The sequence below is a fragment of the Paenibacillus sp. FSL R7-0210 genome (assembly GCF_038009085.1).
Classification (GTDB): domain Bacteria; phylum Bacillota; class Bacilli; order Paenibacillales; family Paenibacillaceae; genus Paenibacillus_AQ; species Paenibacillus_AQ silagei.
In genome coordinates, this window is the sequence record NZ_JBBPAR010000001.1 from 6,687,190 (window position 1) to 6,744,860 (window position 57,671).

General features: G+C 53.9%; 52 protein-coding genes and 1 riboswitch (2 of these 53 only partly in view). Of the genes, 27 read left to right on the forward strand and 25 right to left on the reverse strand.

What is annotated here, in order from left to right:
* Nucleotides 1-3,030 carry the 5' portion of a DUF3289 family protein gene (locus MKY64_RS28435; protein WP_340957162.1) on the reverse strand. It extends 522 nt beyond the left edge of the window, so only the first 3,030 of its 3,552 coding nucleotides appear in the window; the start codon lies at nt 3,028-3,030; its stop codon lies off the left edge, out of view.
* 374 nt (nt 3,031-3,404) lie between these two features.
* On the opposite strand from MKY64_RS28435, the gene pnuC reads away from it, so the two are divergent.
* The 3 genes from pnuC to MKY64_RS28450 are packed head-to-tail and all read left to right on the forward strand — an operon-like array spanning nt 3,405 to nt 6,015.
* A complete protein-coding gene (gene pnuC, locus MKY64_RS28440) occupies nt 3,405-4,088 on the forward strand; it encodes a nicotinamide riboside transporter PnuC (protein WP_340957165.1) in 684 nt (227 codons plus the stop codon).
* Nucleotides 4,085-5,095, forward strand: coding sequence for an AAA family ATPase (locus MKY64_RS28445; RefSeq protein ID WP_340957167.1), 1,011 nt, complete (start codon nt 4,085-4,087; stop codon nt 5,093-5,095). The genes pnuC and MKY64_RS28445 overlap by 4 nt, the downstream gene beginning before the upstream one ends.
* A 26-nt stretch (nt 5,096-5,121) precedes the next feature.
* Nucleotides 5,122-6,015, forward strand: a complete 894-nt coding sequence (locus MKY64_RS28450; RefSeq protein ID WP_340957169.1) for an NUDIX domain-containing protein — start codon at nt 5,122-5,124, stop codon at nt 6,013-6,015.
* Between the two features lie 122 nt (nt 6,016-6,137).
* On the opposite strand, the gene MKY64_RS28455 is transcribed toward MKY64_RS28450, so the two are convergent.
* The 10 genes from MKY64_RS28455 to MKY64_RS28500 form a co-directional block, all read right to left on the reverse strand.
* Nucleotides 6,138-7,769 (reverse strand): S-layer homology domain-containing protein, encoded by a 1,632-nt coding sequence (locus tag MKY64_RS28455; RefSeq protein WP_340957170.1) that lies wholly within the window; start codon nt 7,767-7,769, stop codon nt 6,138-6,140.
* Between the two features lie 33 nt (nt 7,770-7,802).
* Nucleotides 7,803-8,753 carry a hypothetical protein gene (locus MKY64_RS28460; protein ID WP_209868865.1) on the reverse strand — a complete coding sequence of 317 codons (951 nt, stop codon included), beginning with the start codon at nt 8,751-8,753 and terminating at the stop codon, nt 7,803-7,805.
* A 163-nt stretch (nt 8,754-8,916) separates the two neighbouring features.
* Nucleotides 8,917-10,266 (reverse strand): sensor histidine kinase, encoded by a 1,350-nt coding sequence (locus tag MKY64_RS28465; RefSeq protein ID WP_339312123.1) that lies wholly within the window; start codon nt 10,264-10,266, stop codon nt 8,917-8,919.
* Entirely contained in the window at nt 10,263-10,901 is a 639-nt protein-coding gene (locus MKY64_RS28470; protein ID WP_340957174.1) for a response regulator transcription factor, read from the reverse strand. The genes MKY64_RS28465 and MKY64_RS28470 overlap by 4 nt, the downstream gene beginning before the upstream one ends.
* A 129-nt stretch (nt 10,902-11,030) precedes the next feature.
* A complete protein-coding gene (locus tag MKY64_RS28475) occupies nt 11,031-12,422 on the reverse strand; it encodes a sensor histidine kinase (protein ID WP_340957176.1) in 1,392 nt (463 codons plus the stop codon).
* Nucleotides 12,419-13,081 (reverse strand): response regulator transcription factor, encoded by a 663-nt coding sequence (locus MKY64_RS28480; RefSeq protein ID WP_340957178.1) that lies wholly within the window; start codon nt 13,079-13,081, stop codon nt 12,419-12,421. Before MKY64_RS28480 ends, MKY64_RS28475 begins: the two co-directional genes overlap by 4 nt.
* Before the next feature lie 33 nt (nt 13,082-13,114).
* Nucleotides 13,115-13,873: a lantibiotic immunity ABC transporter MutG family permease subunit gene (locus MKY64_RS28485; protein ID WP_340957181.1), complete on the reverse strand. Its 759-nt coding sequence runs from the start codon at nt 13,871-13,873 to the stop codon at nt 13,115-13,117.
* Between the two features lies 1 nt (nt 13,874).
* On the reverse strand, nt 13,875-14,603 hold the full coding sequence (locus MKY64_RS28490) for a lantibiotic immunity ABC transporter MutE/EpiE family permease subunit (protein ID WP_340957184.1): 729 nt from the start codon (nt 14,601-14,603) through the stop codon (nt 13,875-13,877).
* Nucleotides 14,596-15,312, reverse strand: coding sequence for a lantibiotic protection ABC transporter ATP-binding protein (locus MKY64_RS28495; protein WP_340957187.1), 717 nt, complete (start codon nt 15,310-15,312; stop codon nt 14,596-14,598). Before MKY64_RS28495 ends, MKY64_RS28490 begins: the two co-directional genes overlap by 8 nt.
* A gap of 132 nt (nt 15,313-15,444) precedes the next feature.
* Nucleotides 15,445-15,702 carry a GlsB/YeaQ/YmgE family stress response membrane protein gene (locus tag MKY64_RS28500; RefSeq protein WP_036722871.1) on the reverse strand — a complete coding sequence of 86 codons (258 nt, stop codon included), beginning with the start codon at nt 15,700-15,702 and terminating at the stop codon, nt 15,445-15,447.
* A gap of 276 nt (nt 15,703-15,978) precedes the next feature.
* Here MKY64_RS28500 and MKY64_RS28505 point away from each other — a divergent pair, with 276 nt between their 5' ends.
* From MKY64_RS28505 to MKY64_RS28515, 3 genes are all read left to right on the forward strand, one after another.
* A complete protein-coding gene (locus tag MKY64_RS28505; protein WP_209868849.1) occupies nt 15,979-16,677 on the forward strand; it encodes a response regulator transcription factor in 699 nt (232 codons plus the stop codon).
* Nucleotides 16,678-16,700: 23 nt separating this feature from the next.
* Complete coding sequence (locus MKY64_RS28510) at nt 16,701-18,074, forward strand: sensor histidine kinase (protein ID WP_340957190.1); 1,374 nt, start codon at nt 16,701-16,703, stop codon at nt 18,072-18,074.
* 116 nt (nt 18,075-18,190) lie between these two features.
* Nucleotides 18,191-18,913, forward strand: a complete 723-nt coding sequence (locus tag MKY64_RS28515; protein ID WP_340957193.1) for a hypothetical protein — start codon at nt 18,191-18,193, stop codon at nt 18,911-18,913.
* A gap of 114 nt (nt 18,914-19,027) precedes the next feature.
* Here the strand turns inward: MKY64_RS28515 and MKY64_RS28520 are convergent, their stop codons facing one another.
* On the reverse strand, nt 19,028-20,128 hold the full coding sequence (locus MKY64_RS28520) for a GntR family transcriptional regulator (RefSeq protein WP_340957195.1): 1,101 nt from the start codon (nt 20,126-20,128) through the stop codon (nt 19,028-19,030).
* Nucleotides 20,129-20,409: 281 nt separating this feature from the next.
* On the opposite strand from MKY64_RS28520, the gene MKY64_RS28525 reads away from it, so the two are divergent.
* Genes MKY64_RS28525 through araA form a run of 3 tightly spaced genes read left to right on the forward strand, consistent with a single transcriptional unit; the run spans nt 20,410 to nt 24,185 of the window.
* Nucleotides 20,410-22,023 (forward strand): xylulokinase, encoded by a 1,614-nt coding sequence (locus tag MKY64_RS28525; RefSeq protein WP_340957196.1) that lies wholly within the window; start codon nt 20,410-20,412, stop codon nt 22,021-22,023.
* 3 nt (nt 22,024-22,026) lie between these two features.
* On the forward strand, nt 22,027-22,722 hold the full coding sequence (locus MKY64_RS28530) for an L-ribulose-5-phosphate 4-epimerase (RefSeq protein ID WP_036722865.1): 696 nt from the start codon (nt 22,027-22,029) through the stop codon (nt 22,720-22,722).
* 38 nt (nt 22,723-22,760) lie between these two features.
* A complete protein-coding gene (gene araA / locus MKY64_RS28535) occupies nt 22,761-24,185 on the forward strand; it encodes an L-arabinose isomerase (protein ID WP_339252314.1) in 1,425 nt (474 codons plus the stop codon).
* 132 nt (nt 24,186-24,317) lie between these two features.
* On the opposite strand, the gene MKY64_RS28540 is transcribed toward araA, so the two are convergent.
* From MKY64_RS28540 to MKY64_RS28560, 5 genes are all read right to left on the reverse strand, one after another.
* Nucleotides 24,318-25,943: a helix-turn-helix domain-containing protein gene (locus tag MKY64_RS28540; protein WP_339252312.1), complete on the reverse strand. Its 1,626-nt coding sequence runs from the start codon at nt 25,941-25,943 to the stop codon at nt 24,318-24,320.
* Nucleotides 25,944-25,949: 6 nt separating this feature from the next.
* Entirely contained in the window at nt 25,950-27,686 is a 1,737-nt protein-coding gene (locus MKY64_RS28545; RefSeq protein WP_339252310.1) for a sensor histidine kinase, read from the reverse strand.
* A 188-nt stretch (nt 27,687-27,874) separates the two neighbouring features.
* A complete protein-coding gene (locus MKY64_RS28550; RefSeq protein ID WP_339252308.1) occupies nt 27,875-29,470 on the reverse strand; it encodes an ABC transporter substrate-binding protein in 1,596 nt (531 codons plus the stop codon).
* Between the two features lie 70 nt (nt 29,471-29,540).
* Nucleotides 29,541-30,455, reverse strand: a complete 915-nt coding sequence (locus tag MKY64_RS28555; RefSeq protein WP_036722857.1) for a carbohydrate ABC transporter permease — start codon at nt 30,453-30,455, stop codon at nt 29,541-29,543.
* A 15-nt stretch (nt 30,456-30,470) separates the two neighbouring features.
* Nucleotides 30,471-31,448, reverse strand: a complete 978-nt coding sequence (locus tag MKY64_RS28560) for an ABC transporter permease (RefSeq protein WP_036722856.1) — start codon at nt 31,446-31,448, stop codon at nt 30,471-30,473.
* Nucleotides 31,449-31,644: 196 nt separating this feature from the next.
* On the opposite strand from MKY64_RS28560, the gene MKY64_RS28565 reads away from it, so the two are divergent.
* The 5 genes from MKY64_RS28565 (at nt 31,645) to MKY64_RS28585 (ending at nt 37,095) form a co-directional block, all read left to right on the forward strand.
* The gene (locus MKY64_RS28565; protein ID WP_339252305.1) at nt 31,645-32,601 is read left to right on the forward strand and encodes a DUF5643 domain-containing protein; all 957 of its coding nucleotides are present in this window, start codon (nt 31,645-31,647) and stop codon (nt 32,599-32,601) included.
* Nucleotides 32,602-32,764: 163 nt separating this feature from the next.
* A riboswitch (glycine riboswitch) is annotated at nt 32,765-32,844 on the forward strand.
* Between the two features lie 143 nt (nt 32,845-32,987).
* Nucleotides 32,988-34,364 carry an amino acid permease gene (locus MKY64_RS28570; RefSeq protein WP_339252304.1) on the forward strand — a complete coding sequence of 459 codons (1,377 nt, stop codon included), beginning with the start codon at nt 32,988-32,990 and terminating at the stop codon, nt 34,362-34,364.
* A 34-nt stretch (nt 34,365-34,398) separates the two neighbouring features.
* Nucleotides 34,399-35,346, forward strand: coding sequence for a helix-turn-helix transcriptional regulator (locus MKY64_RS28575; protein ID WP_340957201.1), 948 nt, complete (start codon nt 34,399-34,401; stop codon nt 35,344-35,346).
* A gap of 93 nt (nt 35,347-35,439) precedes the next feature.
* Entirely contained in the window at nt 35,440-35,982 is a 543-nt protein-coding gene (locus MKY64_RS28580; protein WP_340958191.1) for a DinB family protein, read from the forward strand.
* A 291-nt stretch (nt 35,983-36,273) separates the two neighbouring features.
* On the forward strand, nt 36,274-37,095 hold the full coding sequence (locus tag MKY64_RS28585; protein ID WP_036722852.1) for a methyl-accepting chemotaxis protein: 822 nt from the start codon (nt 36,274-36,276) through the stop codon (nt 37,093-37,095).
* Between the two features lie 42 nt (nt 37,096-37,137).
* Here the strand turns inward: MKY64_RS28585 and MKY64_RS28590 are convergent, their stop codons facing one another.
* Nucleotides 37,138-37,506 (reverse strand): DUF1304 domain-containing protein, encoded by a 369-nt coding sequence (locus tag MKY64_RS28590; RefSeq protein WP_036722850.1) that lies wholly within the window; start codon nt 37,504-37,506, stop codon nt 37,138-37,140.
* 164 nt (nt 37,507-37,670) lie between these two features.
* Here MKY64_RS28590 and MKY64_RS28595 point away from each other — a divergent pair, with 164 nt between their 5' ends.
* Complete coding sequence (locus tag MKY64_RS28595) at nt 37,671-38,177, forward strand: GNAT family N-acetyltransferase (RefSeq protein ID WP_339252298.1); 507 nt, start codon at nt 37,671-37,673, stop codon at nt 38,175-38,177.
* Nucleotides 38,178-38,238: 61 nt separating this feature from the next.
* Here MKY64_RS28595 and MKY64_RS28600 read toward each other — a convergent pair whose 3' ends face one another.
* A complete protein-coding gene (locus MKY64_RS28600; protein WP_339252296.1) occupies nt 38,239-39,642 on the reverse strand; it encodes an S-layer homology domain-containing protein in 1,404 nt (467 codons plus the stop codon).
* Nucleotides 39,643-39,809: 167 nt separating this feature from the next.
* Nucleotides 39,810-41,471, reverse strand: a complete 1,662-nt coding sequence (locus MKY64_RS28605; RefSeq protein ID WP_340957204.1) for a histidine kinase N-terminal 7TM domain-containing diguanylate cyclase — start codon at nt 41,469-41,471, stop codon at nt 39,810-39,812.
* Between the two features lie 148 nt (nt 41,472-41,619).
* Here MKY64_RS28605 and hprK point away from each other — a divergent pair, with 148 nt between their 5' ends.
* Both hprK and MKY64_RS28615 read left to right on the forward strand, forming a co-directional pair.
* Entirely contained in the window at nt 41,620-42,537 is a 918-nt protein-coding gene (gene hprK / locus MKY64_RS28610) for an HPr(Ser) kinase/phosphatase (RefSeq protein WP_076080767.1), read from the forward strand.
* A 72-nt stretch (nt 42,538-42,609) separates the two neighbouring features.
* Nucleotides 42,610-42,894, forward strand: coding sequence for an alpha/beta-type small acid-soluble spore protein (locus MKY64_RS28615; protein ID WP_036722845.1), 285 nt, complete (start codon nt 42,610-42,612; stop codon nt 42,892-42,894).
* A gap of 99 nt (nt 42,895-42,993) precedes the next feature.
* Here MKY64_RS28615 and MKY64_RS28620 read toward each other — a convergent pair whose 3' ends face one another.
* Together MKY64_RS28620 and MKY64_RS28625 are read right to left on the reverse strand one after the other, a co-directional pair.
* Entirely contained in the window at nt 42,994-44,499 is a 1,506-nt protein-coding gene (locus MKY64_RS28620) for a GNAT family N-acetyltransferase (RefSeq protein WP_339252290.1), read from the reverse strand.
* A 57-nt stretch (nt 44,500-44,556) separates the two neighbouring features.
* Nucleotides 44,557-45,354, reverse strand: coding sequence for an AIM24 family protein (locus MKY64_RS28625; protein ID WP_036722844.1), 798 nt, complete (start codon nt 45,352-45,354; stop codon nt 44,557-44,559).
* A 224-nt stretch (nt 45,355-45,578) separates the two neighbouring features.
* Between MKY64_RS28625 and MKY64_RS28630 the strand changes: the two genes are divergently transcribed.
* From MKY64_RS28630 to MKY64_RS28645, 4 genes are all read left to right on the forward strand, one after another.
* Nucleotides 45,579-46,817, forward strand: a complete 1,239-nt coding sequence (locus MKY64_RS28630; RefSeq protein WP_340957206.1) for an ATP-binding protein — start codon at nt 45,579-45,581, stop codon at nt 46,815-46,817.
* 86 nt (nt 46,818-46,903) lie between these two features.
* Complete coding sequence (locus MKY64_RS28635) at nt 46,904-47,359, forward strand: tetratricopeptide repeat protein (RefSeq protein ID WP_340957209.1); 456 nt, start codon at nt 46,904-46,906, stop codon at nt 47,357-47,359.
* A gap of 326 nt (nt 47,360-47,685) precedes the next feature.
* Nucleotides 47,686-49,392, forward strand: a complete 1,707-nt coding sequence (locus tag MKY64_RS28640; protein ID WP_340957212.1) for an ABC transporter ATP-binding protein — start codon at nt 47,686-47,688, stop codon at nt 49,390-49,392.
* 81 nt (nt 49,393-49,473) lie between these two features.
* The gene (locus tag MKY64_RS28645; RefSeq protein WP_340957214.1) at nt 49,474-50,055 is read left to right on the forward strand and encodes a GNAT family N-acetyltransferase; all 582 of its coding nucleotides are present in this window, start codon (nt 49,474-49,476) and stop codon (nt 50,053-50,055) included.
* Between the two features lie 395 nt (nt 50,056-50,450).
* On the opposite strand, the gene infC is transcribed toward MKY64_RS28645, so the two are convergent.
* Entirely contained in the window at nt 50,451-50,966 is a 516-nt protein-coding gene (infC, locus tag MKY64_RS28650) for a translation initiation factor IF-3 (RefSeq protein ID WP_340957217.1), read from the reverse strand.
* Nucleotides 50,967-51,168: 202 nt separating this feature from the next.
* Between infC and MKY64_RS28655 the strand changes: the two genes are divergently transcribed.
* Both MKY64_RS28655 and MKY64_RS28660 read left to right on the forward strand, forming a co-directional pair.
* Nucleotides 51,169-51,750: an RNA polymerase sigma factor gene (locus MKY64_RS28655; protein WP_036691711.1), complete on the forward strand. Its 582-nt coding sequence runs from the start codon at nt 51,169-51,171 to the stop codon at nt 51,748-51,750.
* Nucleotides 51,743-52,588 (forward strand): anti-sigma factor, encoded by an 846-nt coding sequence (locus MKY64_RS28660; RefSeq protein WP_340957220.1) that lies wholly within the window; start codon nt 51,743-51,745, stop codon nt 52,586-52,588. The genes MKY64_RS28655 and MKY64_RS28660 overlap by 8 nt, the downstream gene beginning before the upstream one ends.
* Before the next feature lie 146 nt (nt 52,589-52,734).
* On the opposite strand, the gene MKY64_RS28665 is transcribed toward MKY64_RS28660, so the two are convergent.
* Both MKY64_RS28665 and MKY64_RS28670 read right to left on the reverse strand, forming a co-directional pair.
* On the reverse strand, nt 52,735-53,961 hold the full coding sequence (locus MKY64_RS28665; protein WP_340958193.1) for an MFS transporter: 1,227 nt from the start codon (nt 53,959-53,961) through the stop codon (nt 52,735-52,737).
* A 23-nt stretch (nt 53,962-53,984) separates the two neighbouring features.
* Nucleotides 53,985-55,127 (reverse strand): serine hydrolase domain-containing protein, encoded by a 1,143-nt coding sequence (locus tag MKY64_RS28670; RefSeq protein WP_340957222.1) that lies wholly within the window; start codon nt 55,125-55,127, stop codon nt 53,985-53,987.
* A 176-nt stretch (nt 55,128-55,303) separates the two neighbouring features.
* Here MKY64_RS28670 and MKY64_RS28675 point away from each other — a divergent pair, with 176 nt between their 5' ends.
* The 4 genes from MKY64_RS28675 to MKY64_RS28690 all read left to right on the forward strand — a co-directional run.
* Nucleotides 55,304-55,762, forward strand: a complete 459-nt coding sequence (locus MKY64_RS28675; protein ID WP_173134098.1) for an Lrp/AsnC family transcriptional regulator — start codon at nt 55,304-55,306, stop codon at nt 55,760-55,762.
* Nucleotides 55,763-55,866: 104 nt separating this feature from the next.
* Nucleotides 55,867-56,187, forward strand: a complete 321-nt coding sequence (locus MKY64_RS28680) for an ArsR/SmtB family transcription factor (protein WP_209987492.1) — start codon at nt 55,867-55,869, stop codon at nt 56,185-56,187.
* Nucleotides 56,188-56,210: 23 nt separating this feature from the next.
* Nucleotides 56,211-56,720 (forward strand): SRPBCC domain-containing protein, encoded by a 510-nt coding sequence (locus tag MKY64_RS28685; protein WP_340957226.1) that lies wholly within the window; start codon nt 56,211-56,213, stop codon nt 56,718-56,720.
* 235 nt (nt 56,721-56,955) lie between these two features.
* A protein-coding gene (locus tag MKY64_RS28690; RefSeq protein ID WP_340957229.1) for an Imm51 family immunity protein crosses the window boundary here: on the forward strand, nt 56,956-57,671 show its start. Its footprint extends 1,015 nt past the window's final position; 716 of the gene's 1,731 nt are visible here — the first part of the coding sequence; the start codon lies at nt 56,956-56,958; its stop codon lies beyond the right edge, outside the window.

A 57,671-nucleotide genomic window follows, 5' to 3' on the forward strand; every position in this document is an offset into this window, starting at 1 on the left:
AGATCCCTCATTAATGGTTTTGCTGTATTTGAACGTTGAGATCAGATCGCCAAGAACGAATTTCATATCATCCGTTGCACCTATTGTGCCGACAACGAACAGGAGGGCCATCTCGCCCCAGATCATGGGCTCGGGCGTAATTCTGGCCACCGAGAATACCGGGTCCAGCTTGAGTAACTCAAAATAAGTGTAGTCATTGAACGTCAGGTCATCGGAGACTGGGGAAGTTCCCTGCGGTGCTTTCTTAAGAATTCCTTCTCTGTTATCAGATTGAAGGATCAGGGCCTCCCTTACATCTGGAATCAGTCTTCTGCTGTCCACCGCATCGTTCAAGCCGTCGCCGTCCGTATCGGCCAGGTTGGGATTGGAGTACAAATAGGCGTAGACCTTGTCGCCGGATTTAACAATACGGATCTCTTGCCCGTCCTTAAGCCCGTCGTTATCGCTGTCTGCATCCAGATAATTCAACCTTATTGCCGCACCGCCAGTACCAACACGCAGTCTTCCGGCCTGCATCTCCTTCTCATGATAATCGCTGATGCCATCCTGGTCTGTATCCTTGTACAGATCGGAAGTCTCGGCAATGGTATCGAAGATCCCATACAATTGGCTGGCATTACTTGCATGATAATAGCTGCCGCCGGTGCCCTGGGCCATGCTGGTCAGGACACTCGTCGAAATGCTGCTGCCCAGGCCTACCGTATAAATCACAATACCCTGATCGGCAGCCCGTTTGGTTAGTGCGGTATCATAAGAGCCTTCCCCGTCAGTAAGCATAATAATGTACTTCAGAACATCCGCTCTGCTGGTGGTGGCGAACAGATTAATTGCACTTGAAATCCCGCTGCTCAGAGTCGTTCCGCCGTTCGCATCAATCCGCCCCGCAGCCTGACTCAGCACGGTCTTGTCTGAAGTGAAGCCGGATAATACCGTAGCATAGTCGTCAAAATCAACCACCGCCCCGCGGTCACTGTCCGTCAGCAGATCAACAAACTGTCTGGTTACGCTGATTCTTACATTGCTCCGGTCATTATCTGACATACTGCCCGAGGAATCGATGACGAAGGCGACATCCATCCCCGCATAATGCTCCTGCCCCTCATCATACAGGAACTTATACTGCCAGACCTGGTCGTATACCGTCTTATTCAGCAGAATGTACCTGGAGAAATGAGCCGTCTCGGCCGAGACCACATTCCCGGCGACCCGCTGATCCGGCAGCTCTTCGAATAGCTGCGACTCCTCATTGTAATAGTAGATCCGCGGCACAAAGCCTGCCTGACTCAGTAAGCTTTTATCAAACTCAAAGGAGATTGTCGCCTTCTCAAAGCTTCCATCGATGGAGAAATTATAGCCCTGGTCAATATACCCGGGGATGGTTATATCATTAAGAATGCCATCTTGGACCGGCTGGACAGACAAGCTGTCTACCTGCTCCGCAGTGATCCCTTCCACGGCCACACTTGGCACAGCCTTGCCCCCGGCATCCGCCGCCTTCTCCGTTCTTGCGAACTTCGTCTCAGGCACAAGCGGGTCGCTTCCGATCTGGAGTTCCCACGCGTCAGAGAGTCCGTCTCCATCGGTGTCGGCCTTCAGGGAATCGGTCTTGTGCTTATGGATCTCTTCGCCGTCCGTCAGGCCATCGCCGTCACTGTCCTCACTGATGAGGCTGGTGCCCAGCATCAGCTCCTCCAGGTTGGTTAATCCGTCCTTGTCGTAGTCTTCATCACCGTCAGCAGTCCCGTTCTTATCACTGTCCGGTTCAAGCGGATTCAGCTTCAGCACGAGCAGCTCATCCCGGTCGCTTAACCCGTCGCCGTCGGTATCCTTGCTGGTAGCGGAGAGGCCATAATGCTCCTCATAGTAATCGCTAATTCCGTCATTATCGCTGTCCTTCTCCCGGTCAATCCCGAGGTTATCCAGATTGCTCTCGTCGAAGTTCACGATAATATACGTCTTGGAGACCTCTGAGCCATCGTTTAACTGCGCGCTTAACTTCAGCAGATTATATCCGATGCCAAGTCCGATTCCTTCCACAGACCATGCTGCACTTACAGGGATCGTCCCTTGCTGGAGGACTGCTTTGTTTTTGTCCGTAATCTCATAATTGAAGGCCTTGACCTGTGATACTCCTCCTAGCGTTCCCGTCAGCTTGTCCATCTTGGAGGTCAGGAAGTAATAGTCTCCGTCCGGACTGTTCTGAAGCTGGAGACTGTACGTTTCAAGCTGCACGGAGACCCTGCCCGGCTCAGGCTCCGGGGATTCTTCCCCGGTTGAGATCTGCGTTAGCTGATAGCCCGAAGGCGCACTTACAACATTTCCCGGGTTCCCGGAGAAGCCTAGGATCAGTATCTCGCCCGGCTGAATGTTGGCATTATAGCCCGCATTATGTATGACGTAATGATTGCCGGTATGCCCGGTAATTTCAGCCGTCCAGAACCGGTCCAGGTTCCCGTCATAATCGAACTCCAGCGTCCAATCCTCAATGGCTGACTGCGATGTATTCTTAATGGCAATTTCGCCGTTAAAAGCGCTTCCCCAATCACTTGTCACTGTGAAGCTTGTCTCGTATTGCGCGCCCGGTACGATCTGTTCCGCGCCCGGCATTTCAAATGCTACAGGCAGCTGAAGCTCTCCTTCAAATGAAGCCGTGAAGCCGAAATTCACACTGCCACCCACCGGAATGTCCTGATTGCTGCCTGCATTCTTGATGGTATAAACTCCGTTCTCGTAGGCCTGTACTTGTCCGTTCCAGATATTCGTAATTTCATAAGGGGATGTAAAATCAATACTCCAGTTCTCTAGCGTCTGTTTACCCGTATTCCTGATCGTAACATCTGCGTTAAAGGCGCCTTCCCACTTGGAGGAAATCGTGTAGGTTACCTCATAACCCTCTCCTGTGTAAGTTGTATCCTGCTTCCCGCCCGTGTATTCCTGAGCTAGAGCGGGCCTGAGCTGAAGAGAAGAGAATACCAATACCAGAATGGCAAATAAGATGAAGCTTCGTTTCATGATCCTTGTCTTGAACATTGCTGCCGTTCCTCCTTATATGATCGCTAATGGGGTGGATAATATGTAAGATCTTGGAGTATATGAATCTATCATATTTGCATAAAGAGGTTTAGGCAACAACAAATGGAAGAAAAGTAGAAGGGCGTCAAAAATAGCCAGCTTATAGGCTGACTTGTACGTGTGAAGGAGGTTTTAATAGCTTCCTAATACCGCCGTTATCTAATCCTCCAAATGATTGGTTCTCAACAGGCGGCCGAAGACCGCTAGCTCATAAGTTGTGGAAAATCGGGCTTGCATCCCGCCATAAATTCTGTTATTTTGATATTAACAAAATGTAATTATCAATTAGTTATTAAGTATTCAATTTCTCAGGATACAGAGGAAGCGGAGGGATGAGCATGAAGAAGGCACCCGGCAACTGGAGCGGGTTTGAACTCGCCTGGCTGGTGATATTTACGCTGATCGCGGTTGTTTTTACGGTGATCTCCAAGGATTCGCTCTTCGGGTTCACGGTCTTCATCACCGGGGTACTATGCGTGGTGCTGACGGCGAAGGGGAAGCTGGCGAGCTATGGATTCGGGATGTATAATACGTTCGGATATGCTTATTTGGCCTATATCAACGGATTATTCGGCGAGGTTATGCTGAATCTGCTATTCTTTGTGCCCATGAATATTGTTGGCTTTTATATGTGGAAAAGAAACATGCACGGCGGCAAGCTGTCCATGCGCCAAATGGAAACGAGGGGCATCCTGCTCACCGTTGCAGTCTGTGTGGCGGGAGCGCTGCTGCTGGGCTTCGGCTTATCGTTCATTCCCGCGCAGAACTCACCTTACATCGACGCCCTGACTACCGTGTTATCGGTAGTGGCAACGATTCTGATGGTGCGTCGTTTCAAGGAGCAGTGGCTGGTCTATATTGTGCTGAATATGTTCACCGTGCTGCTCTGGGTGATCCGGACGCTGGAAGGCAGCGGGGAGGGTCTGCTGATGATCGTGATGTGGAGCGCCTATCTGATCAACGCGGTCTACGGCTACTACAACTGGAACAAAGGGGCTAGGGAGGCACTGTCATGAAAACACTTGGATTAACCCTCGGGAAGTTCGCGCCGCTGCATAAAGGGCACCAGTTCATGATCGAGACGGCGCTGCGGGAGGTTGACGAGCTGATTGTGGTGATCTATGAGACCAAGGTCTCTCCGGTACCGCTGCAGATCCGGGCGAACTGGATTCGCAGGCTCTATCCTGCGGTCCGGGTAATCGAGGCCTGGGATGGCCCTGATGGATACTCGGATGACAGGGAGCATGAGATCCGGGAGGAGCAGTATATTCTCGGGCTGCTGAAGGGCGAGCAGGTGACCCATTTTTATTCGAGTGAATTCTATGGAGAGCATATGAGTCTGGCGCTGGGTGCTATTGACCGGCGGGTGGATGAGGCGAGGGTGCAGGTTCCGGTATCGGCCACGATGGTCCGCTCGGACCCTTACCAATACCGGGGTTATGTCAGTGGGCTAGTGTACCGCGATCTAATTACCAAGGTCGTATTTGTAGGGGCGATGTCTACCGGTAAGTCGACGATCACCGAAGCGCTTGCCCGGAAATACGGTACGGCCTTTGCCAGTGAATACGGGCGGGATTACTGGGCAGAGCATCAGGTGGACCGCCGGATTGGGTTGGAGGCTTTTGACGAGATCGGGGTGGGGCATCTGGAGCGGGAAGAGCAGGCATTGCTTGATGCCAACAGGTATTTATTCGTCGATACGAATGCGATTACCACTTATATGTATGCGCTGGATTACCATGGGAAGGCACCCGAGCTGCTAACCCGGCTGGCCTTGGAGAACGCGCAGCGCTACGACCTGTTCTTCCTGTGCGACGATGATATTCCCTATGACGATACGTGGGACCGCAGCGGGGATCAGAAGCGGCATGTGTTCCACCAGCAGATTATCGCAGATCTGAAGGAGAGGCGGATTCCCTATATAACCCTTAGGGGCACGCTTACGGAACGTATAAGCAAGGTGGACAGTGTACTGGCAAAATTCAAGCCGTACGGGAATTATTTCGGAGAGCTGGAGCATTGAACCAGAGACATAAGGAGGCGGAAAATGTGGAATTGAGAGATGGTAACGGACTTACAGAGCAAGAATTCCTGAAGCAGTACCGGCCTGGGGATTATGAGCGGCCCTCCGTGGCGGCGGATATGGTGATTTTCACCGTTGCGGATGCAGCGGCGGATCAGGAACCCGGGGCTGGAGCGAAGGGGCTGCGCCTTCTGCTGATCCGCAGAGGCGGGCATCCCTGCCTCGGGAAGTGGGCACTGCCGGGCGGCTTCGTCCAGCCGGACGAGACCACAGATCAGGCGGCCGCGCGAGAGCTGGAGGAGGAGACCGGCGTGGCCGGTGTCTATCTGGAGCAGCTGCGCACCTTCAGCGACCCCGGGCGCGATCCCCGCACCTGGGTGATCAGCAGCAGTTATATGGCGCTGGTCGACAGCCGCCGTAGCCAATTAGAGGCAGGGGATGATGCCGAGGCTGCGGCCTGGTTCAAGGTAAGCTACCAGCTCCGGCAGGAGCATAAAGAGCTGCTGGAGCAGGGCTGCATCCGCACCCGTACCTATGAGCTGCGGCTGGAAGCGGGCGGGCAGGAGCTGGCAGCAGTGATCGAACAGACGGTGACGGCGACACCGGCTGCAAGATCGGTGCAGTATGCCGTCTTGTCCAATGACGGACTTGCTTTTGATCACGCTAAGATCATTGCCTATGCTATTGAACGGCTGCGTCAGGAGACGGAGAGAACAGGAATCGCGCTGCTCTTAATGCCTGAGCAATTCACCCTGGCCGAGTTGCAGCAGGTCTACGAGGTGATTCTCGGCCAGGAGCTGCCGAAGGCGGTCTTCCTGGACAAGGTGGCTGCGCTTATAACCGCGACCAACCTGTACACAGAGCATACGGAACACACACCCTCCCGCCGCTTGTATCAGCGGAACTGGGGAGAAGCCTAAGTCCAATATTGGAGATAGAACTGTATATTGAATCTTGTGTTACCGAACATGAATAGAGAAGCATTTCTTCAACGTACTGAAGAGATGCTTCTCTATTTGTTGGGACTACATCTTTTTAAATATTACGGTTTGCCCGCATACTCATGCGCTGCGGAAGCTTCCTGAATGGCCTGGAAGGCCCAATGTGCAGCCGGCACATCACTCCAGGAAGACTTGCTCCAGCTCTCGCTGTTCCGCTGCAGAATAGTATTGATGATCGTAACGGCTTCCGCACGTGTCAGCGGCTGGTCTGGACGGAAGGTACCGTCAGGGTAACCGGTTATGAGCTTCTTCTGCAGAAGCGCTCCGATCTCCGTACCCGCCCAGTGAGTAGCCGTATCTGCGAAGGTTGAACCATCGCCGGCCGGCAGGTTCAGCCAGCGGCTGACCACAGCCGCGAGTTCGGCTCTGCTGACATTTGCCTCTGACTTGAAGGTACCGTCAGGGTAACCTTGTAACAGACCGCCTGCTGCGGCGTATTGTACTGCCGGATCGGACCAACGTTTACCCGTGATATCGGTCAGTGCCGCCGGTGCCGCCGCTGCCGGTGCGGTTCCTTGCACCTTCAAGCGGTACAGGATTGCGGCCAGTTCTCCGCGGGTAATTCCCCGTTCAGGCCGGAACGTCCCGTCCGGATAGCCCAGAATATAGGCATCATGCCGGGCAGCGCCCCCGAGGCCTTCCAGCTTGAGAATCGTGAACGTACTGAATTTGTTAATGCCGAAGGACAGGCCGGATAATCCCTGCTTGTACTGGACGAACTCAGGCCTGATCAGTTCGCGGTCGCCGTCGCTATGCTCGATGAAGACAGCAAGCTTCGCGAGGAAGGCCGTCCGCTCTTTGGCGTCTGCGGGCAGCTGAACCCCTTTAAGCGGCAGCGTGATTTCAACAGCCCGGCTGCTCAGATTGGTCTCAATGGTCATTGGGCGTGCGACAACCTGAACCTTCTCGCCGCTCACGGCTTCCCTGACAACACGTTCCACTCTGGCCCGCTCCTCAACTTCAGCGCGCTGTACCGCATCCTTGATCGGCACAAGCCGGAAGTACAGGTCCTCCGTGATTCCGGATAACGATGCGTTGGGAATCTTAATTGCCGCATTATCCGAGTAAATCTCCAGCTCCAGACCGCCCTTGAACAGTACATCCAGAGCCGCTGCCGGAATCTGCAGCTTCAGCTCGGACACCTTATCCTCGGGATCAGGGATGACGATTCTTGCCGCACTCCGTCCGGCTGCCTTGGCGCCCGCCACACTTGCGGCGGCCTGCTGCGCATCAAAGGTCACCTGGTCGGTAATGCGTCCGGCAGCATCTCTGGTCCGCCGCACCGCTGCGCCGGAGATCGTAGTGCCGTCTCCATTGTCGACGATAACCGCCAACAGCTCACTTCCGCCTGGGCTTACTGAACCTGCGTCCGGTGCGCTTGAAGGTTGAGTTGTAGCCGTAGGCACACTCGTAGGTTGAGGTGTAGCTGTAGGCGTACTGGCAGGTTCAGGTGAAGCAGTTGGCGTGGCAGTAGGTGCAGTTGTAGCTTCTGGTGCAGTTGTAGGTTTAACTTCTGGCTGCGTAACCGTGAATGCCATCTCCAGTTCATTAGAGACGACATTCGCCAGCCCGGATGGAGGGCGGTTGCCCTCAGACGCTAATACCGCAGTCGTGCAGGCAAGCAGGACGAGGAACAGGGAGACGGTATAGAGTACAATCCTTGCTTTTTTCATGATCACCATTCCAATCCTGTGTCATTCCATTCGTTAGGGAATCATGGTCGTGTTGTAGGTTACCTTCACTTCATCGCTGAACGTATAGACGGTTTCTTCGCCGTCCTGGTCGAACTTCGCTGTCATCTGTGAATTAGGTGTCAGAGAATACGTAGGGTAGTTCAGCCGGAATACCTCTAAGGAATCGCCTGCTGCCAATTCTACCGGAATCGTGAAGGTGTGGGCGGCTGCATCATAATATTCTGCCAGCAGCGGGATGCCTTTTTTATCGGTATACAGGAATCCATCATACTGGCCATCGCTGAAATTCGGAGTCATTTCACCGATATTAATAACGAACGTACCCGTTGAAGCGGCTGTTGCCGGCGCTGAACTCAGGTACATGATCATATCTCTATGCTGATAAGGATTCGGCTCTTGCAGATTTCCGCTAAAGGTTGTCTTCTGCGCCGGCTTCACCTCTTTAACAGCGAGCAGCTTGGCTGTAAACGGAGCGTTCTGCGGGGATACAGCCTTGAAGGTAATATCGAATTCATTGGAATCCGCAGCATCGCCGACATTGACTTCGAGGCCTTTATCAATGTAGTAATAGGTATAGTTGCCTTCCACAAAAGATTCTGGGCGGTTGTCCAGCTCTACGGCACCCGCAGCGGCGGTTGGAATCTCCAGCAGTACGCTGACCTTCAGATTGTCGTCATTCTCCGCGCCAGGACTGATGAAGTATTCAATCTCCTTGGAAGTATCCTTGGTCAGATCATAGGCCTTCTTGTCCAGCTTCAGAGCTGAAGAATCCCAGGATAGAACAACGGTATCCTCGGCATTTACTGCCGTTACGTTGAATTCTGCCTCAAGCTCATTACCGATCCTGTTGTCCAGCAGACTGCCGGGTCCGGCATAAGCGGATGGAACTGCGCCAAGCACCAGACAAGCGGATACAGCCGCGCTGATGTACAGCTTCTTGCGTGTTTTCTTCAGTTCTTGCATTTTCGCAACTCCCCTTTTTGTACATGAATAGAATGAACCGGGTTCGCAGTGAAATGACATCATTCGACGCGATTCCCTATATTTCGATATAATTCATTGTATCATTGGGCAAAAAAAGCCCGTAACGCCTATCTTTTATAGGACCTACGGGCAGGGGAATTCGTTATATGGAGGAGCGCTTTATTTTTCGGAGATACAGGTAAAAGCAGGTGCCCTGCCCCGGTTCACTCTCTACACGGATGGAGCCATCAAGCTTCATCATCACATTCTTGCAGTAATACAGGCCCAGACCATAATGAGCGGTCATCTTCTTGGTGGAGTAGAAGGGATCGAAGATATACGGGAGTGCCGTCTGCGGAATCCCTTTGCCGCTATCCTGAATGGAGATGACCGCTTCCCGGGAGGTCTCCGACAACCGGACGGTAATCGCTCCTTGATGCTCTATGGCCTCGGCCGCATTGTTCAGCAGATTGGTCAGCATCTCCTTCAGATGAAGGGGATCGAAGTATACGTCCTGGACGGGATGCAGGGAATGATGGAGGTGAATCTCCGGCGGAGCTACCCTTGCAAAGGCTGCAAGACAAGCTTCTAATACAGGCGCAGGATTCATTGTCTGAGCCTGAATGTCAATGGCTTGTACGGACTCGTTGATCTTGCCCATCATATTTTGCACATGGCCGATGGATTCGGCAGCCGAAGCGACCATTCCGAGAGTTTCCCGGTGGCCGCCGCCAGTCTGCTCACCGCTCTGAAGCTCCCGCCGGATCTGATGGAGCAGGATGTCTATTTTGCCGATCTCATTCTTAATGGTATGGTTCAGCAGATGGGAGCCTCCCTTCAAGGTGTGCAGGGACGCGTCTATCTTCAGCATCTCCACCTTGAACCGGACTCCAAGGATGCCCCTTGTCAGACCGATCAGCAGGAACACGGACAGGAAGCCTATGCTAACGAGGTGGTTGAATTGAAACAGGTCAATCCCCCGCATATAAAAGGCATAGCTCACTATAATATACACCATCACCGGCAGCGCCAGCATGTTCGTCAGCATCCGCTCGCGGCGCTTGAACGGGTGCTTCTCACGGAGATTCGCCAGAATAAGCAGCACGGCGCTGATTCCTAACGCACAGCCGATGAACAGCAGCATAGGCAATTCATTTCTGCCGCTGTAATTGATGAGCCGGCCGGGCGTGAGCGGGGTAGCAGCAAGTCCCGCTAACGCCGCAATGATAAGAATAAAGCCGTACATCCGCCGCTGCCGCCTGTGCAGCAAATCCGAATATACAGCACCAAACATGCCGAACGTATAGGCAATTGTAGCATCGGAAACGGCATATAGTGTATTAATCCATACATCGTACTTGGTCTGCGGATAGGCTGCGCTAAGCAGATAGGTGATAATGCTGCTGCTGGACGCAAACAGAGCAATACTGAACCAGCGGAACGAGGCGTTGCCCGAATTGAGCCAGAGAACCACCGAAGCTACTAACAGAGTTATGAACAAGGCGGGGATCATAGCTCAAGTTCTCTGTCGGTTAATCCTCTGCTCTTGATAGCCCGGACGACCTCCTTCAGGGATTTGGAGTTGAATTTGCGGAGTATACTGGTAATTTGATTCTTCAGCGTCCCTTCCGATTTGCGGAGCGAGCGCATCATGGCCTGTCTGCCGTTGCCTGCTTCGCTAAGCGAGATAATTTCCTTCTCGGCTAACGTCAGGCGGTTATATTGTTCGGCTTCTTTGAGCCGCAGGAATTCCCTGACCAGAACAGACTGGGGAGAACGGGAGCGCATCGCTTCCCGGATCGTGCCCGGGATGAGGCGGAAATCCGATTTACTTACATATTGAATGGCACCGGCCGTAAAAGCATCCAGAATCGTACGCTCATCCGTAAGGGAGGTGAGTACAATCACCCGGGCCTCGTTGCCCGTCAGGCTCAGCTCCAGCGTAGCCTGGAGGCCGTCCAGATGATGCTCCGTCAGGTTGAGATCCATCAGCACCACATCTACTGTATGGCTTGTACAAAAGGCGAGCGCCTCTTCTTTGGTAGCTGTAGTGTGAATAACCTGCAGACCGGGTTCGCTATTCAGGAACCGGGCGAGCATGCTTCTCCATACCGCATCATCTTCGACAATCAGAATTTGGATCTCCATAGACTTCTCCTTTGAGCAGAAGATTAGCGGTACCTCTTCATTCTACTACGGATAGAGAAGGAACGTAACAGTGAATTGAGTGGATTTGTCTATTAAAATAATCACAAAAACCGCTTGAGATGAAGATTTCTATGAAGTCGCAGACGGGGTAATCAGACGCTCCGGATTGGCAATGCGCATCGTCACCTTCCCGCCCCCGGAAGGGGAGACATTGCTTAGGCTTAGGCTGCCTCCGTGCTGCTCGGCCACAGAGCGTGCAATATAGAGCCCCATTCCATGATGATTCCCGGAGCTGCGGCTCGGGTCGCCCCGGTAGAACTGGCTGGTGGCCTCCCGGAGGTCGGCCGCCGAGAAGCCGCTGCCGGTGTCGGTAACCGTGAACTGAACCGCATCCGGCCCGCTCTGGACAAGCAGGGCAATGCTGCCCCCGGGCGGGGTATGCTCGGCGGCATTGGTAATCACGTTCATCATGCCCCGCAGCAGCAGCTCCTTGTGAATGAACAGGTATTCCGGCAGCTTCTCCTGCCGGATAGAGGTCTTTAGGTTCCTGCCTGCCTTGAGGGCATTCATCTGCAGCTCCAGCTCAGCTATGATCTCTGCTGCCGGGACCAGCACCTTCTGGCGGGAGGAGCCGGCCTGCTGGCTGGACAGATCAATGACTTCCTGCACGAAGGCTTCAATGTCTTCAGCGCTGCGGCGGATATAGCCGCTGTATTCACGCTGCGGCTCTGTCTCTACAATCTCCTGCAGCAGCTCGGCGTTGCCCCGGATAATGGTCAGCGGCGTCTTGATGTCGTGGGCCAGCGCGGAGATCTGCTCTCTGCGGGAGCGCTCCAGCTCCCACTGCTTCTCCAGTGAAGTCTGCAGGGCATCCTTCATCCGGTCCAGCGAGCCCAGTACCTCATCAATCTCCACAATGCCGCTGGGATGGACGGCGAACTCCAGATTCTCGCGCCGGATGTTCTCGGTCGCTTCCTGCAGTCCGGCCATCCGCTCCGAGAGCTTCCGGCCGAACCGGGCCGCGAGCAGGGCGGCCATCACCAGGAACCCGAGCACGAAGAGCAAGGGGCCCAGGAGCTGGGGATTCGGCAGCGCGCTGCGCAGCACTGGAGAAGCATACTGCGGTGTCAGGACATAGCGGAAGATCCATAGCTCCTGCCCATGCTCGGCGGTGGTATAGTAGTAGGCGCTTCTGTTGTTCCCCTCCCGGATTATTCTCCAGGCTTGCTCCGCCTCCTTAGCCGTCAGGTTGCCGGCCAGCGGCTTCCCGTCCAAGGTGAATACGGTGTAATTCAGCCGGTCCGGGACCCGGGGAACCGTATCTGTTACATCAGCAGCTAACTGCTGCTTGAACTGGGCAATTGCCTTCTCCTCATAGTTGGCAGGCAGCAGCGCCCCCCGGGCGAACGCCAGCGCGAATACACCGAGCAGTCCTCCCAGCAGCAGAATGGTGCCCAGACTAAGCAGCAGCAGGTATTTTAGGAAAAAAGTGCGCAGACGCACGGCTTTACGTTGTTTCACAGCTTCCACTTGTATCCGATCCCCCAGATGGTTTCTATGGCCTCCAGCCCGTGCCGGGCCAGCTTAGCGCGGATATTCTTGATATGCTCGGTAATCGCACTGCTGTCACTGTCCCCGTCCATCCCGAAGACCCCTTCATAGATATGGTCCTTGGAGAAGACCTGTCCGCGGTGGCGGGCCAGGAATTCGCAGATTTCATATTCGCTTTTGGTCAGCGGGACCTTATTCTCGCGTACATACAGCTCTTTACCGGAGAGGTTCAGGCGTACGGGGTCCAGGTACAGCATATTGCGCCGCTCCCGGCCTTCCCGCCGGAGATGGGCCTGAATCCGCGCGCGGAGCGCGCCGATGCCGAAGGGCTTCGTAATATAGTCATCCGCCCCCAGTCCGAGTCCGTACATCAGGTCCGTCTCCTGTGTTTTGGCCGTCAGGAAAAGGATCGGGCAATCTACTGCGCTGCGGATCTCCCGGCAGAGTGTGAAGCCATCCACTCCCGGCATCATCACATCCAGCAGAATCAAATCATATGCCCCCAGATCGGTGCTGTGCACCTCCGCCGGATTGGAAATGGTGGTCACCAGATGCTGGTCTGTGCTCAGCGCGTTATGAATCAGGGAGAGGATAGCGGGTTCGTCGTCTACCACAAGTATTTTGGCCATAGTCATTGTTTCCTTCATTTACAGATTAGGAGGCTAGTTATCCGCAGAGCGGCCCTCCCATTTGTTGAACCATAACATACTGAGGAGGCCAGCGGCTATTGTTGCTCCTGTACAGATGGATATGCCGGTGGCCAGTCCCGTTTCAGCCCGGGGCAGCCGGAGTCCCGAATGCTGAAGCTCCAGCAGGGAGAGGAAACGGCCGCCCCAGGCGAAGGGGATATACGGCCACAGGATATCGCCAAGACCAGTCAGCATCAGGGCGGCGAGCAGGCTCCCCGTGATTCCTATGCCGATGGAGACGCCCCGGCCGAACCGCAGGCTGACAGCGAAGTGAACCAGATAGAGCAGGATGTTGCTTGCGAACAGGATCACGGCCCCGGTCAGATAAAAGAGTATGCCGTGCCGGTCCTGCCCCAGCATTCCGGCAAAGCCCAGGCTGAACAGGACAAAGATCAGCAGGACAGCCCCCAGGCTGGAGCCCAGCAGGAGCAGCAGCTTGCTTGCATAGGTGGTGCTTCTTGCCGCAGGCAAGGCCAGCATTCCCTGGAATCCTCCGGCGGCGGCCTCCTGCTCCGCTGCCATCGCACAGAGCAGCCCGATGAGGGTAGGAAACGCACAGGCGACCGCCTGCATGAACGCCATCACCTTAACCCCTTCGCTGGCAGAGGAAATGGAGTAGTAAGCCATGAATAGGGCAGCCCCGATCAGCGGAGTCAGCAGATGGGTCAGGAGAAACGGGGTGCGCCGCATTTTGAGCAGATCGGCCCTGAGCAGACCCGGCAGTGCATTCATGCTACTTCGCCTCCTGTCTACGGAACCATAAGGTGGTCAGCAGGAACAGAAGGGCGAACCATCCGAGGGAGACCAAGGTACCGGGAAGAATCATATCTGTGCTGCGCAGCGGGCTGTCCGCCGGGACCGGCAGGCCGTTCGGCAGGATGGACAGCACCGGACACATGAGCCTTGCGGTAATTGTATAAGGAATGTAATCCCATAAGCCGCCCTTGTCGAATTGAACTACACCTAGAATAGTACCGAACAGGTTCAGCAGGATGGCTGCGAATAATCCGAGCCGGGCAGCCAGGAACAGGCACAGCGGAATCTGCCACAGGAAGGTGAGGAAGATCAGCGCGCTGCCCGCCAGACTGCTTGGCAGTGTAATCATCTGTCCGAACAGCAAGCCACCGGCTGTAACGCCGGTCAGGAACACGGCTAGAGTAGTGAGCAGCCAACCGGTGCAGGCAAGGATTTTGCTGGTCCAGAGCGTACCCGGTGTAAAGGGCAGGGCCAGCAGGCTGCGGTATTTCAGCTTGGCATCCTTGAGCAGCGCCAGCGAACAGGCCAGGCTCAGCGCACCGGGCAGGAACAGGGTGTACCACCAGTTGTAGGAGCCGCTCTGGAACAGGCTGCCGCCCATGAGCACCGCACACAGCAGAAGCGCAACCGCCGGGGCAAGCCAAGTCAGCTTGGGAATGAAGGTCCGCCGCCATTTCAGGCGTTCGGCCTGTATGACATTAAGCATGAACCGCACCGTCCCTCCGGTGGGCCGCAGCAACCTGCATGAACAGCGCCTCCAGGTCCTGATCCGGGGAGATCGCCCCCTGATAGCCGAGTACGCCGCCCGCGATGATGCCAATATGGTCGGCTGTCTGTTCCACCTCGGAGAGCAGGTGGCTGGACAGGATGACGGTGATTCCCTGCTCCGGGAAGGAGCGGATCAGCTCCCGCAGCTCCTGAATCCCGATCGGGTCCAGCCCGTTCGTCGGCTCGTCCAGAATCAGCAGCTCCGGCTGGTTGAGGAGCGCAATGGCGATGCCGAGCCGCTGCTTCATCCCCATGGAGAATTGTCCGGCCCGCTTCTTCCCGGTTGCGGTCAGATCGACAACGGCAAGCACCTCTTCGATACGCGACTGCGGCAGTCCGAGGGCCAGCGTGCGTACCTTCAGATTCTCCCGGGCGGTCAGATTATCGTACAGCGGAGGTGCTTCAATTAATACGCCGATCCGGCTTAAGTCCTTCCGGGTCCATTCCTGGCCCTGGAAGCGGATTGTCCCGGAATCGGGCCGCAGCATGCCGGTAATCATTTTGAGCAGGGTCGATTTGCCTGCACCGTTCGGACCGAGCAGCCCGTAGACCGAATTACGTGCAACAGTTAACGATACGTTGTTGACGGCTGTCTGGCGTTTGAAGCTTTTACATAGATCCTGTATTTCCAGAATATGTTCCTGCATAGTATATCATCCTTTCTCTCCCTATACTCTAAGGGCAGATTCTAAGGATTCTGTAAGGATGACATGGCAGAGCCCCTGCCTGGTTGAACAGGAGGGGCTCTGTGTTGACTTTGCAGCAGCCGGCGGGAAGGATTAACGACGCCGGAAGGCGCCGCCGCGGGCCAGGGCAAAGAAGATCAATAGCGCAACGATGGAGCCGATAATGGCTGGAACAATGTGGAAGCCACCTACTACAGGGCCTCTTGGACCAAGCAGCTCGGAGCCCAGCCAGGAACCGATGAACCCGGCGATTACATTGCCCAGTACGCCTCCCGGAACATCACGCCCGATTAGATTGCCGCTTAGCCAGCCGATGAGTCCCCCTACGATGATTACCCAGAGCAGATACATTGATTTGTCCCCTTTCTAGTTGGTTTATTCAAGGTATGTTGGAAAATGCGATAGGTGAACCGCCTGCCGAAGGTTTATTTTTGGAAAGGATATAGCTAGCGGTCCGGCAACAGCAAAGGCTCCGGGTACACCAGGGTGCGCGGACCGAATGTAGGCGAAAAACCGAATACAATTTGCTGGCGACGGTTTCACGGGCAATGATAACAGGTGATCTGCGCTGCGGGGAGATTAACGTCCTTTGCCGGTGTTAATATTAAGTATAGGAGGAGGGATCGGATGAACAAAATTCTCGTAATCGATGATGAAGCTGCCCTTAGAGATCTGATCGAGCTTGTGCTCCGCAGAGAGAATTATGAGGTGCGGACAGCGGAGAACGGGAGTGCGGGACTAGAGGCCTTGGATGCTTTTCAGCCGGACCTGGTGGTACTGGATCTGATGCTGCCCGATTGCTCGGGCTATGACCTGTGTAAGGAGATCACCAAGCGGCAGGCCGTTCCCGTCATTATGCTGTCGGCCAAGAATGAGATTATCGATAAGGTGCTGGGGCTTGAGCTGGGGGCAGAGGATTACATGACCAAGCCGTTCGATAACCGGGAGCTGCTGGCGCGGATCAAGGTGGTGCTCCGGAGAGCCCAGAACAGCGGTCTGCCCGCAGAAGCTGAAGATACCCGGATCACTCATGAGGAGCTGACCTTCGATCTGGAGACCCGGGTGGTGCAGAAAGGCGGCGTTCCGGTGGCTCTGACAGCCAAGGAATTCCGGATTCTGGAGACCCTGCTGAAGCGCCCGGACAAAATCTATACCCGGGATGAGCTGCTGGAGATTGTCTGGGGCTATGACTTCATGGGCGACAGCCGCAGCGTGGATATGACGATCATGCGCTTAAGAAAGAAGCTGGAGGATGATGCCGAGAATCCGAAATATATCCGCACCGTCTACGGCTTCGGTTATCAGCTGGGAGGTGGCTCCGCCTGAAATACGCGACCCGGCTGGTGCTAATGTATTTGCTGTTCTCGGTGCTGTCCTTTGCCGTTATCATTATTTCGGTTAATAAGGCGATTATCTATTTCAGCTTCGTAACCATAGAGAAGCAAATGATGGAGAAGGCGGATCTTGGCGAGATGTCCTTCAGGGAGGTGCTCTCCAGGCACGAACAAGAGGTGGATGCCGGGCAGATGGAGGCGGTGGCGAGAAGCGCGCTGGAGACGTTAAAAGCCTCCGTCAAGGAAGTGCGCATCTACGACAGCAGCCAGAAGCTGCTGGGACTCGCCGTTGACGGGATTGTGATCAATAACAAGACCCCCGTCATTTTCCCCGGGAATATCCAGAATGCCCTTAAGGGCAATTATGCGTATACGGTCTCCGAGGATCATCTGCTCTACTTCGCGGTTCCGATCCAAGACAAGTATTATCAGAATAGCTATGTGTACGAGTTCGTGGAGGATGTCTCTTATTTCTATACGATGATGGACCAGATCCGCTATATCCTGTTCGCCGGTGCAGGGGGATTCATTATTCTGATTACGCTCTCCAGTCTGTTCATTGCCCGGAATACGACGAAGCCAATTAAATATCTGCTGGGTGCTACGGAGAGCTTCTCCAAGCAGCAGTTCCGCGAGGTTCACCTGAATCGGAAGGATGAGCTGGGCATGCTGGCTGCGGGCCTGAACCGGATGGGTATTCAGCTCAGCGACTATATCCAGTATCAGAAGCAGTTTGTCTCGAACGTATCCCATGAGCTGAAAACGCCGCTTGCTGCGATCAAGGGGTTCTCTCAATATTTGTACGAAGGTGAGGACGAGGATGAGGAGCTGCAGCGGATCTACTTCCATCTGGTGAATGAATCGGACCGCCTGACCCGGCTGGTCAATGAGCTGCTCATGCTGTCGCGCTTCGATAAGGCAGGGCAGGATGGAATCGATGCCGAGAAGACGGACCTGGCACAGCTGGCCGCAGGGGGAGCCGCTGGATTGAGGGCCAAGGCGGACAGTAAGGGGATAGAGCTTACGATCCGGCAGGGGCCGCCGGCCTTCGTCAATGTCAATCAGGTGCTGATGTCCCATGCCATCGCGAATGTGCTGGACAACGCGATCAAATACTCCGGTCCCGGTACCCGGGTAAGCATTGAAACTTTGGTCCGGGAGCAGGAAGCTGTCGTGCGGATCAGCGATCAGGGCATTGGAATCAGCGCGGATGAGCTTACCCGTGTGCAGGAGCGGTTCTACCGGGCAAGCAATGCAGGCGGGGCAGGAGGAACGGGGCTGGGGCTGTCCATATGTAAGGAGATCGCTGAGAAGTTCGGCGGGCACCTGGATATAGAGAGCCAGCTCGGCGCGGGAACCACGGTCTACATCCGTCTGCCGCTCCTGTGAACAGGCGTTACAAGACTGATACAACTCTGTTATTACACTAATAAATGCTTTTCGTATACTAACCTCATACCAAACAAACAACGCGTCCATCGCGTACATTCATGGAGGGATTACTTATGGGAACATTTAAAAAACCGGCAGCGCTGCTGCTGTCCGCAGTATTGTTAATGACACTTCTGGCCGGGTGCCAGTCTGATTCAGCCGCTCCGGCGGCAACTCCTTCGGCAGAGCCTACCACTGAAGCGGTGGCCACAGCGGCACCGGAAGCAACCCCTGCGGCTACGGAGACTCCGGCCGAGGCAACCCCGGCGGCTTCAGCGGGCAGCTCGGAGGCAATCAAGGAGGGAACCATTGAGAAGGAAGGGAATGTGGTTCTGAAGGAGCTGGCTTTTGTCTATAAGGACCAGACTATTGCCCTCTCTGACATTGTGGATGATGCTAAGCTGGAGAGTATGCTTGGCAAGGCAACGGCGAAGAAATCGCACACTTATTCCTTGGATGACGGTAAAAATATGGATACCCTGATCGGCAGAACAGAGAACACGTATACCTTCCCGGGCCTTGAGATTAAGACCATTGATTCGGGTGACGGCAAGCAGTTCTACATCTTCAGCATGAAGATCACTGATCCGAAGTACACTACGGTCCGTAATATCAAGGTCGGAGACAGCCTGGATACGCTCAAAAAAGCCTATCCCGAAGGCAAGCTGACCGGAGACGGTGCACCTGAGGAAGAGGATGACTTCCGGTTCGCCCCAAGCAACTATGTGGATTATATGCTGTTCCACGTCAAGGGCGCTAAGATTGAAAGCATAAGCATCTCTACTCTGCTGGACTAAATCAGTCCCCTGAATCAGCAGAATACTGAACAGCCCTGCCGCTTCACGGCCTGTAACGGTCATGAAGCGGTCAGGGCTGTTTGTCTTTTGTCTGCACATTCCCGGGCGGACTTCCTATTCCACTGGAGCCGGCTCCAGCACCCGCACCGTCTCCCCCTCTACCAGCTCGGGCAGATAGTAGTTGCTGCTCTTCAGGTCTTTTTTACCCTGAAGCTTCTTAATGACCCATTCGGCGGCGTCACGGCCCATTCTCTCCTGCGGGTGGGTCAGCGTCGTCAGCTTGATCCCTGCATTCTTGGCGATATAGGAATTGTCCTGCCCGATAATCGACAGCTCTCCAGGAATTGAGATCCCCAGTTCGCGGCACATCTTGACCACTTCCAGGCCCACTTCATCGTTATAGCAGACGATAGCGGTCAGCACCTCTCTGTTATCTGTCAGGAATTGCTCCAGATTGGCCGACAGCGCCTGCTTCGATTCGGTATCGAAGGAGAGGACCTGCTCCGGGTGGAAGCGAAGCTTGGCCTCGCCGAGTGCCTTGATATAGCCCTTCATGCGGTATTTGCCCTGGAGATCGTCCATTTTGGCGATAATCCCGATCTGGGTATGGCCCTTCGCAATCAGCTCCCGGGTCGCCAGATAACTCGACTGTACGTCATCCAGGCAGAAGAACGGCACCTCCAGCTCCTCATAATAAGCGTTAATCATGATGAACGGGACGTCCTGCTCCTTGAACGACAAGTAGTAAGCGATGTTCGGATTGTAGAGGTTGCTCTTGGTTGGCTCAATGATCAGCCCGTCTACCCCGTAGGACAGCATCATCTCCAGCGCTTTTTTCTCCTGGGCGACATCGTTATTGGTGCTGGCGAGCAGCAGCGAATAGTTGTCTTCATTCAGCCTGCCTTCAATGCCCCGGATAATGGACGGGAAAATATAATCGGAGAGGTAAGTGGTTATTACGCCGATGGTCCGCTTGCCCGCGCCATTCCCGGATTTGGACCGAAACTGGTGGCTGACATAGGTGCCCGAGCCCTTTTCGCTGCGCAGGAACCCCTCATTGGATAGCTCCAGAATGGCCTTCCGCACGGTCTGGCGGCTGACGCCGTACATCTCCTGCAGCGCCGACTCCGTAGGAATTTGCTCGCCTACACTGTAGGTGCCGGACAGGATGTTGCTTTTGAGTTCATCGAATATGATCTGGTACTTGGTTCGCACACGGGTCACTTCTTTCATAGTTGTTCTTATATGGAGTGGAGAAATTATTGTAGTTGTACGTACATATTATAGCTTGAATATAAGCTTTATATCCCCGGATGTCTACTATATATCATGATTTGCGTAAAATACGGGTGATTTTCAGGTAAATTTGTAGGTATATCTTATATCTATTGTTGACAAATGTACGAACAAAAAATATACTAAACCTGTTCATAAAGGAAGCGCATTCTTTAGATTCGTAAGTAACACAGTTTGGTTCAGAGAGGAGTAACGTGGGCATGGATCAGAACATCAAGCAAGCGATACTTAAGGGAGAGACATCACTGGGTATCGAATTTGGGTCCACACGTATCAAAGCCGTCCTGATTGATCAGCGATTCGAGGCGGTTGCATCCGGAAGCTACGAGTGGGAGAACCTGCTGGAAGGCGGGTACTGGACGTATCCCCTTACTGATATCATCAAGGGGCTGCAAGCGGCTTACCGCGAGATGAAGCAGGAGGTTGCACAGAAATACGGGGTTACGCTTACTACTGTCGGTTCTATCGGATTCTCAGCAATGATGCACGGATATATGGCCTTTGACAGCGCGGGCGAGCTGCTGGTTCCGTTCCGGACCTGGCGTAATGCTACAACCGGTGCGGCGGCCAAGGAATTAACAGAGCTGTTCCAGTTCAATATTCCGGAGCGCTGGACCATTGCCCACCTGTATCAGGCGATTCTGAACGGGGAAGAGCATGTTCCGCAGGCGACATTCGTAACGACGCTGGGCGGATATATCCATTGGCTGCTGACCGGCAGCAAGGCGATCGGGATTGGCGATGCCTCCGGGGTCTTCCCTATAGATGAAGCTTCACAGGATTACCACCCGGCCATGGTCAGTCAGTTCGATGAGCTGATTGCCGCTAAGAATTACCCTTGGAAGCTGAGTGATCTCCTGCCCAAGGTCTACGCAGCAGGCGAGCAGGCTGGTGTGCTAACGGAAGCCGGAGCGAGACTGCTGGATGAGTCCGGGGACCTGCTGGCAGGCATTCCGCTCTGTCCTCCAGAGGGCGATGCCGGAACAGGAATGGTCGCTACGAACAGTGTGCGCAAACGGACCGGTAATATCTCTGTAGGCACCTCCGTGTTCGCCATGATCGTGTTGGAGAAGGACCTTACAGCGGTATACCCTGAGATTGACATGGTGACTACCCCCGATGGCAGTCCGGTAGGGATGGTGCATGCCAACAACTGCTCCAGCGATATCAATGCCTGGGTCGGCTTGTTCCGGGAATTCTCGGAGGCGATGGGCTTCAAGGCTGATCCGGCCCAGCTCTTCAGTGTTTTGTTCAATAAAGCGCTGGAGGCGGACTCCGATGGCGGCGGGCTGCTCAGCTACGGCTATTTCTCGGGTGAGAACATCACCGGGCTGGAGAAGGGACGGCCGCTGTTTGTCCGCTCGCCTGAGAGCCGATTCACGCTGGGCAACTTTATGCGGACGCATCTGTTCTCCGCTTTTGGCGCGCTGAAGATTGGTATGGATATTCTGACCTTGAAGGAGCAGGTGTCCATCGACAGCATTCTGGCGCACGGCGGCTTGTTCAAAACGCCTGTTGTCGGACAGAGAATCGTGGCTGCTGCGATGAATGTTCCGGTCTCCGTGATGGCAACAGCCGGAGAAGGCGGCGCGTGGGGCATGGCGATTCTGGCTTCTTATATGAAGAACAGAGCGCAGCAGGAGCGTCTGGATGATTTCCTCGACCAGAAGGTCTTCAAGGATATCGAAGGCGAGACCATTCATCCGGTTGCGGCGGATGTGAAGGGCTTTGAATTGTTCATGGAACGCTACACGGCGGGTCTGGCGATTGAGCAGGCCGCTGTAGATCATCTCGTAGAGAACGGGGGAAATTAACACATGCTGGAGCAACTGAAGGAAGAGGTGTACGAGGCCAATCTGGAGCTGCCTAAGCACGGGCTGGTCAAATACACCTGGGGCAATGTGAGCGCGGTGGACCGGGCGAGCAGTCTGTTCGTCATCAAGCCGAGCGGAGTCAGCTATGACAAGATGAAGCCGAGCGATATGGTCGTTGTGGACTTCGATGGCAATGTGGTGGAGGGAGAGATGCGGCCTTCCTCGGATACAGCGACCCACGCTGTACTCTACAAGCATTACGCCGAGATCGGCGGCATCGTGCATACGCATTCCACGTGGGCAACCATCTGGGCTCAGGCCGGACTGGATGTTCCGGTTATGGGGACGACACATGCAGACACCTTCTATGGTTCTGTACCGTGCACCCGGTTCCTGACCCAGGAAGAGATTGACCGCGGTTATGAAGCAGAGACCGGGCATGTGATCATTGAGACTTTTGAACAGCGGGGGCTGGATGTGATGGCGATTCCCGGCGTTCTGCTGAAGGGCCACGCGCCGTTCACATGGGGCAAGGATGCCCACGCCGCTGTCATGAACAGTGTGGTGCTGGAGGAAGTGTCCAAGATGAACCACTTCGCCCGCCAGCTGAATACGTTCGCCGAGGAGCTGCCGCAGCGGATTCTGGACAAGCATTATCTGCGCAAGCACGGCAAGGATGCGTATTACGGACAGAAGTAACGACTTTTACCAAACTAATAGAGAAGAGGATGAATGATATGTCAACAGTAAGCGACAAGCAATTCTGGTTCGTCGTAGGATCTCAGCACCTGTATGGAGATGAAGCGCTGGGTGAGGTGAAGGCACATGCCCAGGAAATGACTGATGCGCTCAACAACAGCGGGGTGCTTCCTTATCCGCTGGTATTGCAGGATCTGGCCGTTAGCGCAGACAAAATCACCTCCATCATGAAAGAAGTGAACTATCGTGATGAGGTTGCCGGTGTAATCACCTGGATGCACACCTTCTCCCCGGCCAAAATGTGGATTCGCGGCACGAAGCTGCTGCAGAAGCCGTTGCTTCATCTGGCTACCCAGTACAATGAGAGCATCCCTTGGGCAACGATTGACATGGACTTCATGAACCTGAACCAGGCTGCCCATGGCGACCGTGAGTATGGCTTCATCAATGCCCGCCTGAAGAAGCAGAATAAGGTCGTTGTAGGATACTGGGAACGTCCGGAAGTCCAGAAGCAGATTGCTGAGTGGATGGACGTTGCTGTAGCTTATAACGAAAGCTTCAACATCAAGGTTGCCCGCTTCGGCGACAACATGCGCAACGTCGGCGTTACCGAAGGCGACAAGGTAGAAGCCCAGATCCAGTTCGGCTGGACCGTAGATTACTTCGGCATCGGCGATCTGGTCACTTATGTGAATGAAGTGAAGCAGGAAGAGATCGATGCCCTGTTCGCAGAATATACCAAGCTGTATGCCGTTGATTATGGCACGTACAGCAAGGAAGATTGGGAAGCCAGCGTGAAGGTGCAGGCGAGCTACGAGATTGCCCTTAAGCGCTTCTTGGATGCAGGCGGCTACAATGCCTTCACCTCTAACTTCGAGGACCTGCACGGCATGAAGCAGCTTCCGGGTCTGGCTGTTCAGCGCCTGATGGCCCAAGGCTACGGCTTCGCCGGTGAAGGGGACTGGAAGACTGCGGCCCTGGACCGCCTGATGAAGGTGATGAGCCACAACCTGAACACCGGGTTCATGGAGGATTACACTTACGAAATGGCTGCCGGACAGGAAGCAATTCTCCAGTCCCACATGCTGGAGGTTGATCCGAGCCTGGCCAGCAATCAGCCGAAGATCATCGTATCTCCGCTGGGGATCGGCGACCGTGAAGACCCGGCCCGCCTCGTCTTCGACGGCAAGGCAGGCGAAGGTGTCGTGGTATCGATGGCCGACTTCGGCACCCACTACAAGCTGCTGATCAACGAAGTTACCGCGTTCGAGCCAACCGTTCCGGCTCCGAATCTGCCGGTAGCCCGTGTGCTGTGGCAGGTGAAGCCTAACTTCCAGGACGGAGTCAGAGCCTGGATCGAGAACGGCGGCGGACACCACACCGTTGTATCGCTGAACCTGACGACCGATCAGATCGTTACCTATGCGAAGCTGGTTGGCCTGGAATATGTAATTATTAAGTAATTAGAGTTACTTGTAAAAGTTAACAGCGAGTGCATATAAAAAGAGCGAAGGGGCATATAGCCCTCTCGCTCTTTTTGTTCGGCAGGTATGGTGAGTGCGGCGGCGAGATTCAAAAGCATCTGCCCGCCCCACTCACTTCTTATTCCGCGCACGGTATTGCTGCGGTGTGGCGCCGACGATCCGTTTGAACAGGTTGGAGAAGCTGCCGAGGCTGGTGTATCCGACCTGCTCGGCGATATCGGTGATCTTCAGCTCTGTCTCCTCCAGCAGCTGCTTGGCCTTCTGCAGCCGTTCCTGAATGATCACATCGGAGATTGACAGCCCGGTCTCCTTCTTGAACAGCCGCGACAAGTAGGCCGGGTTCAAGTAGACATAGGCCGCGAGTTCGTCGCGGGTGATCTCTTCGCTCAGACGCGAGCGGATATACTGCCGGATCTTGGTGACCGTGGCCGAGGATACGTTATTGCTGGTCTGCAATAAGTGCATTACGGCTCGCAGGCATTCCAGCGCCCAATGCTGGAGCGAAGCGGACTGCTTCGGATAATTCTCCTTATCCATCAAGGGCTTCAGCTCCGCTGAGGCGTGTGCGGATAAGCCTTTTTTGGCGAGAACGGTGTGTACAATGAACAGGATGCCGTGGATAAGCTGGCGGTGCAGCTCACTTGTCCAGCGGCCGGGCCCGATGCCCGAGAACCACAGCGTCACGCGGCGCTCCAGCTCCTCCAGCTCGCCAAGCTCCAGGAGGGTCGCCCACTCTCCGAAGATATGCATAGGCGCTGCCTGAGGCACCGGCGCAAGCGGCTGATCTCGGCTATATGCCTGATCCTCCGGTCCGAACACCTGACGCGAACGATTCAGGTTGCGTTGTTCCCGCTCCGTGACATTCGTGTAAGCGCTCATGATTCCGGATAGAGGGACACCCGCGCTGATGTAGATCGAGAGGGAGCAATGCAGCAGCCGTCCGCAGGTATCCAGGAAGGTGCGGCCATTCTGCTCCAGCGTATGCCGGACGGCGTTCATATCGCCACGCACGTAGATGACCGCCAGATTATGGCCGACCTGATCCTGCAGCACAGTGCCTTCCAGCCCGCTTAGCAGCAGCTCATCGGCCATGTTGCGCAGTGCATATTCCATAATTGTCTCATCCCGTGCGCTAAGGTTCTCCTTCCACTGCTCCAACCCGAGCAGAGCGAGGAAGTAGCGGTCTCCAGGCTGCAGATCCAGATTGTAGGTGTTCGCCGGAAGGGTGAGCGATTCCAGCACGGGCGCTGCCCGCTGGCTGAGAATATCCTGCCAGAACCGTTCCACCAGCAGGGGGAGCTGATGCTCCCACTGTCTCCGGTACTTCTGGATCAGGGCCTCGAACTGCTGCTGCTCTCTCTGCTTGCTGATCTCGAATAGCGCCTCACGGGAGATTTTCATCAATTCCTCATAGTCTACCGGCTTGAGCAGATAATGGAAGGCTCCGTGGTAAATCGCGCGCTGGGCATACTCGAAATCCGCATGGCAGGTCAGCATAATCGTCAGCGTGCCGGGAGCGGATTGCTTCACCCAGGCCAGCAGCTCCAGGCCGCTTTTGCCCGGCATTTCAATATCGCAGATCAGCAGGTCTACGGGCTGCTGCTCAAGAACAGCAATCGCCTGGTCTACGTTCTCCGCCAGACAGACATCCGACACGCTAAGCGCGCTCCAATCTACCCCCTGCTGAAGGCCGAGCAAGGCGAAGTATTGGTCGTCAACGATTAGAACTCTGTACATTGAACGTCACAGCTCCTTTTGAACGGGTAGTCTGATTTCCACAACCGCGCCTCCGTCTGGAGCATTGTGGAAGGTAAGCCGTGCCCGGTTGTTATAGAACATCAGCATGCGTCTGTATACGTTCCATATCCCCAGATGGCGGTCTGTCGGCTTGCGCTCATATACGCCATGATTGAGCCTGTCGAGCTGAGCCGCGGAGAAGCCCGGCCCGGAATCGCGGATCTGAATGGCAATGCAGGAATCGCCGCTCTCTCCGGCTTCTTCACTGACTGTGATGCCGACCTCGAAGGGCTTCGAATTGTTGATGAAGCCATGCTTGATGGCATTCTCGACGAAGGGCTGGATCAGCAGCGGCGGAATCAGCGTAGACTCCAGCTCCTGCGGAAGCAGCACTTCATAAGACAGCTTGTTCGGATACATAACCATCTGGATCTCGATATAGTTCTGAATATGATTCAGCTCGCTGCGGAGCGGAAGCCAGGCGTCGTTGGTATTCATAATGAAGCGGAAGTGGGAGACCAGATGTCCGATCATCTTTTTGATCAAGGCATATTGCTTCAGCTCTACCAGATGAAAGACGATATTCAAGGAATTCATGAAAAAATGGGGATTGATCTGCGCCTGGAGATGCTTCAGCTCGGCCTGCTGCACCTTCATCTGCTCCTCATACACATCAATCTTGAGATTGCCGATCTGCTCCGCCATCTGGTTGAATTGCATCGTAATGATCTGGAACTCTCTGCTGTTGCCATCCTTCAGCCGGTATTCCAGCTGTCCCTTCCCCAAGATGCGCATCCCGCTGGTCAATTGCTGGATAGGCTTGAACACCAGTCTGCTAAGCAGAGCCAACAGGATAACCATTACGAGGATAATGACGAAGGGAATCACCTTGATGATCTGCTGGAAGATCGGCAGCTCGTCCAGAATGGATTTCTCGTCGAGCAGGAAAAAGACATTCAGATTGGAATATTGGGATGGCTTGTCAATCAGCAGATACGAATTACCGTTACTCAGGCGAATCGAGGCATCAGCACGAGGGTTGGGCTGATTAAGCCGGCTGCGGATGAGCGCAAGATCTTTACTGGCGAACTGGCCCCAGAGTAATTTACCGTCATTGTCGATCATGCCGACCTGTCCGCTGCCCCCGGTAGACTCCAACTGGGTCAGGGGCTGGGCCAGAGAATCGATGCTGACCAGTACCCCCATGAGAAGCCGGCCGCTCTTGTCCGGCAGCACCTTGAATAACACCGGCTCTCCGCCGAGGGTCACGGTCTCCCACTTCAGGGAGGCCTGGAGATTAGGGGTCTTGAGGTGTGAAGACAGCCCCGAGGCAATCATCTCCTTCTCTTGGTAATACTCTTTCTGGCTGCTCAGGAAGAGTTCATCCCGGTCCTGATGGTAGACGAAGACACTGCGGATAATGGTATAGTAGCTGACATCGCTGTACCACTGGTCCATCAGCTTACGGATGGACAGATAATAATTGACGCTGTCGGGACCGCTGTCGGAATAGAGCTCCAGCAGCATGTTTTCATTGGCCGTACGCAGCAGATAATGGCTGGTCTGCTCCAGCAGCTCATCGAGTGTACCTAAGTGCAGGGTCAACGTGTCCGAAGCGGACTTCGCAACCTTCTCCCGGACAATGTTGGTGGAATAGAGATTGGTGTAGGAGAGAAAGAGGAACAGCGGCGTGACCAGCAGCAGGACAAGGGCACTCACTTTGAATCGCAATGATAGTTTCACAGTCTTCCCCCTTATCCTTAGGTACATTTACACGCTGAGCGGCAGGAAAGGGGAAGGACGGCAGCCGTCCTTCCCCTTAGCTTAAAATATAAGAATTTGTATGTTCCACACGACAACTTATCCTTATATTTCTCGCTGAAACGGGTGCCGTCCTTAAAAGGACGGCATCGTCGTTTTCACTTGTTTGTTTAGGATTGTTTGGCCTTCCAGGCATCGTATTGCTTCTGAACCTCGGCGCGGATCTCTTCAATGCCGTTAGCCTTAAGCTTCTTATTGTACTCCGTAAGCACCTTATCTACACCCAGGCTGCCCGTTTCCAGCAGCGGGCGGAATTCCTTGATAATGTTGCTGACCACGGAGACCTGTGTTTTGACAGCGTCGGTATTGAAGTTGAAGCCGAAGGACTTCACCTTATGGGCGCTCTCGTTATAAGCCTTGAATTTCTCCCACTTGTCGGCGCTTTCGCCTTCCCACAGATAGGTTATGGTCTGGTTACCGAACATCCATTCAATGCCCGGCGCCCAGCCGGTATCGGCACGGGTAGCAATGCCGTCAGGCAGCTTGATGAAGTTCTCTTTGCCTTCCACCTTCACATATTGCCGTCCTTCTACACCGAAGTCAATGAGATTGACCAGCACCGGATCGGTATGCAGAAGGTTCAGCAGCATCATGGTCCGCTCGGGATCAATCGAGGTGCGTCCGATGGCCATCATGGAGTTGCTGACGCTGGCTGTACTGATCTCGGGTTCATTCCCCTTCAGCTTCACCAGCTCAATGCCGGTAGCGATGGAATCTTCCTTGTCGGAATCCGGTTTGTCTGAACCGAATTTCATCCAGGTCTTACCGGCCTTGAAAGCGTCTTCAGTACTGGTTTTGGTCGTTGCGGCATCTTTATTGATGTAGCCTTTGCTGAACCAGTCGCCGTAGAGCTTCATCCGGTAGATTGCGGTGTCGGACTCCATGGAGCTGATCACCATCTTATCAGTCTTGGTATCCAGTACGATTCCGGCGGGAGCGCCGGCCACCAGCTCATAACGGAAGTTCTCCTTCATGCTCTCTCTGGTCTTGTCGAAGTAGCCCAGGGTATCGGAGCCGCTGCCGGAGAGCCAGATCGGCGCAATAGCCGGTTCCTTCTCCTTGATCGTCTGCAGCCATGGCTCCAGATCCTCCAGCGTCTCAATCGAGTTCACATCGAAGCCGTATTTATCTACCAGATCCTTGCGGAACATAATGGTATGGCTCTCACCAATTTCCTTATTGGTAGGAATCGCATAGATTTTGCCGTCTACGGTTCCGCCGTCCAGGAAGCGGGGATCAAGGGTCTCCTTGATGCCTTGTCCATATTTGGCTAACAGATCATCCAGCGGGAGGAACGCGCCCTTGGCTACGTTATTGGCGAAGTCGGCCCAGTTGGGGGCGAAGGTCAGATCAACCTGTTCACCGGACTGGTAAGCCAGTGCCATCTTCTCGGCCCAGGAGGACCAAGGGAGTCCCTGGAAGTCAATCTCGGCGTTGATTTTCTCTTTGAGATACTTATTGATCTCATCTACAACTGCCTTGGTATCATTCTGCGGGAAATTCCCGACCGTGTAAACTTTGAGCTTCCGGAACGTTGAGGTATCAGGACTCGTGCTGCCTTCCGTGCCAGCCGTTGTGGCTGCTGCTGTTGATTCTGCCTTGGACGGGGCGGATGCACCTGAATTGCCCCCGCCGCATCCGGTAATGCCCAGTATCACGGCAGTCAGAGCGGCAAGCACCGTGCCTGAGCTTCTTGTTGTTCTCATTTGTATGAACCTCCTCGAATGATAATTAGATCATATATTCTAACCGGCATTTACGCCAGAGCTAGACCGCTTAACCTTTGATTGCCCCTATAGTAAGGCCCTTGGTGAAGTACTTCTGGAAGAACGGATAGATGAACAGAATCGGACCAATCGACAGCACGACCATAGCCATCCGCAGACTTTCGGTCGGAACGGATTCCTGTACCATCAGGGCGACACCGCTGCCGGCAAGCTGGGTTTTGAAGAATTCCGCCTGGCGGATCATCTGAATCATGACGTATTGCAGGGAGAACTTGTCGGTGTCATTAATGAATAGCATGGAGTTGAACCAGTCATTCCAATACATCAGCGTAGTGAACAGACCGATCGTAGCCAGAACAGGCAGGGAGATCGGAAGCACAAGCTGGAAGAATATCCGCCATTCCGAGGCCCCGTCAAGCTTGCCGGATTCAATCATCTCCTCCGGGATCGTCTGCTGGAAGAAGGTACGGGTGATGAAGATATAGAAGGCATTGGACAGGCCGGGCAGGATCAGCGCAACCAGCGAGTCCTTCAGATCGAGATAGTTCACGTACAGCAGATAGAAGGGGACAAGCCCTCCCGAGAACAGCATGGTGATCAGCAGGTAGAAGTTGAATGTTTTTTTAAAGGGAAAATCCTTCCGGTAAAGCGGGTACGCATATAGCGCAATCAGCAGCACGGCCAGAACAGTCCCGATAATGGTAACGGTCAGGCTGACGCCATACGCCTTAACCAGTGTCTCCGAATGCTTGAACAGATATTGGTACGCGGATGCGTCGATATGATCGGGCCAGAATTTGTAACCCTGCAGCGTCAAGGCCTTCTCGTTGGTTAAGGAGATGGCGACAATGAGTAGGATCGGCAGAATACAGGCCAGGCTGAAGGCGATGAAGAACACATTCAGAATAATCTGGGCGGTAGTGGAGCCTTTGGTATAAGGGTTGCTTCGGGATGCAGTAGTCATTAGAATCCTCCGTTTCTAGAAAAGCGCCGTATCGCGGTTCAGCTTCCGGGCGAGAGCGTTCGCGCCGATGACCAGGAAGAAGCCGACGACCGATTGATAGAAATTCGCCGCTGAGGACATCCCCAGGTCGTTGAGCTGGATCAGGCCCCGGTAGACATAGGTGTCGATGACGTCCGTAGTCGAGCGCAGCGCACCGGAGTCCAGGGTCACATGGTAGAACAGCCCGAAGTCAGAGCGGAAGATGCCGCCCATGTTAAGAATCGTGAGAATGACCATGATCGGCGTGAGCAGCGGCAGGGTAATCTTGGTGATCTGCTGCCATTTGCTGGCGCCGTCCATCACCGCGGCTTCGTACAGCTCTTCGCTGATGCCGGTGATGGCTGCAAGGTAGATGACGCTGCCGATCCCGATGGAGTGCCACATTTTGGTGATCCACAGAATGTAAGGCCATGCGTTAGGATGCATATAGGCATTCACTGAGGAGTAGCCGAACATTGGCAGAATATGCTTGACCAGGAAGCCGTACTCCGGGTGCAGGAAGGCATAGACGATGAAGCTGACCACGACCATGGACAGGAAGTTCGGCATAATCATGACGGTCTGGAAGAACTTCGAAGCCAGCTTGTTACGCACCTCATTGATCGCAATGGCCAGCGAGACCGAGAGGATGAGTCCTGAGATAATGAAGACCACATTGTACCCCACGGTGTTGATGGTCACGCGCAAGGCGTCAGAGGTGGCGAACAGGAACCGGAAGTTGTCGAGCCCGGCCCAAGGACTGCCCATAATGCCGTCAATGTAGTTGATGTTCTTGAAGGCAATGAATAATCCGAACATCGGAATATAGCAGTTGATGAAAAAGATAATCGAGGTGGGCAGCAGCATCAGCAGCAGCACCCGGTATCGCACGATATTGTGCAGCAGACGGCCGAAACGGCCCTGGGGCGGTGTCGCTAACTTGGTGTTCATAGCTTGTGGTGCGGGATTTGCCATAAGTTCTAACCTCACTCTACTTGTTCTGGATGAACTTATTATAGTAGAGCGGATGAACCGAATTCTCTCTTGCAAATGACCCTGTTTATTCAAAAATGACTTTGTGCAAGTAGGATGTTATTCTGCGCTCCTGTCACAAAATAGCAGCAGGGGAACGTTATACCTGTATATTCTTAATCAGCAAAGGAGAGAAACTATGTACACGATCAGCTTAAATACGATGAAGAAAGCAATGATAGCAACAGCAGTAACCGTTGTACTCGGAGGGACAGTTGTCGGCGGGGGATTCACTGTACCCGTAGCGGCGGCAGCCGATGTCAACAAGGCAACTAAGGCTGGCAGCGCCTTTGCGGTCAGTGACAGCACCGTGCTGAAGGCGCTTGTCCAGAAAGGGCTTGCTGCTGCCCCGAATCAGACCGTGACCCAGGAAGGGGTGACCCTGACTCTAACCGATCTGATCTATGACAATAACGAGCTTGTCGCAGGTATCCGGCAGGAGGGAGGGACGGTGGGCAAGAACGGTTCTTTCATGGACCAGACCAGGAATGTGGACGTGTTGATCAATGGGAAAAAGCTGCTGTTTGATACTTCCATCATTCCCAATTTGGAAGATACGGACACGGCGTTGATCTGGCTGACCAAAGGAGCCATGAAGCAGCAAATCCCGGACAAATTCGACCTAACGCTGAAGGCATACGCCAACGGGGTGAAGGAGCCGTTTATTTTCAAAGTTCAAGTGAACAAGCTGGGGACCCTGTTAAGCCTGAAGCCGGGCGTCTCCAAGAAGAACAACAAATTCAATTATACGGTGAATTCCTTCGAGATGACCGCGTTAACGATGTCTCTGCAGGTGACCTTTAAGGGTGAAGTTCCGGCAGCGGCCAAGTCCAAGGTGAACCCGGAAAGAATGTTATATGACCTTGTGGATGAGAAGGGGAATGTGATCTCGCCGTGGGGCAAGCCGTTTGAGAAGGTTAAAACAAGCGGTACCGAGGAACAGAACTATAGTGCATTCCCAGCCGTTCCGAAGTCCATTAGCGTGAAGCCTTTTACGTATTCCAAAGATGCCAGCGGGAAGATGTTCAAAGACAAGCAGGGCCAATGGGCTAAAACTTATTATAAAGACCTGGAAACCAAAATTACGGTTAAATAACGTGCAATGAAGCAGTGCAGGACACCCGGCGATGACCACGAGAGTAACAAATGATATTGACAGAAGTCTGGACTGTGCATAGAATTGAAAAATATTTACATGAAGTCAGCTTCAAATAATTGAATATTCGCAAGCTATGAAGGCTATGGATCACACTATAGCTGGAGCAGCTTCTGGAGAGACTGCGGGAGACCGCAGCGCCGAAGGGTTCACAATCTCAGGCAAAAGGACAGAAGAGTACCGAATTTGTGTTTTGCCGTGCGGATTAGCCGCTGCTGCAGACGCTTATTTGGAACCTCTTATGAACCGGGAGATTGGATGATATCCAGTCTCCTTTTTGCGTTACCCGGCAGGACAGCGTCATATACACTAAGGGGGAAACAGGTATGGCACAGACAGAGTTAAAAAGAGAGCTTGCAAACCGGCATGTCCAGCTTATTGCCATCGGAGGTACGATTGGCACAGGTTTATTCCTGGGATCGGGTAAAGCCATTCAGCAGGCCGGGCCCTCCATCATGCTCACGTATCTGATCGTGGGGATTGCCGTGTTTTTTGTAATGCGGGCGCTGGGGGAGCTGCTGCTCTCGAAGGCGGGGTATCAGTCTTTTACAGACATTGCTGAGGATTACCTGGGGCCGCGGGCGGCGTTCATTACGGGCTGGACCTACTGGTTCTGCTGGATTATGACGGCGATGGCCGATGTGATTGCGGTGGGCGTCTATGTGCAGTACTGGTTCGATATTCCGCAGTGGGTGCCGGCCGTGATCTGCCTGATCATTCTGCTCGGACTCAATCTGCTCACGGTCAAAAGCTTCGGCGAACTCGAATTCTGGTTTGCTCTGATCAAGGTGGTTACGATTCTGGCTCTGATTGGCCTGGGGATTGTCCTGCTGGTAACCCAGTTCAAGACAGATGCAGGCTCAGTGTCGGTCCGCAATCTCTGGGAGCACGGGGGCGTGTTCCCGAACGGGGTGAAGGGCTTCCTGTTCTCCTTCCAGATGGTGGTATTCGCCTATGTCGGCGTGGAGCTGGTGGGGGTATCGGCAGCGGAGACGGCTAATCCTGAGAAAAACATCCCGTCCGCGATCAACAAAATTCCGCTGCGGATTCTCTTCTTCTATGTCGGCGCGCTCTTCGTGCTGCTGTGCATTAATCCCTGGACCCAGCTTAGCGCGGCTGAAAGTCCGTTCGTGCGCACCTTCAGTCTGGTCGGGATTCCGATTGCTGCGGGGATTATCAATTTCGTGGTCTTAACCTCGGCAGCCTCCGCCTGCAACAGCGGGATGTTCTCGACCAGCCGGATTCTCTACAATCTGAGCAGACGGAATCAGGCCTCGCCTCAGCTTGGCAAGCTGAACCGGAATCATGTGCCTGCGAATTCCTTATTCCTCTCCACGCTGGTGATTTCTGCCGGGGCACTGCTCAGCAAGCTTATTCCGGGTCAGGCCTTCGGTATCGTGACTACGATCAGCGCCATTTGCTTCATCTGGGTCTGGGGCGTTGTGCTGGTCTGCCATATCAAGTATAAAAGGAACCGCCCGGACTTACATGCCGCTTCCAAATTTAAAGCGCCGTTCACCCCCGTAATTAACTATGCCGTCCTGACGCTGTTCGCCGCCATTCTTGTGATCATGCTCTTTGCTGCTGAGACCCGTCCGGCTCTGTTGTTCACCCCGCTCTGGTTCATCCTGCTGTTCGTTCTGTATTCCATTAGAAGCCGTAAGGAGAAAAGTGAACAGGAAATCAGTATAATCAATACATAAACTGATTTCAGGATGAAGAGGGTGCAGCCGCCGCATGAACAAGACAGACCGCATGTTAGCCATCGTACTGGAGCTGCAGCGCAAAGGGGTCGTACGGGCAGAGGATCTGGCGTCCGTCTTCGAGACTAGTGTAAGAACCATCTACCGCGATATCCAGGCGCTTAGTGAAGCTGGAGTGCCGGTGGTAGGAGCTACAGGTCAGGGATATTCGCTGGTAAAAGGGTATTTCCTGCCCCCGGTCAGCTTCACCGCCGAGGAGGCAGTGACCCTGCTGATCGGGACGGATTTCGTGGAGCAGCGGTTCGACACTCAGTATGGTAACCAGGCCTCCGCAGCAGGGAGGAAGATTGAAGCGGTTCTCCCGGAGGATGTCAAGGAGAATACCGCCCGGCTCCGCCAGAGCATCCTGCTGCTGAATACCAGTAAAGATAAGCTGCAAGGACAGGAGAAGGAGTACATGGAGCAGATCCGCCGCGCGATTCTGGAGCAGCGGAAGATCAGCTTCGGGTATACGAAGGGCAGACAGGAAGCTGACGGAAGTCACCGGAGTGTCCGAACCGCTTCGCCGTATGGACTTGTCCTGAACAGAGGCGCCTGGACCCTGGTCGCCTGGTGCTGGCTGCGGCAGGAGATCCGTCATTTCCGGTTATCCAGAATGAGCGGGCTTACCGTTCTGGGTGACCGGTTCGAAGTGCCTGCGGATTTCGATCTGCACGAGTACCAGCCGGAGGATGACCGCCATGTACGCGTGTGCATTTTGGTTCAGCCGGAGATCGCGGGCAAGGCGGCTGAATCGGGTAACTTTTATCTGGAGGCAGTGGAGGACCGGGCAGACGGCAGGCTTATGACCTTCCGCGTGCGCCAGCCCGAGGACCTGCTGCAATGGGTGCTTGGCTGGGGAGCGGGGGCGGTTGTCCTGGAGCCGGAAGCCTTGCGGAAGCTTGTGCGGGAGGAAGCGGCGAGAATGCTGGAACGCTACTGACATAATGTTGTCAGTAGCGGTTGTGTATATTCAGGTCAGACCGAAGAATAAAGGAGCTGCCTGAATATTATGAATATGAATATGAATAAGAATATGAAGACAACAGAAGCCTTACAGCAGTTTGAGAAGACTGCCCATCACTATCTTATGGAATTAGATATCTTCAGTATGGAGCAGCTGCTGCGGCAGCCTGCCGAGGGAGAGTGGTCTCTCGGGCAGATGGTCCAGCATTTGATACAATCGGCGCTGTACATGCAGCTCCGTAATATCGATCAGTGTCTGGCCGGGAACGGGGAAGCGGCGGGGAATGAAGCAGAGATGACCCCGGATGGTAAAGCGATTTTTGCCGGGGGCAGCTTCCCGCCTGTACGCGTTCATGTTCCGCCGTCACCGCAGTACACGCCGGTACAGCCGGAGAGCAAGGAGCAGTTGATCCAGGGTCTGCACACCGTGATGGACCGTATGCGGGAGACCCTGCCGAAGCTTGCGCAGGCACCTGAGCACAGCACTGTCCCTCATCCCCGCTTCGGCCCCTTGACTGCAGCAGAATGGTATCTGCTGATCGAGATGCACTACCGCCACCACTTGCTTCAACTGGACCGGTTGAAGGATGCAATAGGGGCAGGAGTACAATAGAGTTAAGCCGCAATGAGCGAAGGAAAGCCGAAGCCTGTCAGCAATAGACGACGGGTTCCGGCTTTTTTGGTTGAAAAACCGCCCACAATGGTCACGCCTGCAGGTAGGCGAAGAAAATGGGGGTGCTGCTTGAAGCACCCGCATCCTTCACCCGTCAGACTGATGCTGTGATTATAAATCAATTTTTAATTATTCATTTTTGAATAAAGGAGGTTTTTCGCAAAATGTCGAACTTAACTCAAGATTTCACTGTACCGTGAAGCTACCTGAAATAGAAGGAGAACCGCATCTATGAAAAACATCGTCCGCTCCCTTGAAGAACTAATGAATCTGGCACCCATTCTGAAAGCTGCTTTTCCTTACGATATCTCAATTGCCATCTGCGACACAGAGAAGTTCCTTGCCTATTACCCCGGTGATTCCATTGATCTGGGCATCCGGGCAGGGCAGATCATTCAGGCAGATGAGCCTCTGTATCATGCGCTGAAGCAGGATGAATACTCGGTGGCTAATGTCCCCAGGGAATATTACGGGTATGAATTTGTGGGTACAGTTCTGCCGGTACATGGGGAGGATGAGGAGGTCTGTGGGGCGGTATGTATTCAGGTACGCAGGCAGACGGAGCTGCGGGAGATCGCGGACCGGATGGCGCTGTCCCTGAATCAGGCCAATGCGCGGATTAGCCAGGTCGCGGACGGCTCAGGCCTGCTTGCCGATTATTCGCAGAAGCTGCTGATTCAATCGGATGCAACGGCTTATAGTGTCCGTAAAAGCAGTGAGGTTCTGGCGGTGCTGAGGAAGGTGGCCGACCAGACGAACCTGCTTGGCATTAACGCGGCGATTGAAGCCGCCCATGCCGGGGAGCGGGGCCGGGGCTTCGACGTTGTGGCTAAGGAGATCCGCAGATTCTCGAAGGAAACCGAGCAATCGGCGCAGCGGATCAGGGATACCCTGAGTGAGATTCAGTCGGCCATGCAAGGGATCAGTCAAGCCATAGGCCAGATTGCGTCCGTCGGGCAGGAGCAGGCGGCTTCCACGCATGAGATCTCCAGCTTCATTGAGGAGATCCGGGCAATGTCTGAGCAGTTGAACGAGTTCGCGCAGAAGCTGTAAGGCTTGAGCGGAGAGGAAGCTGCCTGCATCGGTCCGCGAATTTTACAGATGTGCGATCAATGTGGCCGCCAGCGCCAGAAAGGCCGGGAGGCCTTGCATCAGCAGGATGGATCGCTTGGAGGTAAGTCCGCCGTAGATGGCCGCAACCGCCACACAGATCAGGAAGAACAATTGCAGCTGGTAACCGAAGTCCGCGCTTGGATGCAGCAGCCCCCAGATTAGACCGGCTGCGAGGAAGCCGTTATATAAGCCCTGATTGGCTGCCAGCGATTTCGTCTCCTGTGCGAAGGCGGGGGTCAATCCGAACGCCTTCTGTGCTCTCGGGGTGGTCCACAGGAACATCTCCAGTACAAGTATGTACACATGCTCTAGTGCTACTAAGGCAACAAGAATTAAACTTACAGTCATCATAAGAAGTCCCTCTTTTCAAGTGATAGGAATTTAAGTAATGTGAATCAGGATGGTTAGTGTTTCATTGATTTATATTGCGCAAAATATAATTTTACAAACCTAAATATAACCAAATACTTGCCTTTTGTCAATTTATTGCATCCATATTGTAAGGGAGGAAAGAAATGTACATTAGAACACTGGCCCCCACGGACGCCGAAAGCTACCGGGCGCTTCGTTTGCAGTCGCTGCAGCAGCACCCGGAAGCTTTCCTTAGCTCTTATGAATCGGAAGCGAAGCTGTCTATCGAGACTACCCGGATTAGGCTGGATTCCTCCGATGAGCATTTCACCCTGGGCGCCTTCTTGGATGGGGAGCAGAGGCTGGCGGGAATGGCAACCTTGTTCCGGGAGAGCAGGCCTAAGATTCAGCACAAAGCTAATGTCTATGCAGTATATGTAGATCCGGCTGCCCGCAAACATGGCGTGGGCCGCGCGCTGATGCTGGAGCTGATTGCCCGGGCGAAGGGCGCGCCGGGGCTGGAGCAGCTTACGCTGACCGTAACCTCCAGTAATCTGTCTGCCAAAAGGCTCTACGAATCCCTTGGATTCGTCTGCTACGGCACAGAGCCAAGGGCGATGAAGCTTGACGGCGAGTATCTGGACGAGGACCTGATGGTGCTGCTGCTGTAAAACACAGCACAAACCCCTCCCGCATGTTTGCAGAAGGGGTAAGATAAATCGCATATGTTGCTTACTTCGCAGACTTTCCGCTCAGGATAGCCTTCACCTGGCTGACCATTGCCGCGGCGTCAGCGCTGGTGACGCCGTCCTGGGGACGGAAGCTTCCGTCTTGATCCAGCTTCACGATCTTGAGGGCAAGCGCGGTCTGAATGGCTCCCGAGCTCTGGATATTGATCTTGTCATTATCCTTGATCTCCACCGGGATCAGCTTAATCATCGGCAGTTGACCGTTGGTCTGGAGCGTGTTAATGAGCAGATACGTGAACGATTCGCGGGTTACGCTCATATTCGGATCGATTTTGATCTGCAGATTCGCCTCAGGTCCGGCAGCGTCCTTGATGAACTGGACGGCCTCGGTTGCGGTGATTGTCTTGCTTACAGCACCGGGTGCCGGATGGGCCTTCAGATAATTCACGGCATTTCCGGCGATGGAAGCAGCCTCAGGGCGGGTGATTGCCGCCTTCGGATTGAAGTTCCCGTCGGCATCCAGCTCCACGAAGCCAAGGGCAAGGGCGGTCTGGATAGCTCCCGAGTTCAGGATGTCGATCTGATCGCCGTCCTTCACGTCTTCTGGAATGACATTAATCATCGGCAGTTGCCCGCTGGTCTGTAAGGTATGGATTAAAAGATACGTGAAGGCTTCACGTGACATGCTGGCCGCCGGAGCAATCTTGATCTGCAGGCCGGCTTCAGGACCGACTGCTTCTTTAATAACCTGCACAGCTTGTTCTGCGGTCAGGACCTCATCCGTAGCAGCAGGGGCTGGATGGGCCTTCAAATAAGCGAGCGCATTGCTGATGGCTACTGCCGCTTCCGCACGGGTGATCTCCTGTTTCGGATTAAGCTTGCCGCTGCCATCCAGCTTCAGGACACCGTAATTCAGCGCACGCTGCAGGGCACCGGAGTATTCCACCTTCACCTGATCCTGGTCGGCGTACTCCGCTACCACCGGTTTAATCATCGGCAGGCGGTTCGTGTTCTCCATCGCATCAATGAGCTGGTAGGTGAATTCTTCGCGGGTCAGCTTCTCACCAGGCTTCAGATCGGCAGGCAGGTCCAGACCATGCACACCGGCAATAATCAGCGCCTGCGCATACCACGCAGAGTCATTGGCATTCTTGAAATAGTCGGTAGCATGGGGCTCCTTCACGAACCGGATCGTATCCAGATTCAGATCAAGCGCACTCACGATCATCTGCACCCCCTGGGCTGCTGTGATGCTGAGGTTCGGGCCGAACAGATCCGTACTAATGCCTTTGATCAGGCCGCTGTTCTGAAGGGCAATAATCTTGTCTTTGTCCTGCACGTTATGGATATCCTTGAAGGCTGCGGCCGAGGCGAATTGTTGTCCGGTGAAGCTGAGCGCCAGAGCGGCGGCTGCGGATAGGGTTATCATCTTGAATGTATTCTTCATGTCCAGTCACCTCGTAAGAGTAGTTTGTGGTTTATTTGTGATCATAGACGGCGGCTTAGTCAAAAAGGTTCCAGCAAAAATAAAATAATCAAAATCATAAATAAACGCAAAAAAAAGCACTGCCTATGCGGCTAGTGCTCATGATACAAGGATAAGATAACATCCAATTATACCTCCGCCGCAACAATCTGATTCCGGCCCTGATGCTTGGCGGCGTACAGGGCTTTGTCGGCAGACTTGAACAGGTCGTTCAAGTAGGTGTTCGCCTCGATGGCAGGCGGGATCTTGAATTCAGCGATGCTGAGCAGTCCCATGCTGATGGTGATGGACACAGGCTCATCGATATAATCGATGTGGATGGTATTGTGCTCAACTTCGGATTTCAGCTGCTTGGCCAGACGGCTCGCCTCGGCTCCATTCGTATCCGGCAAATAGATAATGAATTCCTCTCCGCCGTAGCGGGCCAGAATATCGGAGGGCCTCAGGCTGCGCTGCAGCAGCTCCACTGTGTTGCACAGGACCATATCTCCGGCCAGATGGCCGTGCTGGTCGTTGATTTTTTTGAAAAAATCGATGTCGATCAGTATAATAGTCGAAGGTGTCCGGGTGTCGCTGACCCGCAGCGCCTCCTGCTCCAATTGCTGCATCAGATAATGCCTGTTGTAGCAGCCGGTCAGGCTGTCGGTGATCGCCAGCTTCCTCAGCTTGCCGTTCGTCTGGAACAGCTCCTCCTGTACCTTCACCAGCGAGTCGTTGCGTTCCTTCAGGATGGCATTCTGCTGGTTCGTCTCATCGATGAGCCGCCGGATCTCGGTAACATTCTGGAAGGTGACAATCCGTCCGACCCGGCTGCCGCTCACCATAATGGGTGCTGCATGAATACTGACAACCATTTGGATAAGGGGATGCAGAATTTCCAGCTCGGCCGTCTCCAGCGGATGCTCATGGTATTTCTCAAGGAAGGACTCGATCTTCATGGCAGGGTCATCCGGCAGATAGCTGCTCATGTTGAACGCCGCACCCGTCACAAGCGGGATATAGGGATGCAGGGCATGATTGATCTCTACCACTTGCTCCTGGTCATCCAGCACGAGAATTCCGTATTCCATGGTATTGATAATATCCTGATGGGCGATAGTTACGATATCGAATACTTTGTCCTGGTGGATCGTAATCACAAAGAACGTAGCCGACACCACGATACCCAGCGAAGTGAAGCCCGGAATTACCGGCAGATAGTCATCCAGAATGACATTGAGAAGCACATCGATCATAAGGAAGACGCATAGGGCTGTAATGCCTTTGAGCATATACATAACCTGATTCTTGACCCGTGCAGCCTGATTAGAGGTCAGAGCCACGTAGATGACGTACATGGACACGAGGGCGTTAATGACAAGAAAGGTCATGCTGATCCAGAAAATAGGTCCGTAGATGCGCTCCACATACCCTCCGTTCACCGGACGGACGAACCATCCATAAGGATTGAGCACCACTCCAAGGGAGGTCAGTACTGCAGGGATCACCAGCGCGGACACTATTTTTCTGTTAAGGAACTGGGATTGTCCCGCAAGCAAAATCGTGAAGAAGATCCAGCCCAGGCCCAGCAGAGAAGCATCCACGAAGGCAAGCTTCACATAAAAGAGCTGATAGAGAGGATCATCCACGGTTCTTATGGCAAACTGGCAGTAGGGCCAGATCAGCATGGAGAAATGGAACCCTAAATAGACCTTGTGCAGCTTGGTAATGGTGACCGTAGCCACGATATAGATGAGCAGCAGGAACAGAAGGAAGCACATAATCAGGTCAATCCAAGAGGCTAAGGCCAATATGTTACACCTTCTTGATTTTAATAGTATTTATAGATTTTTGTGGGTCTTAGGTCTTATATATTGTTTTTAATATATAATTAGCGTGTGCAGATTACAAGATTTTTAGATAAATCTATCGGAAAATATTGGATTGGGAGGGGATCACATGAAATCTATCAGCGTGCAGAGTCTTGTAGAGAAATTCCATCTGGAGGTGCTCGCCGGAGCGGGCCGGATGGACCGGAACATCACCCGTCCAAGGACGCACAGACCGGGTCTGGAGTTTGTCGGTTATTTTGATTTTTTTCCGATGGAGCGGGTGCAGGTCCTTGGACGTAAAGAGATCAACTACCTGTTAACGCTGAGTGTAGAGGAGCGTATGCTGCATATCGGCAACATCGTCAAATACCATCCGCCCTGCTTCATCGTGACCAGCGGTCAGCAGGAGATTCCTTACCTGACGCTGTTCTGTGACCAGGAAGGCATTCCGCTGCTGCGGACGCCGGAGGTGACCACCGAGTTCATCGCCAAGCTGGACAGCTTCCTGGTGAAGACGCTGGCGCCCGAACTGTCTATCCACGGGGTATGCGTTAACGTATCGGGAATAGGAATTCTGCTGCGGGGCAAGTCGGGGATCGGCAAGAGCGAGACGGCGCATACGCTGATCCGCAGGGGCCACCGCTTCGTGGCTGATGATATTGTGGTGCTGAAGAAGCTGGGTCCGGCGACTCTCCTCGGGACCCATAATGAGACCACACGTGAATTCCTGGCCCTGCGCAGCATCGGCCTGATCAACGTCGTACGGCAGTATGGGCGGCGGGCGTTCCAGGATGAGACGCGGATCGTGCTCGATATCGAGCTTGCCCCCTGGCAGGAGAATTCGCTCAACAATGAGCTGGAGCTGGTGCCCCAGTTCACCGAATATCTCGGGGTGCAAATCCCGCATATCGAGGTCCAGCTTCAGCCGGGTCGCGATGTAGCCGGTCTGATTGAAGCGGCTGCGAACAACTGGTATCTCAAGCAGCTGGGCTACAGCGCGGTGGAAGAATTCATGCAGCGGATTGAGGACGGGATGCAGTCTTAAAGGACGACAGGGAATGAAGGTCCACACTCCTGGGCAACTTAGGGGAAAGACAGCAAGGGAGTGTGTCCTTAAATGGCGAGAAGAAGCAGAAAATATGCTGTACCAGGTTCCGCCCAGGGAATGCAGACGTTCAAAGCGGAGGTTATGAGGCAGGAAGGATATCATGTAGATCCGAATCACCCGGACGATGTGAAATACGAGGTGGCGAAGGAACTGGGCATTCCGCTGCAGGCCGGAAATAACGGCAAGCTGACGACTGAGTCGGCGGGACAGATTGGCGGCCGCATCGGAGGCTCCATGGTTCGTGAGATGGTGCGTCTGGCACAGGAGCAGCTGGCGGGTAAGCAGAAGTCATAGATGCGATATAAGATATGTGTGCCCGCGTGCAAAAGATCCCCTTTCTTAATCAGAAAGAGGATCTTTTTTGGCATGTGCTGACTGTAGTTAAAGCTGCAATTACGGTTCAAGGTACAGGCTGCCGCTGTAATATTTATACTCTGAATTAATCTTAAATCCGGCACGGAGATAGAGATTCAGCGCCCGGACATTCCCGGTGACAACACTTAGGCGAATAACCGGGTAGGGCTTCTGCGACAGGATACCGACGGTCTGTCTTAGTACCTTTTCGCCAGCCCCCTTCCCCTGATGGGAAGGCAGGATACAGAAATTATGAATAAAAGCCGTATCCTCATTGATATAGTTGACCCGGATCAGGCCGATTCGTTCACTCCCTGTCCAAGCGATATACGTTATCCGCTCTGGCTCATCCGTCTGTGTGAAGTACTTGCGCGTATCGTCTTCCGGTTCTCCGAAGGCCTGGGAGGAACAGGAGACCATGAATTCGAAATCCTCTGGCGCAGCGGGAAGCAGGATTAGCTCTGAAGGAAGCGGGCTGGCGGAATTCATACCGGCGTAGGACATGGCGTATTCTGACCGGTCAAAATCCCCGCCCAGGGCCTGCGCCGCCAATAGTCCTGTTTGCGAGCCGGCGGGAATTTTGTAGCTGAGCCGCTGTACGCCAAGAGGCTCAATGTCTGCTCTGGCACGTTTCACAAGGCTGCGGAACACACCTTGCCGGCGGTAATCCGGATGGACCATGGCATTGATCTGCGCATAATCACTGTCCGCAGAGAACCAGCTAAGCAGGCCAATGAGCTGATCCTCGCGGTAGCAGAGCAGGGCATGGTCGCCGTCTTCCTTGACGAGATGCTCCAGGTCTGAGCTTAATTGGATAGAATCGGCCTGGCTGCACTGCTGCTCCAACGCTTTAATGTCCGCTGCCTGCTGCTTGGAATGGTAGGTCATTGGTATAATGTTATTCAATTGGAGAAGCCGCTGGAACTCCGCAACATTCTCCAGAATGCCGTCCGGCGCAAGATCATAGGCCTGACTTTGGAAGGTGGGCAGCCAGCGGACAGCGTAGGTCTGCATTCCGGCAGCCTTGCCTGCGAGAATATCCGCATTGCTGTCCCCTACGAATATGGCCTGGGAGGGTTCAATGCCCAGTGTTCGCAATGCCGAATGTATACCTTCGGGATCAGGTTTTGGCTTCGCCACATCATCGCCGGTAATCGAGATATCGAAGAAACGCTCCAGATCCAGCGCTCCGGCCGATATGTGATAGGCCCGTCTGCTTTTACCGGTAATGACTCCAAGCTTCATTCCCTGAGCCTTCAAGGCTTGAAGTAATCCAAGGATGTGCTCATTATTCTGGAATTCTTCGAAATGCCCCTGCTTATATATTGAATAATAATCCTCTATTGCTTGTGGAACCGAAGCCGGATTTGTGAAATTTCCGCCGATGATGCCTTCCTCGGTGGGACCGAACATCGCGACAAGCTCATCGCGGGTGACCTCTCTCTGGTCGTATTGCTTAAATACAGCCTGGAAGGCACGAAAGGATAACGGCAGGGTGTCTGCCAGAGTTCCATCGAAATCAAACAGCACAGCTTGAATGGACATAAAGACAGGGCCTCCTTTCGATTGGGTTCATGCGGGTGGGACGATACCCCAGCATCATTATGAAGTAGGCGTGCCCTGAAGCAGGCTGTTTCTGTAATTCATGAGCGGGGCCAGCCAGACCATGCCGGTTCCCCGGTACACGTTGACCAGGCCTTCGCCTGAGGCGGCGGAGCCCAGACGGGTCTTGCCTGACTTCTCGACCGTGAAGTCCAGAGAGTTGGACCACATGAGAGCGAAGTTCCCGTCCACCTTCAGCACATCATTCTGCAGCTCGACCACGACAGCTTCCTCTGAAGGAATGGGAGCTTCGAGGGCAAGAATCCCTTTGCCGCGCGCGCTCAGGTTGAACAGCCCTTCACCGCCGAGGACGGCAGAGGAGATGTTTTTGCGTGCCGCAACGGAGATGTCGAGCGTAGTCTCACAAGCCAGGAACATGCCGTCATCGATTACGATATGGTCGTTGTCCACATCAATCAGCCAGAGGTATTTGTAGGTGGTCTCCAGCAGGATGGTTCCGGTTCCCTTGTAGAGCGGTTTGACGGCACTGGTTCCGGTTGCCGCCCCGGACAGCATATTACGCATCAGTCCTCCTACGCCTTTGATGCCGGAGGTCATCTCGATATTGCCGATCATATACTGCATGGCTCCGGCGCTCAGCATCACCTCATTGTTATTCAGCTCAATCATCAGCTGCTTGTTGCGCATATTGCTCTTACTCATGAAGAAGTTGGTCTCTGCTTCATACCGGGTAGTGGTGCTGAGATCCTCTTTGTATTCGATGATGCTGAAGCCGCCTAGCTGCTCTTTAATGATTACGTTGGAATTGTCCTTCAGATTATTAATGGTAAAAGCCATCGATACCCGCTCCTTCGGTTGCTGTAGTTATGCAATGCTGTGCATCATGCCTTCAAAGCATACGTATTCGACACTTCTCGCGGGGTTCCTTGAATTCCGGGAGAAAAAACGCATACAATAATTCCTTTACTTCTAATATCAGGTTAGCGTAATGTTCTAAGTATAGTGCTCAGAATACAAACGTATCTCTTGACACCAGCATTAGAACCGAAAGGAAGTTAGCCTTGTTTGAGACGCTGCTGCTCAATTTTTTGTTTATGCTGTTTCCGGTGCTGATATTTCTGATTTTCTTCGAGAACAGGCCCCACGCCTACAATCATAAGATTCTTGTACTGCTCATCGCCGCCACCATGATCCTGTGTATCGCCAAGCCGATCCGGCTGGAGACCGGGTTCATCTTTGACTTGCGGTATGTTCCGTTTGTGATTGCGGCCTTGTATGGAGGGTACAAACATACCCTGCCCTTATATGTGATTCTTAATGTGTACCGTTTCTACATAGGCGGTGAGGGAACCGTCCAATCTTTGCTTTTTTCGACAGCAGTCCTCATTCTGGTTCCTTCCATAAGCGCCAGATTTCTCCGTTCTAAGCCCAAGGGACGGATCTTGTGGGCTACCTCCATCGCGGTCCTGACGATGGGCTGTTATCTGATCATTCTGGGCCAGATCATGGATAAGCTGGATACCCAGTTCTGGACGCTTGCCTTCTATGCCTTAACTACGCATGCGGTGGTCATGGCGATCCTAATGATCCTGCTGGAGCAGATCCTGGCGAATCTCAGGAACCGTGAGCGGATTATGCAGTCGGAGCGGCTGAATGTGGTCAGTGAGCTGGCGGCCAGTGTCTCCCATGAGATGCGCAATCCGTTAACCGTGACCAGCGGCTTCCTGCAGCTGCTGAATCTCTCCAAGAACCTCTCCCCGGAGGAGAAGGGGTATGTTGAGCTGTCACTGCTGGAGCTGAACCGGGCGGAGAAGATTATCAGCGATTATCTGTCTTTTGCCAAGCCGCAGTCGGAGAGCCGGGTCTACTCCAACCTGAAGGCTGAATGTGAGTACACCAAGAATGTGATCCTGCCGTATGCCACGATCCACAAGGTTGCGGTTGAATTCAGCTTCAACAACCCGCTTAGCACCCATTATGACAGTAATGAGATGCAGCAATGCCTGATTAATCTGTACAAGAATGCGATTGAAGCGATGGATGGGGTGGACGATGCGGTCCTGTCTATTGCTGTCTTCGCGAGCGGACAGAATATTATCATTACCATCCGCGACACCGGTGTCGGAATGACCAAGGATGAGATCTCGCGCCTGGGCAAGCCGTATTACTCCACCAAGGCAGACGGGACAGGGCTCGGAATGGTCATGGCCTATAACACGATTAACAAGCTCAAGGGCCGTATTGAGGTTACCAGCGAGAAGGGCAAGGGAACGGTCTTCCGGATCATTATCCCGGCCTAGCGCACGGCAACAGTGGGAAACTTGGTGTGAAAATGATAAAGTATCTCTAAGAGAACTTGGAACTATTAACCGGGAGGCTATGGGTAATGAGAGAAGAATTAATCGCGCAATTGAACGCTTGGCATGAGGCGGACGAATATGAAGAAATCGTATCCCGCATCAAAGAGGTGCCGACACCGCTGATCGATGAAGAGCTGGCGGTACATCTGGGCCGGGCGCTCAACAATCTGGGCCGCTACCGGGAAGCGCTTAAATGGTTCAACAAAGCGGCAGATCAGGGTAAAAAAGACCCGCTGTGGCATTTCCGCGTCGGCTACGCCCACTATTATCTGGACGAGTACGATCAGGCAATCAAGGCGTTCAAGAAGGCAAATAAGCTGGACCCTGAGGATCAGGATACCATCGAATTCCTGGAATGGAGCCGCAGTGAGAAGGCGGCGCTGGCCGCTGCGGACGAGGAGAGCGAGGATGCAGAAGAAGCTGCCGAAGCGGATTCCGCTCCAGATGCCAGTTCGGATGCGGCAAAAGAGACTAAGCACTAGGGCTTGACGGCCGGTCTGGCCGAGGCATACAATGAAAGTCAATCTTATCAAAGAGGTGAAATGGATGCCATTCCGTACCGTCGCAAGGAACTAGTTATCGGGCTGGGTAGAACGCGTACCAGCCACCAAGGGGGAGGTCTGTCCTCTTGGTCACAGCTAACTGGATTCTTGAACGGTGCCTGGAAGGTCATTCTTTGTGAGCCGGGACACTGAGTTATTCCGCTTGAAGACTACACTGCTGAGGCAGGAGTCTATGGTGCGGAGTGCCGAGGAGAGTTCCCGGCTTTTTTGCCATACTCTTATGAATAAGATTGGAGATTGTGATCATGTTAAAAAAATGTCTTGTCCACCTCAGAGGGTGGGCCGCTCTGTATATAGGTCTCGGCTTCGCCATTCAGCTCTTAAGCAGCCTGGGTATTGTTGTCTTTCAGCGGATTCTGGATCAGGCGGTGGCGGGAACGGGCTTCCGTGAAATCCTCTACGGGGTTGTCTTCTACGGGATGCTGCTCGGCCTGAATGTCCTGCTGAATTATGCGGATGAATATCCCAGCGAGTATCTATCGAACAGCATCACGGAAAGACTAAAGATTATGGCCTTGTCCAAAATTTCCAGAATGGATTATTCCGCCTATCAGAACATGGGCACAGGCCAGATGATCAAGGTGATTGAGAACGGCGCGGCGGCCGGGAACAGCATTCTGTTTTCTTTTATCCTGAAGACGCTGCATGAGCTGCTGCCCACTATTCTCTTCAGCCTGCTATTCATCAGCTACTATGACCTCAGGATCATGCTGGTAATTGCGGGCGGGTACGTGGCCATCTTCGGGTTAACGAATGTTCTGCTCAAAGTTCTCTACCGGATCAAGGAATCGGTGCTTATGCAGCAGGAGGCTATGTCCCGGTATGGGGTCCGCGGCTTCATGGAGCTGGTCGTCTTCCGCACCAACAAGAAGTACGCGCAGGAGATCGGCAGACTGAACAAGGCGGCACAGCAGATTATCAGGCAGAGCGCGAAGCTGCAGATGATTCATGAATCCTTCTTCGCTTTATTCGAATTATTCATTACGGTCATTAAGGTGATTGTGCTGTTGTACGGCGTGAAGAATGTGGTCTCCGGGCAGGCTTCTATCGGGGTCATGGTCGCGCTGTTCATGTTCATTGAGAAAATCTATACGCCAATCGCCATCTTCAACGTATTATTCGTCGGCTATAAGCTGAACAGGGTGACCTATCAGCGGTTCGAGGCATTCCTGAATGCCCCCGAGGACCGGAATCTGGAGCAGGGCAAGGCGCTTGCGCAGCTACAAGGCAGCATCGAATTCAAGGAGGTATCGTTCAGCTATGGAGAGGTGCAGGTGCTGGACCGGCTGTCCTTCTCAGTCGCGCCCGGAACCTCGGTTGCCCTGGTGGGCTTAAGCGGCAGCGGGAAGTCAACAGTCATTAAGCTGATTACGGGCCTGCTCAAAAAAAGCGGCGGACAGCTGCTGGTAGACGGCACGGATATTGATGAGCTGAGTCTGGACAGCTACTATGATCACATCTCATATCTGTCGCAGGACAGTCCGATCTTCGACACCACTATCCGGGGCAACATGGTGTTTGAGCAGCAGGTCCCGGATGAGGAGCTGTATGCAGTGCTGGACAAGGTTCATCTGAGGGAGAAGGTACTGGAGCTGCCGGAGAAGCTGGAGACACGGGTTGGGGAGCGCGGGCTGAAGCTGTCGGGCGGGGAGCGGCAGCGTCTGGCTTTTGCCCGGGCAATCCTGCAAAAGCGGAATCTGATCATCCTCGATGAGCCGGTATCGGCCCTGGATAATATTACGGAGCGCAGCCTGATGGAGACGGTGTTCGCGGAGTTCAGGCATAAGACGGTCATTATTATCGCGCACCGGCTGAATTTCATCAGCGGCGTGGACCAGATTCTGGTCATGGAGCAAGGCAGACTGGCGGGGGAAGGGGATTTCGATTCCCTGATCCGGGACTGCCCGTCCTTCCGTACGCTGTGGAATAACGGCAGGGGGCAAACGGATTAAACTATCTTTTACCTTGTGGACGATCCTGTGCCTGAACTATGCTGGGGGCAGATAGAACTTGAAGGTGAGGGTAAGCGTATTATGAATCCGGTACTGTCCAGGATGAGGCTCGAAACGGAGCGGTTAATCATCCGTCCCTATATGGAAAGTGATCTTATGGCTTCGTTCGAGCTGATGCAGAACCCGGAGGTGCTGGCCTTCATGCATATGGAGGTCATGTCCATGCATGAGTATGAGGGGATGTTCCGCTGGCTGATGTTCAGCTATCATACACCGTTCGAGCTGCCGTTCAAATATTCGTTCGCCGTCTGCGATAAGGCCACAGGCCGGCTGATCGGCTGGTGCGGGACCGGCGTGCTGGAGTTTATGGCGCCGGATGCGGAGCTGTATTATCTAATCGGGCGCGAACACTGGGGCCGGGGTTATGCTACCGAAGCTGCTGCGGCGATGGCGGACTATGCCTTCGGTGTGATCGGACTGGAGCAATTATATGCCAAGGCAGATCCGCGCAACACCGCGTCGCTCGGGGTGCTCCGGAAGCTGGGCTTCCGGGTGAAGCAGGAGCTGACCGGATTGACCGGCGATTATGAGGATTGCAATGGGGAGCTGCTGCATGTGCTGAGGAAGGAGTGGTTTGTGGAGCGGTTTAAAGGCGGGAAATGACCATATGCTAAGGGAGCGGATGGGTGGGCGATAAGAGGTTAGAGATTTGAGGATTAGATTAGCAATTAGAGCAGAGGTTACGGCTTTGTTAGCCGTATTGTAATAACAGGTGCCGTCCTTTTAGGATGGCACCTGTTAGGTATGGGCAGGACTCCGACCGTTGCTATATGCGGCATTGTAGCAGTTTTGTAGACTGATTGTATTTTCTGCAATAGAATTCGCAATTTGCTAAGCTAAATGATCGTCTGTTGTATTTTATACAATGGATTTCGTGAATTCTGCCCGTAAGCCCTGATTTTTCCCGATTTTGCTGTACAGAGTACAACAGAATCAATCTTTAGACCCATTTCGGGGTCAGCTAATGTACAAAGTGCAATGAGCCCTGATAAGACAACTTACGTATGCGGATTTACTCTAACCTGTGCGCCTTTGCCGCTGGTCTGTAGGCCGGAGACCTTGGTTCCGGCTTCCTTCAGATCGGCCACGAGCCGCTCCAGCACTGCCTTCGCAGCGGCGGCCTCCTTGGCGCCGGAGGACTTCACGACGAGCTGCACCGGCTTGCCGGAGCGCAGATGCTTGTCCGCCTGACGCAGCTTCGTGTCGTAGTCATGCTCTTCAATATGGGCGGTGAAGCGCAGCTCCTTCACCTTCTCCCGGCTGCTTCCGCCGCCTTGTTGCGGGCGGCTGGTATCGCTCTTGCGGGCCGCTTGTGCAGCCGCCTTGCCTGTGCCCTTGGCGACCAGGCTGCAGGGCGGCGGGCTGCTCATCAGCGAGGTGCAGACCAGGTCGGCCCCTGCGGCTCTGGCCTTGGACAGCGCCTCGCTTCTGGATACGGTGCCGAGCTTCTCGCCCTTCAGCCCGGTCAGCTCCACCTCGGCTGCCTTAATCTGTTCATTCATCAGTACGGCCACGGTAATGATCCTCCCTTTGTGGATATGATATAGCTATCATATATGGAAGCGGGCAGGGCTTCAATAACGGCTGCCGGATGCTCGCAGCCGTCAGGCCGGCAGGTTGAGACGGTTGTGCAAAGCGGTTATACTCAGTGGACGCAGGTTTTTCAGCATGGAATCACTGGCAGTACTATATTTTCTGTTGAATGGGGGATGGCAATTGAATGACACAGCTGACGATAAGCAGTTAATTCTGCTTATTGCACAGAAAGACTCGAATGCCCTCGAACTGCTCTATGACCGGTATGAACGGGTCATCTATAGCTTTGCTTACCAGATCGTGAAGGATTCGATGGCTGCCGAGGAGGTTATGCAGGAGCTGTTCCTGCGCCTGTGGAAGAATGCGGGGCAGATTGACTTCGGCAAAGGCAAGCTGCTCACCTGGATGTTCGCGGTGACCCGCAATCTGGCGATCGATTATCTCCGTAAGCGGGACGCCAGGCTGCCGCGGCAATCCGCCGATTCCGGGAATTTGGAGCAGGTTCAGGACCACAGCGCGCTCACCGAGGATCTCGTTGAGCTGCAGATGGCGGGGGAACAGATCAGAGAGGCGCTGCTGGGATTAAGCCGCGACCAGCAACAGGTAATGGATATGATCTATTACCAGGGCTACACCCAGCAGGAGGTAGCACAGCTTGCGGCAATCCCGCTGGGCACGGTCAAGGGAAGAGTCCGGCTGGCGATGAAGCAGCTTCACAAATCGTTACGGCACTGGGGAAGGAGGGATCATGCGCATGAGTGAACACAATGAGGAACTCTGTGAATTGGCCGAATTATATACGCTGGGCGCATTGACGGCGGAGGAAATGCAGCAATTCGCTGCCCATGCGGCAGAATGCGCGGAATGCAGAGAACTGGTGGGGGAATACCGGCAGGTACTAGACCATCTTCCGCTTGCATCCGAGCCGGTTGACCCGCCCTCCGGCATGAAGGAGCGCATCCTGTCACGGGTGCTGGAGTCCGGGAATGCGGGTGCACCGGCAGTCCGGCCGGAGACCCGCTTGAATATCCAGCCTGATGCAGAGCGGGCTGCGGAGCATGAGCCAGCGAGGACTCCTCCAGCAGAGCAGGGCTTGCCCCAATTAAACATCCCGGAGCCCAAGAGAACCCGCTTCTGGGGGTACCTGAGCCTTGGACTGGCTGTGGCTGTACTGCTCCTGGTCGTCTACACCGGCCAGCTGCGCGGAAATGTGTCTGAGCTGAAGCAGCAGCTGGCCTCCGGCACCGGACCGCTCCAGGGGCTTAAGGTGAATGAGGCAGTAGCACTTAGTCCGGCGGGAGAAGGGATTACCGCCAAAGGTACAGCAACAATTGTCGCAGACCCTACCGGCACCCATCTTGTACTTCAGGCAGAAGAGCTACCCGAGCTTACTGGCACGGAGGTCTATCAGGTATGGCTGATCAAGGGGGACAAGCCGGTGAATGCGGGCACCTTCATCTCACAGGACGGAAACGGGGCACTGTATTATTCCTTTGACCCGAAGGCCTATGATACCATAGCCGTTACACTGGAGCCGGATGGTGCGGGCGTTACCCCGCGCGGGAAGATGATTCTCGCAGCGCCGATTAAGCAGGGTTAGCAGCGGAGTAACGTAGATAGAGCGGGATCTACTGCTATTCAAGCAGAACAGCCGGGAGGGCTCCCGGCTGTTTTTGTGCAATATGAGGTGTTATATGAGCAGATGAACGAGAATGGTGAGGTTGCCTTACATTAATTTGATTGAAATTATTTATTGCGCTGGATATCCACGGTTCCGGGAGGGAAACCATGCGTTCTGCTGCACCGGACTATCCATACCGAAAGGGCCAGCAAGACAAACAACGCCCATGGGAACGATACAACGCCCGTTGTTTCGAGAAGAATTCCACCGGCTATACCGCCTCCGCCAATGGCCAGATTCCATGCGGTTACAAGCATGGATTGCGCTACATCTGCGCTCTCTCCGCCAGCTGCAGCAATGGCTGTTTGCAGCAGCGTGGCTGCTCCCCCGAACGTTAAGCCCCATACAGCAGCTACTAGATAGATTACAACAGGCTTGCCGCTTCCAATGCTGAGCAGAACAGATGCCAGTGCAAATGCGGTCAGGCTAATCAGAACCAGCAGCCTCAGATGACGATCAATCCACACGCCTGTTAACCAGATGCCAAGAAGTGCTGTAATCCCGAAAATAAGAAGCACCAGATCCACGCGCCCGGATAGTCCGGCCAGAGTAAGGTACGGTGCTATATAGGTATACAGGATATTGTGGGCCAGTACCCAGGCCAGCACGACAAACAGGATCGGCCGCACTCCGGGGCTTGTGAACACCTTATTTAGCGGGAGCCGCTTATCCGCAGCTTCTCCTGGATAGTCCGGCAGCTTCCAGAGTATCCAAAGGGTTAGCAACAGAGCGAACAGTGACAAGACTCCAAAAATATTACGCCAGCCTGCAAGGTCACCCAAGAATGTTCCGGCAGGGACTCCAAGCGCCAGGGCAAGTGGTGTTCCCGCCATTGCAATAGCCATTGCCCGTCCCTTAAGCTGCTCTGGTACCATGCGCCGGGTATAGCCTGCGATCATTCCCCACAGGACACCCGCGCACACACCCGCGAAGAAACGGGCCGCAAGAGTCAGAGGGTAACTCGAGGATACGGCAGTAACGGTATTGAATATGAGGAAGCCAAGGATGCATAGTAACAGCAGAGGTCTCCGCCTCCAGCCGCGTGTTACTGTGGTCAATGGAATGGCGGCGAGTAACGAGCCCAGGGCATAGAGGGTAACAAGCTGACCTGCCATGGCCTCGGTTACTCCAAGACCCGTACTGATCTGAAGGAGGAGTCCGGCGGGAATCGTCTCCGTCAGAATACAGATAAACCCTGTCATTGCCAGAGCAATCAATCCAGCCCAGGGAAGACGTTCTGGAGCAGGGGGAGTGGAGCTTTGCTGCGGAGAAGCAATTGTGCCGCTGCTCATCGCAATTGTCTTATTGGTGTTGTTCATGACGGGTCCAATCTGCCGTAGATGGCATTGCACAAATCAACCGTGAACGGACCAGACATACCCTCCAGTGCGGTATTAGTAAAGGCTACCACACTTAGCCGCTGCTTGACATCGACGAACCACGAATGGCCATAGGTGCCGCCCATGCGCCAAGTGCCAAGGGACTCCGCAGTGTTGGCGGCAGCAGGATCTTTAAGGACGGTCATCCCGAGGCCGAAACCCCGTCCCGGCCAGAAGGGCATGGGCAGATCTCCAATCTGGTTGGCCGTCATTTCGCGGACCAGAGACTCCGGCAATAGCGGCGCTCCGCCCCTCCGCAACGTCTCCAGCAGCTGCAGGAAGTCTCCGGCACTGCCGACCATACCGGCTCCGCCGGAAGGAAAGGCAGTGCTGTCTAACGCCCGGTCCGGGGCAAGGCGGAAGCCTGCCGTTCCTTCTACGAAGGCCAATCTGTCCGGATTCTCCATAAGCCGCAGTCCCGGAACATCATCGGCATAAGCTGAGGTCAGGCGCTGCGGGTCTACGGCAACGAAGCTGGTATCCGTCAGATCGAGGGGGCGAGTAATAAGTGAGCGGATCGTTTCACTGAGCGTGTTCCCGCTAACGTTAGCAATTACTGCTCCCAGCACATCTGTTGCGATAGAATATCTCCACTGGGTGCCAGGATGATAGAGAAGCGGAACAGACGCGAGCCGCTTCAGGTTCTCTTCAAGCGTGATACCGGACTGATCCATGCCATCGGATACGCCAGCCTGCTCATAGGAACCGCCTTCTTCCTGAAAGAAGCGGTAAGTCAGACCGGCGGTGTGTGTCATTAAGTGACGGACTGTCATTGCTGGAGTCTCTCCGTTCTCAAGCCGTGGCTGAAAGCCCGGCAGCCACCGGTCTACACGGTCATCCAGCTTCAGACGCCCTTGCGCCACCAGAATCAGAGCAGCCGTAGAAGTATACGGTTTGGATACCGAGGCGAGCCGGAATAATGCGTTCTCCCGCATAGGCTGGTTTAGCTCGCGGCTCGCATAACCAGCAGCACGGCTGTAGATGAGTTGCCCATCTAATGCTACCTTTATGACAACACCTGCCAGGCGCTTGTCTGTTATTGTCTTGTCAATTACCTTGTTAATGCGTTCCGGGAGCATACTCAACATCCTTTCGCTACAGTTAAAGCAGCCACTGCTTCTGCTTTACTATTGTAAGTAAAGTATATAAAATAAATTAACTTGAATACATGAGCCATTAACGTTAAAATCCGCCTTATACATTTAAAGTTAAGGTATTTTAAATAAATAATCTTAAAATTAAAGGAGGGGTCAAAATGGACTCTATTGATAAGCAAATTCTGTTCCATCTGCAAAATCAGGCGAGAATATCCATGACAGAGCTGGGGAAGAGCGTAGGTCTGTCTCAGCCAGCAGTAACGGAAAGAGTTAAGCGTATGGAGGAAAGCGGAGTGATCAAGGAGTACCGGACGATTATCTCGCCGGAGAAGATCGGGAAACAGGCCGCAGCTTATATCCTTTTCCACTCCAGAGAGTGTCATGCTTTTGTGGACTTCTGCCGTGCCCATCCCGATGTCGTAGAGTGCTACCGCATCAGCGGAGAACACAATTATCTGTTAAAAGTCATGTCCGACTCTACACAGGGTCTTGAGGAGTTTGGGAATCAGTGTGATAAATACGGGAATTATACGATTCTGATCGTTATGTCATCGCCAATAGATCATAAGAATCTCCTTCCTTCGCTGGAAGAAGCAGGTGAAAATCTGCTTAAATAGAGATAAGCAATCCTAACAATATTCCTTGACGGGAATATTCCTGATAAGTTATATTGAGAATGTACCCAGATACTAAAAGGCTGTATAAAAGGAATATGGAAATGATGGACACAACGACATTTAGCGCACTTGCTGAGCCTACCCGCCTGCGGATGGTTGAGATCCTGAAGGACGGGCCTATGAGCGTAGGCGATATCGCCGAGCGGCTCGCGCTCCGTCAGCCTCAGGCCTCGAAGCATTTGCGTGTGCTGCTGGAAGCCGGACTGGTTGAGGTGGAAGCGGCGGCTAACCGCCGGAACTACAGGCTGCGTACGGAGCCGCTGGAGGCTATGGATGCCTGGCTGGAAGCTTACCGCAAGCTGTGGAATGAACGCTTCGACAATCTGGATGACTATCTGCGGCAGCTGCAGTCCGAAGACAAATGAATGACTATCAGGAGGGATTAGGAATGTCTGGCACAATGATTTCCCGAGTCGAAGGTCTTGAGCTGGTTCTGGAACGTGTATTCGCTGCACCGCGTGAGCTGGTATTCAAAGTGTTCTCTGAGGCAGAGCATCTGAAGCAGTGGTGGGGACCGCGCGGCTGGATTGTTCCCTTCTGCACTGTTGATTTTCGTCCGGGCGGCATCTGGCATTATTGTATGAAATGTGTGGATGAGCAGCAGGGGGAATTCTTCGGAATGGAATCCTGGGGCAAGGGCATCTACCATGAGATTGTCGATGGCGAGAGATTTGACTATACCGATTATTTCTCCGATGCCGAAGGCAATGAAACGGAAGGTATGCCGTCTACACTGGTCAGTATGAGGTTCGAAGAAGTTGAGGGCGGGACGAGGCTGGTCAGCCGGTCGAAGTATGATTCGGAGGAAGCGCTCAAGACGGTCATGGATATGGGGATGGAGCAAGGGATCACCGAAACCTGGGACCGGCTCGAAGAGCACCTGCAATCCATTCAGTAACTTGAAGGAATATAGGTTGAACGTTCATAGAGAGGTTGTCTTGATGCCGGGTGTCCGGCCGAGGCGACCTCTTTTTGAGATGGTCCGTTATAGGGTTTACCTTAAAAGGACGGCGTAGCCGTTTCTACTTGTGCTTTTCCGGTGAATGGGTAATAGCGAATATACTGACAAGAAGCAGTCCTTCGGAATAGGGGACAGGCTTGTTTTGCAGTGTCCAATTAGGGGGGCCAAAGGCATGGATGAGGCGTTGCTGGAACAGGTGAAGCGTTGGCATGAAGAAGATGAATATCAGCAGATTGTGGACCGTATTCTGGAGATTCCGCCGGATGCAAGAGATTATGAGTGTATCGGCCAATTAGGCAGAGCTTACAATAACCTGGGTGAATACGGGGAGGCGCTGGAGCAGCTGCGCAGCATCTCCAGGGAAGGCGAGGATGATCCGCTGTGGCAATTCCGCATAGGGTATTCCTACTATCACCTGAAGCAGTATGAGCAGGCTATTCATGCGTTTGAACGTGCGGAGGCGCTGGAGCCGGGAGACGGGGATACTGCGAGAATGCTGGAGTGGAGCCGGGAAGGCGCACTGCGTGAGACAAGAGAGCAGGCAAGACGCGCCGAAGCGCTGGAGGCCTTGAAGGTGAATAGAGAGGGTGGCGGTAGAGACCTTGGTGCATTCCTCGACTACTGCGCGGATTTCTGGGAGGACAGCGACTATGCCTTGAAGTCGTATGTCTCTCCGCTGCCCAGTGACGAGCTGATTGCCTCTGTGGAGCAGGAACTGGGTTATAAGCTGCCGGCCTCTTACATCGCCATGATGAAGCAGCATAACGGCGGGATTCCGCGCAATACGTGTTTTCCGGTGAATGAACCCACTTCCTGGTCAGCAGATCATGTCGCCATTTCGGGAATTGCCGGGATCGGCCGCGACAAATTCTATTCCCTCTGCGGAGA

Excerpts from the sequence above, each read along its gene's own strand:
- MKY64_RS28585 (WP_036722852.1), top strand. The coding sequence starts at position 36,274 with ATGAAAAACATCGTCCGCTCCCTTGAAGAACTAATGAATCTGGCACCC.
- MKY64_RS28455 (WP_340957170.1), bottom strand. The coding sequence starts at position 7,769 with ATGAAAAAAGCAAGGATTGTACTCTATACCGTCTCCCTGTTCCTCGTC.
- MKY64_RS28685 (WP_340957226.1), top strand. The coding sequence starts at position 56,211 with ATGTCTGGCACAATGATTTCCCGAGTCGAAGGTCTTGAGCTGGTTCTG.
- MKY64_RS28570 (WP_339252304.1), top strand. The coding sequence starts at position 32,988 with ATGGCACAGACAGAGTTAAAAAGAGAGCTTGCAAACCGGCATGTCCAG.
- MKY64_RS28620 (WP_339252290.1), bottom strand. The coding sequence starts at position 44,499 with ATGTCCATTCAAGCTGTGCTGTTTGATTTCGATGGAACTCTGGCAGAC.
- MKY64_RS28665 (WP_340958193.1), bottom strand. The coding sequence starts at position 53,961 with ATGAGCAGCGGCACAATTGCTTCTCCGCAGCAAAGCTCCACTCCCCCT.
- MKY64_RS28500 (WP_036722871.1), bottom strand. The coding sequence starts at position 15,702 with ATGTATCTGCTCTGGGTAATCATCGTAGGGGGACTCATCGGCTGGCTA.
- MKY64_RS28480 (WP_340957178.1), bottom strand. The coding sequence starts at position 13,081 with ATGGCCAAAATACTTGTGGTAGACGACGAACCCGCTATCCTCTCCCTG.
- MKY64_RS28640 (WP_340957212.1), top strand. The coding sequence starts at position 47,686 with ATGTTAAAAAAATGTCTTGTCCACCTCAGAGGGTGGGCCGCTCTGTAT.
- MKY64_RS28560 (WP_036722856.1), bottom strand. The coding sequence starts at position 31,448 with ATGGCAAATCCCGCACCACAAGCTATGAACACCAAGTTAGCGACACCG.
- MKY64_RS28525 (WP_340957196.1), top strand. The coding sequence starts at position 20,410 with ATGGATCAGAACATCAAGCAAGCGATACTTAAGGGAGAGACATCACTG.
- MKY64_RS28445 (WP_340957167.1), top strand. The coding sequence starts at position 4,085 with ATGAAAACACTTGGATTAACCCTCGGGAAGTTCGCGCCGCTGCATAAA.
- MKY64_RS28615 (WP_036722845.1), top strand. The coding sequence starts at position 42,610 with ATGGCGAGAAGAAGCAGAAAATATGCTGTACCAGGTTCCGCCCAGGGA.
- MKY64_RS28460 (WP_209868865.1), bottom strand. The coding sequence starts at position 8,753 with ATGCAAGAACTGAAGAAAACACGCAAGAAGCTGTACATCAGCGCGGCT.
- MKY64_RS28550 (WP_339252308.1), bottom strand. The coding sequence starts at position 29,470 with ATGAGAACAACAAGAAGCTCAGGCACGGTGCTTGCCGCTCTGACTGCC.
- MKY64_RS28670 (WP_340957222.1), bottom strand. The coding sequence starts at position 55,127 with ATGCTCCCGGAACGCATTAACAAGGTAATTGACAAGACAATAACAGAC.
- MKY64_RS28485 (WP_340957181.1), bottom strand. The coding sequence starts at position 13,873 with ATGAATGCACTGCCGGGTCTGCTCAGGGCCGATCTGCTCAAAATGCGG.
- hprK (WP_076080767.1), top strand. The coding sequence starts at position 41,620 with ATGAAATCTATCAGCGTGCAGAGTCTTGTAGAGAAATTCCATCTGGAG.
- MKY64_RS28465 (WP_339312123.1), bottom strand. The coding sequence starts at position 10,266 with ATGATCCCCGCCTTGTTCATAACTCTGTTAGTAGCTTCGGTGGTTCTC.
- MKY64_RS28645 (WP_340957214.1), top strand. The coding sequence starts at position 49,474 with ATGAATCCGGTACTGTCCAGGATGAGGCTCGAAACGGAGCGGTTAATC.
- MKY64_RS28595 (WP_339252298.1), top strand. The coding sequence starts at position 37,671 with ATGTACATTAGAACACTGGCCCCCACGGACGCCGAAAGCTACCGGGCG.
- araA (WP_339252314.1), top strand. The coding sequence starts at position 22,761 with ATGTCAACAGTAAGCGACAAGCAATTCTGGTTCGTCGTAGGATCTCAG.
- MKY64_RS28590 (WP_036722850.1), bottom strand. The coding sequence starts at position 37,506 with ATGATGACTGTAAGTTTAATTCTTGTTGCCTTAGTAGCACTAGAGCAT.
- MKY64_RS28505 (WP_209868849.1), top strand. The coding sequence starts at position 15,979 with ATGAACAAAATTCTCGTAATCGATGATGAAGCTGCCCTTAGAGATCTG.
- MKY64_RS28515 (WP_340957193.1), top strand. The coding sequence starts at position 18,191 with ATGGGAACATTTAAAAAACCGGCAGCGCTGCTGCTGTCCGCAGTATTG.
- MKY64_RS28530 (WP_036722865.1), top strand. The coding sequence starts at position 22,027 with ATGCTGGAGCAACTGAAGGAAGAGGTGTACGAGGCCAATCTGGAGCTG.
- MKY64_RS28510 (WP_340957190.1), top strand. The coding sequence starts at position 16,701 with ATGTATTTGCTGTTCTCGGTGCTGTCCTTTGCCGTTATCATTATTTCG.
- MKY64_RS28680 (WP_209987492.1), top strand. The coding sequence starts at position 55,867 with ATGGACACAACGACATTTAGCGCACTTGCTGAGCCTACCCGCCTGCGG.
- MKY64_RS28490 (WP_340957184.1), bottom strand. The coding sequence starts at position 14,603 with ATGCTTAATGTCATACAGGCCGAACGCCTGAAATGGCGGCGGACCTTC.
- MKY64_RS28470 (WP_340957174.1), bottom strand. The coding sequence starts at position 10,901 with ATGGAGATCCAAATTCTGATTGTCGAAGATGATGCGGTATGGAGAAGC.
- MKY64_RS28575 (WP_340957201.1), top strand. The coding sequence starts at position 34,399 with ATGAACAAGACAGACCGCATGTTAGCCATCGTACTGGAGCTGCAGCGC.
- MKY64_RS28600 (WP_339252296.1), bottom strand. The coding sequence starts at position 39,642 with ATGAAGAATACATTCAAGATGATAACCCTATCCGCAGCCGCCGCTCTG.
- MKY64_RS28635 (WP_340957209.1), top strand. The coding sequence starts at position 46,904 with ATGAGAGAAGAATTAATCGCGCAATTGAACGCTTGGCATGAGGCGGAC.
- MKY64_RS28495 (WP_340957187.1), bottom strand. The coding sequence starts at position 15,312 with ATGCAGGAACATATTCTGGAAATACAGGATCTATGTAAAAGCTTCAAA.
- pnuC (WP_340957165.1), top strand. The coding sequence starts at position 3,405 with ATGAGCATGAAGAAGGCACCCGGCAACTGGAGCGGGTTTGAACTCGCC.
- MKY64_RS28540 (WP_339252312.1), bottom strand. The coding sequence starts at position 25,943 with ATGTACAGAGTTCTAATCGTTGACGACCAATACTTCGCCTTGCTCGGC.
- MKY64_RS28580 (WP_340958191.1), top strand. The coding sequence starts at position 35,440 with ATGAAGACAACAGAAGCCTTACAGCAGTTTGAGAAGACTGCCCATCAC.
- MKY64_RS28625 (WP_036722844.1), bottom strand. The coding sequence starts at position 45,354 with ATGGCTTTTACCATTAATAATCTGAAGGACAATTCCAACGTAATCATT.
- MKY64_RS28675 (WP_173134098.1), top strand. The coding sequence starts at position 55,304 with ATGGACTCTATTGATAAGCAAATTCTGTTCCATCTGCAAAATCAGGCG.
- MKY64_RS28555 (WP_036722857.1), bottom strand. The coding sequence starts at position 30,455 with ATGACTACTGCATCCCGAAGCAACCCTTATACCAAAGGCTCCACTACC.
- MKY64_RS28565 (WP_339252305.1), top strand. The coding sequence starts at position 31,645 with ATGTACACGATCAGCTTAAATACGATGAAGAAAGCAATGATAGCAACA.
- MKY64_RS28660 (WP_340957220.1), top strand. The coding sequence starts at position 51,743 with ATGAGTGAACACAATGAGGAACTCTGTGAATTGGCCGAATTATATACG.